Source organism: Synechococcus sp. J7-Johnson, assembly GCF_024345795.1.
Classification (GTDB): Bacteria; Cyanobacteriota; Cyanobacteriia; order PCC-6307; family Cyanobiaceae; genus Regnicoccus_A.
On the sequence record NZ_JAGQBU010000001.1, the window covers coordinates 53,212 to 107,769 of the forward strand.

Sequence of the window (54,558 nt, forward strand, 5' to 3'; positions counted from 1 at the left end):
GACCTGCGCCGCGTTCTTCCCTCCCAAGTGCCCTTCGGGGCGCACCGCCCTGCCCTTGCCGGCCGGGCTCCCTCTGCCCAACTGAATCGTTTTTTTCGTGGCTCGGATTGCCGGTGTCGATATCCCTCGCGACAAGAGGGTCGAGATTTCTCTCACTTACGTCTACGGGATCGGGCTCAACCGCGCCCAGAAGATCCTGGCCAAGGCCGGCGTCAACCCCGACATCCGCGTCAAGGACCTCGACGACGGTGATGTCCAGAAATTGCGGGCAGCTGCCGAAACCTTCACCCTCGAGGGTGATCTGCGCCGTCAGGAGGGCATGGCCCTCAAGCGCCTGCAGGACATCGGCTGTCTCAGAGGCCGCCGCCATCGCATGGGTCTTCCCGTGCGCGGTCAACGCACCCGCACCAATGCCCGTACCCGCCGCGGCGCCCGCAAGACCGTGGCTGGCAAGAAGAAGTAACCCGTCCGTCTGACCACGGCTCCGCCGCTCAGTCTCACCACCCCATCACCCCACCAGGCCCCCGTCCATGGCGAAGCCAGCCAAGAAGTCCGGCGCGAAAAAAACCAAGCGCAATGTGCCCAACGGTGTTGCGCACATTCAGAGCACCTTCAACAACACCATCGTGTCAATCACCGACACGGCCGGCGAGGTGATTTCTTGGTCGTCGGCCGGCGCGAGCGGCTTCAAGGGAGCTCGCAAGGGCACCCCTTTCGCCGCCCAGACTGCCGCTGAGGCCGCCGGCCGCCGGGCCCTGGAGCAGGGGATGCGTCAGATCGAGGTGCTCGTGCGCGGGCCGGGCTCCGGGCGCGAAACCGCCATCCGAGCTCTGCAGGTGGCCGGCCTCGAGATCACCCTGATCCGGGATGTCACACCCTTGCCCCACAACGGCTGCCGCCGCTCCAAGCGCCGCCGGGTCTGAACATCCGCTCCCAGCCGCTCTTCGGCGTTCCTCTTCACCACCATCAGGCCGTGCATCAGTATCAGATCGATCGGGTCGAGCATCACATTGCCGACGACCGCTCCCAGACCGGTGTGTTCGTGATCGGGCCCCTGGACCGCGGTCAGGCCATCACCCTCGGCAATGCCCTGCGTCGGGTGCTGATGGGCGGCATGGAGGGCAGTGCCATCACAGCCGTGCGCATCGCCGGCGTCAACCATGAATACGCCACCATCCCCGGGGTGCGCGAAGACGTGCTCGACATCCTGCTGAACTGCAAGGAAGTCGTCGTCAACAGCCGCAATCGCGATCAGGAAATCGGACGGCTGATCGTGAACGGCCCCGCCAGCGTCACAGCTGCCGACCTCCAGTTCTCTTCCCAGGTTCAGGTGATCGATTTCGATCGCCCGATCGCCACCGTGGCTGAGGGTCATTCCCTGGAGCTTGAAGTTCACGTAGAACGGGGCGTCGGCTACCGGCCGGTGGATCGTCATCACGAAGACACCAGCGCGATCGATCTGCTCCAGATCGATGCGGTGTTCATGCCAGTGCGACGGGTGAACTACACGGTCGATGAAACAGCAGTCGGCGAAGGCGGTTCAGCCCGTGAGCGCCTTCGCCTGGAGATCGTCACCAGTGGTTCGATCACACCCGACGACGCCATGGCCCAGGCCGCCAATCAGCTGATCCAGCTCTTCCAGCCCCTGGCCACTCTGACCATGGTCGAGGAGCCTGGCCTGGAACCCGAGCCCTCGGCCGAGAGCCAGATCCCCCTGGAGGAGCTGAACCTGTCGGTTCGGGCCTACAACTGCCTGAAGCGGGCCCAGGTCAATTCGGTCTCCGACCTGATGGGCTTCAGCTACGAGGATCTCCTCGAGATCAAGAACTTCGGCTCGAAGTCAGCTGATGAGGTGATCGAAGCTCTCGAGAGGATCGGCATCTCTCTGCCCCAGAGTCGCACCACAGCCTGAGCGGCACCGTTTCCTCCCTTCCCCTTTTTCATCCCCCGGAACCATGCGACACCAGTGCCGCGTCCCTCTGCTCGGACGACCCGCCGACCAACGCAAGGCCCTCCTGCGTGGTCTCACCACTCAGTTGATCCGCGAAGGCCGCGTCACCACCACCAAGGCCCGTGCCAAGGCCCTGCGTGATGAAGCCGAGCGGATGATCACACTTGCCAAGGACGGCAGCCTGGCCGCCCGCCGTCGAGCCATCGGCTACATCTTCGACAAGCAGCTGGTTCACTCCTTGTTCGACAAGGCTCAGGAGCGATACGGCGAGCGCAGCGGTGGATATACCCGGATTATCCGCACCGTCCCACGCCGGGGTGACAACGCCGAAATGGCCATCATCGAGCTGGTCTGACACTCCACTCCAACGCGATCTTGCCCTCGTGCCCAGACCAGAGACCGGTCCAGCGGATCGCCCTCTGCCTGCAGTACGAAGGCTCCTCATTCTGCGGCTGGCAACGCCAGCCGCAGCAGCCCAGTGTTCAGGAGACGCTGGAGCAGGCCATTGCCACGCTCGATACTCATCGTCCCCTGCGGGCCACGGCCGCCGGGCGTACCGACAGCGGTGTGCACGCGGCGGGCCAGGTGGTGCATTTCGAGGCCAACGGACCGATTCCAGCTCAACGCTGGGCTGCTGCCCTCAACGGTCGCCTGCCGACCTCAATCCGGGTCAGGGCCGCTGCCTCCGTACCCTCCAGCTGGCATGCCTGCTTCACCGCAAGCTACCGCCGCTACCGCTACACGCTCTACAACGGCCGCAAGCCCAACCTGTTTCTCTCCCCCTGGAGCTGGCACCGCTACCGGCAGCGCCTCGATGAGCGCGCCATGGCGGCCGCCCTGCGCGGATTGCTGGGCTTCCATGATTTCAGCGCCTTCCAAAGGGCAGGCAGCCGACGCGCCCATGCCCGCACCAAAGTTCAGGCCGTGAGCCTGGAGCGCCACGGCGACCTGGTCGTGGCCGAGATCCAGGCGAGCGGCTTTCTCTACGGGATGGTTCGCCTGATCATGGGTCAGCTGGTGGCTGTGGGGGAAGGCCAGCTGAGCCTGGCCGGCTTCGAGGGGCGCTGGCGGCAGCGGTCCCGCTCGGAGGTCAAGGAGGCAGCCCCTGCCCACGGCCTCTCTCTGCTGCGGGTTGGCTACCCAGCCTCTCCTTTCCCACTGTCTGCCTGGTATGATTGCCAGCCGCGGCACTGGCTGGAATGCCAGGATCCGCCAGAGCTTCCTTCCCTGAGCCCGCCTCCGCTGTTCACCAGCCTTAAGGCGTGTTCGCCACTGGATCATGTATCCAGCGGAGACCCGGAAACGGGCCAAAGGGCCAAAGGTTAGGCTCAGGACTTGCGCGTCGTGCTGTTGGGGTCACCCTTCGACGCCGCCCTTCCACCCCATGTCCAGCCCCATCCTCTCGGATGGCGCCTTACTCCGATCCGGCCTGCCGGTGCGATGAACAAGACCTCCGTTCCCTCTCTTGATTCCCTCGACCGCCAGTGGTTTCTGGTGGACGCCGAGAATCAGACTCTCGGCCGTCTGGCCAGCGAGGTGGCCAGTGTGCTGCGCGGCAAGAACAAGCCAACCTTCACCCCACACCTGGACACCGGTGACTTCGTAGTCATCATCAACGCCGACAAGATCCGCATCAGCGGCAACAAGGCCAGCCAGAAGATCTACCGCCGTCATTCCGGTCGTCCTGGCGGCATGAAGACCGAAACCTTCGAGGCACTGCAAGCTCGCCTGCCCGAGAGGATTGTCGAGAAGGCCATCAAGGGCATGCTTCCTCACAACGCCCTCGGCCGTCAGTTGTTCCGCAAGCTGAAGGTGTACAAGGGTGCCGAGCATCCCCACACCGCCCAGCAGCCCCAGGTTCTGGCCCTCGATCCTTCCGCCACCGCCCAATGAGCACCGCTTCCAACCGCGTCGTCTACTGGGGCACCGGCCGCCGTAAAACGGCCGTCGCCCGTGTGCGTGTCGTTCCCGGCACCGGCTCGATAACGATCAATGGCCGCCCCGGCGACAACTACCTCAACTACAACCCCAGCTACCTCAGTGCAGTGAAGGCGCCCCTGGACACCCTCGGGCTCTCCACCGAGTACGACCTGCTGGTCAACGTCAAGGGCGGCGGTCTGACCGGTCAGGCCGATGCCATCAAGCAGGGAGCTGCCCGGGCGCTCTGTGAGCTCTCCCCGGATAACCGGAAACCTCTCAAAACTGAAGGCCACCTCAGCCGCGATCCCCGAGCCAAGGAACGGCGCAAGTACGGCCTGAAGAAAGCCCGCAAAGCGCCCCAGTTTTCCAAGCGCTGATCCTTCCCTTCCGTATTCAGCCCACTCCAGCCATGCCCAAGGCCAACATCCATCCCACCTGGTATCCCGACGCCAAGGTGATCTGCAACGGAGAGGTGGTGATGACCACCGGCTCCACCCAGCAAGAGCTCCACGTCGATGTGTGGAGTGGCAACCACCCCTTCTACACCGGTACCCAGAAGATCCTCGACACCGAGGGGCGCGTAGACCGCTTCATGCGCAAGTACGGCATGGGCAGCGCCGATACAGCCAGTACCAAGCCCAGCAGCGAAGAGCCCAAGGTCGAGGTCGAGGCCTGATCGCCCGAGATTTGCTTCAGAGGCCGGACACTCACGAGTGTCCGGCTTTGTGCTGTCTGCTCACCTGCCCCCATGGATTCATCCTTGCTGCGTGAGCGCCTTGAGGCTGCCGATCGCACCTTCCACGCGCTCGAGCGTCAGCTGGCAGATCCCGCCGTAGCCGCCGACCCCTCTGAGTTACGCCGTCTCTCCAAGGAACGGGCCCGGCTTGAGCCCCTGGCCACGGGCCTCAGCCATTGGCAGAGCCTGCAGCAGCAACTGAAGGACGCTCAGCAACTGGCGCGCCAGAGCAAGGGGGATCCCGAGATGGAGGCCCTGATCCAGGACGAGCTCAGCCAGCTGGGAGCTCAGCTCGATGCACTCGAGCAGCAGCTCACCCTTGCCCTGCTCCCCAGTGACCCCCGTGATGAACGCAGTGTGATGCTGGAGATCCGCGCCGGCACTGGGGGGGATGAAGCGGCACTTTGGGCCGGCGATCTCGCCCGGATGTACGAGCGCTTCGCCCAGGCCGTGGGCTGGAGCGTTCAGCCCCTCAGTGCTTCGGAATCCGACCTGGGCGGCTTCAAGGAGCTGATCCTGGCGATCCGCGGCGATGGCGTCTACAGCCAGCTCAAGTACGAGGCCGGCGTTCACCGGGTCCAGCGGGTGCCTGCCACCGAGTCCCAGGGACGGGTGCACACCTCCACCGCGACCGTGGCGGTGATGCCCGAGGCCGATCCGGTCGAGGTCCAGCTTGATCCCGCTGATCTCGACATCAGCACGGCCCGCTCCGGCGGAGCCGGCGGGCAGAACGTCAACAAGGTGGAAACGGCCGTGGACCTGCTGCACAAGCCAACGGGCATCCGGGTGTTCTGCACTCAGGAGCGCTCGCAGCTGCAGAACCGTGAGCGGGCTTTGGAGATCCTGCGGGCGAAGCTGCTGGAGAGGGAGCTGGCTGAGGCCGCTGCCGCCGAGAGTTCTGCCCGCCGTGCCCAGGTGGGCAGCGGCGAACGCAGCGAAAAGATCCGCACCTACAACGCCAAGGACAACCGGGTCACCGACCACCGCCTGGGGCGCAACTTCGCCCTTGAGCCGGTGCTGCAGGGCCAGCTCGCCGAAATGATCGGTGCCTGCGTGGCGGCGGAACAGAAGAATCGTCTGGAGCAGCTGGTGGCCGAGGGCGCAGGCGCGGACTGAGGTCCAAGCTGAGGGGCGTCCTGAAAGGGTGCCTCAGGCCCCGATCACGTACTTGGCCCACTCCTGGCGACCGGAGCGGATATGGCGGGTGGCCTCGAAGTAAAGAGTGCTCACCGGCCGCCTCGGCACCCGGGCCAGTGGCATGGCCGCTTCCCTGGGCGTGCGGCTGCCCTTGCGCACATTGCAGCGCAGGCAGGCGGTGGTGACGTTCTCCCAGGTGTCGGTTCCGCCGCGGCTGCGGGGAATCACATGGTCGATCGAGAGTTGCTCCCCCTGGTAGCCGCAGTATTGGCAGCTATGGCCATCACGCTGGAAGACGTTGCGTCGGGTCAGCGGCAACTGCTTGAAGGGCATCCGCACGAACTGGCGCAGACGGATCACCGACGGCAGCAGCATCTCACCACGGATGGGATGCTGAGAATCGTGCTCAAGGCCTTCGGCTTTGCCCTTCAGCAGCATCACCGTGGCTCGACGCCAACTGGTGATGTTCAACGGCTCATAGGATGCATTAAGGACCAGAACCTGGCTCACGGCGCATGGTCCACGGAAGGGGTGCCAGATCCCCAGATGGCCGCCATGCTAATGGGTCTGAGTCATCAGGCATGAGATTGGACTCACGGATCACATCAGATTGACTCTGCTGCGATGCCGGTCTGAGATTGCATAGATGCCCCAGCCCTGCCAACAACTGCCAGTTGAGGATCCCCAGCGGTTCGGGGCGCCCGGGCTGCACCCGCGGCAAAGGGCCTGGGTGGAGGTTGATGAGACAGCGATCGAGCACAACGCCAGGGCGCTGGGCCGGTGGCTGGTTCCGGGGTCATCGCTGATGGCTGTGGTCAAGGCCGATGGCTACGGCCACGGCGCCGCACCGGTGGCTCGCGCGGCCATGGCCGGTGGCGCAACCTCCCTGGGGGTGGCCACCCTTCAGGAAGGCATCGAGTTGCGCCAGGCGGGACTGAAGGCGCCGGTGCTGGTGATGGGGAATCTGATCCACCCCGACGAGCTGCGCAGCTGCCTGGAGTGGGAGCTGATGCCCACCATCAGCGGCATGCGCGAAGCTCTGCTTTGCCAGAATCTGGCCAGCGGCAGCGGCCGCTCCATGGCGCTGCACCTCAAGCTAGACACCGGCATGGCCCGGCTTGGAGTGGACTGGACCGATGGGGTGAGGCTGCTGCAGGCCCTCCATGGTCTGGAGGCGATACATCTGGCTGGGATCTACTCCCATCTGGCCGATGCCGACTCACCCGACCCGGGAGGGGGGGGACTGACCGCCGTTCAGCAGCAGCGCTTCGAGAGTGTGCTGCGTGGCGCCGTTGAGCTGGGGTTGCCCACCGGGGTGCGTCATCTGGCCAATTCCGCCGGCACCCTGCGCTGCCGCCAGCTCCACTACGACCTTGTACGTGTGGGTCTGGCGCTTTATGGCCAGGCACCCGCCGAGCACCTGAGCCACGCAGTGTCCCTGCAGCCCGCCATGAGCGTGCGGGCAAGGGTCTGCCTGATCCGCGAGGTACCTGCCGGAGTTGGAGTGAGTTACGGCCACCGCTACCGCACCCGGCGCCCGACCAGGCTGGCGGTGGTCACGATCGGCTACGCCGATGGGGTGCCAAGGCTGCTCAGCAACCAGCTGGAGGTGCTGTTCGCCGGACGCCGGCTGGCCCAGGTGGGGGCGATCACCATGGATCAGCTGCTGATCGATGCCACCGAGGCTCCCCAGCTGGAGGTGGGCTCGGTGGTCACCCTGCTGGGTGACGACAGAGGTGAGCGCATCTCCCCCCAGGACTGGGCCCAGGCCACTGGCACGATCCCCTGGGAGATTGTCTGTGGCTTCAAGCACCGTCTGCCCCGCCTGCACCTTGGCGAAGCCGAGCGCGATCGCTGATAAGCTCATTCGGCCCCTGGAGAGGTGGCTGAGTGGTTGAAAGCGGCTCCCTGCTAAGGAGTTACAGGAGGCAACTTCTGTCGAGGGTTCGAATCCCTCCCTCTCCGTTCCAAGACCCTGGCGCCAGCAGCATCTTCGCTACGGCACATTCAGGTGAGGCTTTCAGGCCCATGGTGGTCAGCTCGTTGAACAAGCCTCGCTGAGCAGCCGGCTCAGCTCTGGAAGGAGCTTTTCATCGGCGGCCCGCTCTGCCCCTTCGCTGAAGATCACGAGCAGGAAGGGAGCCCGTCCCTCGATCTCCACATAGGCAGCGTCATGGCGGGCCTGGCTCATCCAGCCGGCCTTGCTCCACAGCCGGGCAGAAGCTGGCAGCCCCGCGCCGATGAAACCATCGACCTGGTTCTCCGGATCCGCCGCCCTCAGCTCAGAGTCGAGAGAACGGCTCAGTAGCTCCCGCATCCGGGTGCAGGCGGGGGGAGATACCATGGCGCCGGCCATGATCACGTGCAGGAGCCGGGCCGTGGCATCGGTGCTGAGCCGGTTACGGTTTTCCAGCTCCGGCCCGTAGAACTGCCGCTCACGTCCGTAAGGGCCATCCCCCCAGGTTTTCTGGCAGACGTTGCAGCCCTCGAATTCGGGCCAGCCCTGAGCGGCGTACCACTGGTTCACCAGCTGGCGGGCCTCGATCCAGGCCCGCAGCGGCCGCTCCGGCAGGTCGGGGCCGCTGGTGGTGCCTGTGAGCCAATCCACCAGCACGGCGGTGGCATCGTTGCTTGAGTCGCGGATCATGTCGGCCATCGCCCTGCGCAACTCGGGGCAGTCTTCGAGCAGCTGGCGCTGGAGCCAGGCTTCGGTGGCCGCCAGGTAGAAGAGCTTGACCACACTGGCCGGATAGCGGGCCGTGGAGCCGGCCCAGGCGGCACCCGCCACTGGCTCCAGCCAGGGCCTCAACGACTCACTGGCCTCAGCCGCGCCGATCAGGCTGCGCTGATAGCGCAACCAGGTGATCGAGACCTGGGAGGCCAGACCGGGGCGGCCCTGGAGCTCCAGGGAATGGATGTGGTCCTCGAGAATCGCTCCCATCGCCGCATCGGGGCTGTAGAACGCCATCGGTACCGCTGTCTGCCATGGAGAGCCTAGGAACCGGGGTGAACGCCGATGGGCTGGGGGCAGGCCGCTGCTGGCGTCTGAGCGCCGACATCGACGGTCACGCCCGCTCCAGCGGGCCCGGGCTGGCCACCCAGGCCCGCAGTGGCCGCATGCTTCAGCTGCTCGGCCAGCGCGAGGGAACCCGGCTGCGGGTCCGACTACTGGAGGATGGCTACCCCTGCTGGCTGGAGATCAGCCAGCTACTTGAGCGGGCCATCCCCGCCCAGCCCCGCAGGGTGCTCCCCCTGGAGCCGAGCAGCATCGCCGCTCGCCTGCCGGAGGTGCTGACCTTCGCCGAGCGGGCCCTGGAGCAGCCCAACCGGTACCTCTGGGGCGGCAGCCTCGGCCCCGACTTCGACTGTTCTGGCTTCGTTCAGAGCGCCTTTGCCAGCGCCGGGATCTGGATCCCCCGCGATGCCTACCAGCAGGAGCGCTTCTGTCAGCCGGTGGCCGTGCGGCCGGGAGTCTTCGCGCTGCTGCAGCCAGGGGATCTGATCTTCTTCGGCCGTCCCCAGCGCTGCAGCCATGTGGGGCTGTATCTGGGCGCGGGGCACTATCTGCACAGTTCAGGCAAGGAGCACGGACGGGATGGCCTCGGCATCGACCAGCTCAGCCCCGAAGCCGATCACCCCGTTTCGTGCCATTACCGCAGTGAACTGCGCGGAGCCGGACGGGTGGTGCGATGCCATGACGGCAGCACCCTGGCCTGACCTGGGACTCCCGTAGGTTGCAACTCGACAAAGCCCAGCCGCCATGACCGCGTCGCACGGCCCAGAGCTCTCGGTCGTGATCCCTCTGTTCAACGAGGAGGAAAGCCTCGGCCCACTGGTTGAGAAGGTTCTCGCCAGCCTCAGGCCCCTGGGCCGCAGCTTCGAGCTGGTTCTGGTCGACGACGGCTCCAGCGACGGGACCGCGAGCCGGCTTGAGGAGCTCGCCGCAGCGACCCCTGAGCTGGTGGCGGTGCTGCTGCGTCGCAACTACGGCCAGACCGCCGCCATGGCCGCTGGCTTTGATGCCAGCCACGGCGCCGTGATCGTCACCCTCGATGGCGATCTTCAGAACGATCCCGCCGACATCCCCCTGCTGCTGGACCGGCTTGAGCAGGGCTATGACCTGGTGAGCGGCTGGCGCCACCAGCGCCAGGATGCTGCCCTGCAGCGCCTGCTGCCCTCCAAGATCGCCAACCGTCTGATCGCCAGGGTCACCGGGGTGCGCCTGCACGACTACGGCTGCTCGCTCAAGGCCTACCGCCGCGAAGTGGTGGCGGACATGAACCTCTACGGCGAACTGCACCGCTTCCTGCCGGCGCTCGCCTTCATCGAAGGGGCCCGCATCACAGAGGTGAAGGTGAACCATCACGCCCGCCGCTTTGGTCAGAGCAAATACGGCATTGATCGCACCTTCCGGGTGCTGATGGATCTGCTCACGGTCTGGTTCATGAAGCGCTTTCTGACCCGGCCGATGCATGTGTTTGGTTTCGGTGGCCTGGCCTGCCTGGCGATCGGCCTGGTGCTGGGGCTCGTGCTGATCGGCGAGAAGGTTTTTCTAAACGCCGATGTGGGCGACCGGCCGCTGCTGATGGCGGCAGTCCTGGCGATCATGGCCGGCATCCAGCTGTTCTGCTTCGGGCTGCTGGCGGAGCTGCAGATGCGCACCTACCACGAAAGCCAGGGCCGGCCGATCTACCGGGTACGCGCCACATTGCGCGGCAGCCTGGCGGGCTGAGTGCGGCAGTCCTGAACGGCCGTCCGACCGCGGAACGCCGCAATCCCCTCGGCGGCCAGGGCTGCCACGCAGGGGTCGGGATCGAAGCGAGCCCGCTTCAGCAGCGCCAAGCTGGCCCGATCGCCCCAGACCAGGCAGGCGGCCACGGCCGCCAGACGCTCGCCTTCGCTGCCTGTGGCAGCTGCTCGAAGCTCGGCGAGGACCTGCCGGCGCCAGCGAGGATCCAGGCGCGTGCCGGGCGCCACTGAGGCCAGGGCTTCCGGCAATGGCTCCCGCGGCTCGAGCGCAGAAGGAGCGGTGATCGCCAGCGCAGTGGAGCCTGATGAAGCGGCAGATGAAGTGGCCGGGGTCACGACCCGCTCTAGCTGCGCCCTGTTGAGGGCGGCCACGGCACTGCCGTCATCGCCCCAGAGCAGGGGCAGCCTGCGGCTCCGCACAAGCCAGACCATCAGCAGAAGAGCCGCGGCGGCGGGGAGAGCCTGCTGCATCGGATTGAATTTTTATTTCGCAAAGGCAGGGCGACAAGGCCTGCCCAGGAGTGATCTTTACAGTATCGGCGGTTGCTGTATTGGCCCGCGCCATGACTGGAGAATTTGCCGCCGCCTGGCTGCCCGCGTTGTTGGTCCCCGTGGTGGGGATCCTCGGCCCTGCCGTGGCCATGGCCCTGCTGTTCAACGTGATCGAAGCGCGCGACTGAGCCCCTCGCCCGTTCTTCTGCCTTTCGTTCCCACCACGAGCCCGCCCATGACCGTGCATCCCGTGGCCGACCCCACCGTCGGCAATCTCGCCACCCCCATCAACAGCAGCTACTTCACCAAAGCGTTCCTGAACGCTTTGCCCGCCTATCGCCCGGCACTGTCCCCCAACCGCCGCGGCCTGGAAGTGGGAATGGCCCACGGGTTCTTCCTCTACGGACCGTTCGCCCTCACCGGCCCCCTGCGTAACACCGAGTACGCCACCACCGCTGGCCTGCTGGCCACGATCGGCCTGGTGACGATCCTCACGATCTGCCTGTCGATCTATGGCACCGCCGGCACCGGCCCGAGCGTGCAGCCCCCCGACGCCACGATCGACAACCCGCCCGCTGATCTGTTCACCAAGGCCGGCTGGGCCGAATTCGCCAGCGGTTTCTGGCTGGGTGGCTGCGGTGGTGCCGCGTTCGCCTGGTTCCTGGCCAGCACGGCGCTGGTTTCACCCCTCGTCGACCTAGTCGGCGGCGGCTGGAGCGCCGGCTGAGCCGCACACCGCACCGAGCTGATCTCAGAATCCGGTATTAGCAACTTCAGCGTTGCACCAGGCCCCGCTAACGCGGGGCTTTTTCATGGCAGGGGATCCCCCGCTGATCGAGGCAGGAGGCTCAACGGCAGTGGCAGGACGGGCAGACTCTTCCAGCGTGCCCTGATCAGCCGTTTCAATGTCAGTCTCCGATCCATTCCTGCGTCGGCCTGTGCTCACCCTGGTGGTGAGCCTGCTGATCGTGATGGCCGGCCTGCTGAGCCTGCCTGGCCTGCAGGTGGAGAACCTGCCCCCGATCGCGCCGGTGCGGGTGAACGTTCGCGCCACCTATCCCGGGGGTGGGGCCCTGGCCGTTGAGCAGGGGGTGACCACTCCGCTGGAGCGGCAGCTGAATGGTCTTGAGCGGCTGGAGAGCATCCGCTCCACCAGTTCCGCCAACGGCAGCTCGATCACCCTCACCTTTGAGGGGGGAAATCCCGAGCTCAACCAGATCAATGCCCAGAACGAAGCCGTTCTGGTGAACCGCCGACTGCCGCCGGAAGTGGCCCGTCTGGGCGTGCAGGTGCGCCGCAGCTCCGACGACCTGCTGATGGTGATCAGCTTCAGCACCCCGAAGGGGATGTACAGCGACGCCTTCCTCAGCGGCTGGCTTGACCAGCGCCTCAGGGATGAACTGCAGCGGGTGCCCGGGGTCGGCAACGTGGCCATCGCCGGCGGCAGTGAACTGGCGTTCCGGGTCTGGCTGGATCCTGTGGCCCTTGAGCAGCGCAACCTCACCATCACTGACATCGAAAACGCGCTTGAGGAGCAGAACGTCCTCGCTGCCCTGGGCCAGGTGGGAGACGCTCCCAGCCCAGGGGGTCAGGAGATCACCCTGCCCCTCGAAATGGAGGGGCGGCTGCGCACCCCCGCCGAACTGGAGAGCCTGGTGGTGAGCCGGGCCAGCAATGGCGGCGTGGTGCAGCTCAAGGACGTGGGGCGGGTTGTGCTCGATGTGGAAAGTTTCGAGAGCACCGCCATGAACCTGGCCGGCGAACCCACCCTGGCGGTGCAGATTTTCCAGCGCGACGGCAGCAACGCCCTCGAGGTGAGCGAGGCTGTCAACGCAGCGCTGAGCCGCCTGGAGCCCGATTTCCCGCCTGGGGTGGAGCTGCAGCGCATCGTCGATGTGGCCGACAGCGTGCGCGAGAGCATCGAGCTCACATGGAGCAGCCTGCGTGACGCGGTGCTGCTGGTGCTGCTGGTGCTGCTGCTTGCGCTTGGCAACAGTCGCCTGGCGGCCATCACCGCTGTAGCTGTGCCCGTGGCCCTGGTGGGCAGCTTCACGGTCCTGCGTCTCACCGGCAGCTCAATCAACACCCTCAGCCTGTTCGGCATGGTGCTGGCCACAGGTCTGGTGGTGGATGACGCCATCGTGGTCAGCGAAGACATCGGACGCCGGCTCCAGGCCGGAGAACCGCCCTGGCAAGCCGCCCGAAACGCCATGCAGGAGCTGGGCAGTGCCGTGATCGCCACCTCCCTGGTCCTGGTGGTCGTGTTTCTGCCGGTGCTGGCGATGCCTGGCAGTGTGGGCCGCCTTTACCAGCCGATCGCGATCACGATCAGCGCCACGATCCTGTTCTCCACCATCAATGCGCTCACCTTCACGCCGGTGGCCTCCAGCTGGCTGCTGCAGCATGGCTGGACGGAACCACTCTGGATGCGCCGGCTGCTGGATCGACCCCAGCGCTGGATCCACCGGCTCGGAGAGCACTACGGCCGTGCCCTGGATCGCAGTTTTCGCTGGCGGCGGCGCATCCTGCTTGGCTTGCTGGGCAGTCTGATCCTGGCGGGCTGGGGCCTGGGGCAACTGCCCACAGCCTTCATTCCCCAGGAAGACGACAGTCAGATTCGCGGCGTGGTGGCATTGCCTGGGGGGGCCTCGATCCAGCGCACCGAAGCGGTGATGGAGCAGGTCCGGAAGCAGGTGGCGAGCGAGCCCCTGGTGCGGGTCGGCAACTTCTACGCAGGCCGCTCCTTTGGCGACAGTGCCCCGAACCGGGGCATCTTCTTTTTGCGCCTGCTGCCGCTGCAGGAGCGCGGCTCCCGGCCTGAGGACAGCAGTGAAGCTGTTGCCGAACGACTCTCCAAACGGCTGCGCAGCTCCATCAGCGAGGCCTCCGTGCAGGTCAGCGTTCCACCGGTCGTGAGGGGCTTCAGCAGTGAGGGGGGACTGGAACTGGAGCTTCTCGATCTCAGCGGCGGACGACTCAGCCTGAGCGAATTCGAGCAGTCCACCCGCGAATTCATCGCCGCCGCCAATGCCACGGGGGACTTTGAGCGGGTGGGCACGCGCTTCAGTGCCGATTCACCGCAACTGCGCCTGAAGCCCGACCGGCTGCGCATGGCGTCACTGGGGGTGGACCTCGACACGGTGGTGACCACCCTCGGTGCCAGCTTCGGCAGCAGCTATGTCAACGACACCTTCGAAGGCGAGCGGGTCAGGCGGGTGATCGTGCAACTGGATGGGGCCTACCGGCGCAAAGCCGCAGATGTGCTTTCACTTCAGGTTCGCAGCCGGGAAGGAAACCTGGTTCCCCTCCGCGAGCTGATGACCTTGGAGCAGGACAGCGGGCCGTCGGTGATAAACCACAGCCGCCTGGCACGCTCGATCACCATCCAGGCCCTGCCCAAAGCGGGACTGAGCACAGGCAAGGCGATCCAACGGCTGGAGGAGGTGAAGCAAGAACTGGACAATCCCGTGATCGCTCTGGAATGGGTGGGGCTGGCCAAGGAGGAGCGTCAGGCGGGAGGGCGCACCTGGCAACTGTTCGTTCTGGGGATGGCGGCTGTTTTCCTGGTGCTGGCCGGCCTCTACGAGAGCTTTCTCGATCCGCTGATCATCTTGATCACGGTGCCCATGGCCCTGTTGGGCGCCCTGCTGGGCCTGGCTGGCCGCGGGCTCTTTCTCGATATCTATGCCCAGGTGGGAATGCTCGTACTGGTGAGCCTGGCCGCCAAAAACGGCATCCTGATCGTTGAGTTCGCCAACCAGCGCCTGAAGGAAGGGCTGGGCTTACGGGAGGCCGTTGAAGAGGCTGCCATCAGCCGCCTTCGCCCGATTCTGCTCACAGCCCTCTCGTCCCTGGCCGGATTCCTGCCGCTACTGCTGGCCACCGGAGCGGGGGCAGCCAGCCGGATCAGCATCGGCACGGTGGTGTTCTTCGGGTTGTTGGTATCAACCGGGCTGACGCTGTTCGTGGTGCCGGTGGTGTACCTGGAGGTGAAACTGCTGGAAGGCCGTCGCTGGTGGCCCCAGGCAAAAAGGTCATGAAAAAACCCTCGGAGATAGTCCCCGAGGGTTGGTTGTTGGAGGTGCGTCCCTCGGGGTGACTGATCGCTTTGATCAGCCGAACTTGCCTGAAGTGGAGGCGATCAGGAAGGCGCCGTAAGTGAGGATGTATCCCACTGTGAAGTGAGCCAGACCGACTACACGGGCCTGAACGATCGACAGAGCCACAGGCTTGTCGCGCCAGCCAACCAGGTTGGCAAGCGGGGTGCGCTGGTGAGCCCAGACGATGGTTTCAATCAGCTCCTGCCAATAACCGCGCCAGGAGATGAGGAACATGAAACCGGTAGCCCAAACCAGGTGACCGAACAGGAACATCCAGGCCCAGACGGCAAGGTTGTTCGAGCCAAACGGGTTGTAACCGTTGATCAGCTGGGAGCTGTTCAGCCAGAGGTAGTCGCGGAACCAGCCCATCAGATAGGTGCTGGATTCATTGAACTGGGCCACGTTGCCCTGCCAGATGGCGAGGTGCTTCCAGTGCCAGTAGAAGGTGACCCAACCAACGGTGTTCAGGGCCCAGAACACGGACAGGTAGAAGGCATCCCAGGCCGAGATGTCACAAGTGCCACCACGTCCGGGGCCATCACAGGGGAAGGAGTAGCCGAAGTCCTTTTTGTCGGGCATCAGCTTGGAACCCCGGGCATCCAGGGCACCCTTCACCAGGATCAAGGTGGTGGTGTGCAGTCCGAGGGCAATGGCGTGGTGAACAAGGAAGTCACCAGGGCCGATCTGCAGGAACACATCGGTGTTGCCATTGATGGCATCCAGCCAGAAGTGATCGCCAGGGATGTTGGCTGAAGCCAGGCTGGCGGCACTCGTCGGGTTGGAGAGCAGCACATCGAAGCCATAGATGGCCTTACCACTCGCCGCTTGCACGAACTGGGCAAAGACAGGCTCAATCAGGATCTGCTTTTCGGGAGTACCAAAGGCCACGACCACATCGTTGTGGACGTAGAGGCCAAGGGTGTGGAATCCGAGGAACAGAGACACCCAGCTCAGGTGGCTGATGATCGCTTCTTTGTGCTCAAGCATCCGAGCCAGAACATTGTTCTTGTTGGCTTCGGGGTCGTAGTCACGGATGAAGAAGATTGCACCGTGAGCGAAGGCACCGCACATCAGGAAGATGGCGATGTACTGGTGGTGGGTGTAGAGCGCAGCTTGTGTTGTGTAGTCCTTAGCGATGAACGCGTAGGACGGCAGCGCATACATGTGCTGCGCAACCAAGCTGGTGATCACTCCCAGGCTGGCCAGGGCCAGACCCAGCTGGAAGTGCAGGGAGTTGTTGATCGTGTCGTAGAGACCCTTGTGGCCTGCACCGAGCGCACCTCCGAAAGGAGTGCCCTTAGGGGGGTTGTGAGCCTCCAGGATCTCCCGGATCGAGTGACCGATCCCGAAGTTGGTGCGGTACATGTGGCCGGCAATCACGAAGATGCAGCCAATCGCCAGGTGGTGATGGGCGATGTCGGTGAGCCAGAGCGCCTCGGTCTGGGGGTGGAAGCCACCCAGGAAGGTGAGGATCGCTGTACCGGAACCTTCGGAGGTGCCGAACACCTGGTTAAGGGTGTCGGGATTTTCGGCGTAAACGCCCCAGTTGCCGGTGAAGAACGGAGCCAGACCGGCGGGATGAGGCAGGACATTCAGGAAGTTGTCCCAACCAACGTGCTGGCCACGGGCTTCAGGGATGGCCACGTGAACCAGGTGACCGGTCCAGGCGATTGAACTGAAGCCGAAGAGGACGGCGAGGTGATGGTTGAGGCGGGATTCAGCGTTCTTGAACCATGCCAGTGAAGGCCGGAACTTGGGCTGAAGGTGGAGCCAGCCGGCGAAGAGCGCCCAGGCCGACAGGATCATCATGAAGATGGAACCCTGATACAGCTCGGCGTTGGTTTTCATTCCGATCGTGTACCACCAGTGGTAGAGACCGGAATAAGCGATGTTCACCGGGGAGGTTGCTCCCGCCTGGGTGAAGGCGGTGATGGCCCCCTGGCCGAAGTGGGGATCCCAGATCGCATGTGCGATGGGACGGACATGCAGCGGATCGGCGACCCACTGCTCAAAGTTGCCCTGCCAGGCGATATGGAACAGGTTGCCCGAAACCCAGAGGCCGATGATCGCCAGGTGACCGAAATGGGTGGAGAAGAGCTTTTGGTAAAGCTTCTCCTCCGTCATCCCGTCGTGGCTCTCGAAGTCGTGAGCCGTGGCGATGCCGTACCAGATACGGCGGGTTGTCGGGTCCTGTGCCAGACCCTGGCTGAACGAAGGAAATTTCGTTGCCATTGGGAAAGGTCAGGTGTGAGGTCAGCCGACCGCGATGAGTCGGGACAGGAAGAAGGCCCAGGTGGTGGCGATACCGCCCAGGAGGTAGTGGGCAACGCCTACGGCACGGCCCTGGGTGATGCTCAGCGCACGGGGCTGGATGGCCGGGGCTACCTTCAGCTTGTTGTGAGCCCAGACGATGGACTCAATCAGCTCCTGCCAGTAGCCGCGGCCGCTGAACAGGAACATCAGGCTGAAGGCCCAGACGAAGTGGGCACCAAGGAACATCAGGCCATAAGCACTGGAGGACGAGCCGTAGCTGTTGATCACCTGTGCGGCCTGAGCCCAGAGGAAATCACGCAGCCAGCCATTGATGGTGATGGCGCTCTGCGCAAAGTTCCCATTCGTGATGTGCTGGACGCTGCCGTCCGCATTCACGGTTCCCCACACATCGCTCTGCATCTTCCAGCTGAAGTGGAAGATCACAATCGAGATGGAGTTGTACATCCAGAAGAGGCCGAGGAACACGTGGTCCCAAGCCGAAACCTGGCAGGTACCGCCACGGCCGGGGCCGTCGCAGGGGAAGCGGAAGCCCAGATTCGCCTTGTCTGGGACAAGCCTGGAGCTGCGGCTGTAAAGGACACCCTTCAGCAGGATCAGCACTGTGACGTGGATCGTGAAGGCGTGAATGTGGTGGACCATGAAGTCGGCCGTTCCGAGGGGGATCGGACCGGCAGCGACCTTGCCGCCAACGGCGACGACGGCGCCATTGAACACCTCACTGACACCGGCCAAGGCATTGGGAGCGGTGGTGCCGGCAGCAGCGGCGTGCAGACCCTGAATCCACTGAGCGAAGACGGGCTGCAACTGAATGGCGGAGTCGCTGAACATGTCCTGGGGACGGCCCAGGGCACGCATGGTGTCGTTGTGGATGTAGAGCCCGAAGCTGTGGAAGCCCAGAAAAATGCACACCCAGTTGAGGTGGCTGATCAGGGCATCACGGGCTTTGAGCACCCGATCCAGCACGTTGTCCACGTGCAGGGCGGGGTCGTAATCGCGGATGAGCGCAATGGCCGCATGGGCACCGGCGCCAACGATGATGAAGCCTCCGATCCACATGTGGTGGGTGAACAGCGACACCTGCGTTGGGTAATCGATCCCGATGTAGGGATAGGGCGGCATCGCATACATGTGATGCGCCACGATAATGGTCAACGAACCGAGCAGCGCCAGGTTCACGGCCAACTGGGCATGCCAGGAAGTGGTCATGAACTCGAACAGGCCATCGTGACCCTTCGGAGCCGGGAACAGCAGGGGATCTCCCTTCTGTCCTTCAAGAATTTCCTTGATGCTGTGACCGATGCCCCAGTTGGTGCGGTACTGGTGGCCGGCCACGATGAACAGCACCGCGATCGCCAGATGGTGATGGGCGATGTCGGTCATCCAGAGGCTGCCGGTGACAGGATTCAGCCCACCCTTGAAGGTGAGGAAATCGCTGTAGGCGGCCCAGTTGCCGGTGAAGAAAGCGGAGAGACCCGCACCGAATCCTGGGTACAGCTGGGTCAGCAGATCCAGGTTCAGGAATTCATGGGGCAGGGGGATATCCGCCACAGAAGCGATGGTCTTGCCATCGAGCACCAGCGGCTTGCCGGCGTCGATGGCATCCATCAAGGCCGTGGTCGGCAGGGACACGTGCAGCAGGTGCCCGGTCCAGGACAGGGAGCCCAGGCCCAGAAGGCCAGCAAGGTGGTGGTTGAGCATGGACTCAACGTTCTGGAACCACTCGAGCTTGGGAGCTGCCTTGTGATAGTGGAAGACGCCGGCATTCAGCATCAGGCCAGCCATCACCAGGGCACCGATGGCCGTGCAGAGCAGCTGGAACTCACTGGTGAAACCCCAGGCTCTCCACACATGGAAGAGGCCTGAGGTGATCTGGATGCCGTGGAAGCCGGCACCCACATCGGCGTTGAGAATTTCCTGGCCGAAAATGGGCCAGACCACCTGAGCACTCGGTTTGACGTGCAGGGGGTCGGCCAGCCAGCCGGTGTAGTTGGAGAAGCGAGCACCGTGATAGAAGGCGCCGCTCAGCCAGATGAAGATGACGGCCAAGTGGCCGAAGTGAGCGCTGAAGATCTTCCGGGAGACCTCTTCGAGATCGCTCGTGTGGCTGTCGAAATCGTGAGCGTTGGCGTGGAGGTTCCAAACCCAGGTGGTGGTTTTGGGACCTTTGGCGAGGGTGCGATCGAAGTGCCCGGGCTTGCCGAGAACATCGAAGTCGACGGGAACAGGATTCCGGTCGACCATGGCCTTCGCCGTTTTCCCACGCTCTGGTGGGCTGATGGTCATCGAGACGTTCCTCGAGGGACGGAGTCGAGGTGGAGGTCCACCCCTCCGGACCGGGCCGAAAGGCCAGGCCGGTGGGCCTCACGGTTCCGCGGATCGAGACCCTTGGAACCATGGGCACCAGTGCGGAGTGGCTCCGGAAAAGACCGAAAGCCGCTGCCACCACTGGAGCTGGGGCCCCGATGAGGGGACCGCTGGCGGAAGTATAAGGGCGAGTTTCAGGCCCCTTGGGGGGTCAGTAACAAAGGTTCAATCCGCCACCACCCCTGTCTGGAACAGGGCTCTGACCCAGGCTCCCTATCACTCATCGGCGACGCGATGGCGCGCTTTCTTTATCCAATTCCCAGCAGATCTGGGGCTACATTCAGCATCATTTTTCTACGGGCCCGAGGCACTCTGGGCAAACTGTTGCCTGGGTTCCGGCACCAAGGCCGCGAGCCGACTTCGATCAGGAGCGATGCGCATGTTGGCAGCGGGGCTTCGGGGCCTGGGGGCGATGCTGCTCTGCCTGGCTGTGCTGCTGAGCGGAGGCTGGAGCCTGCGGCCCAGGCCCCAGGAGCCGCCGGCCACCAGTAGCCACCCGGCCACGTCCGGGCGCCTGCGGGAGATCCCTCCACCCAAGGCCAGCCAGGCCTTGCGGCTACGACTGGCGGAGCATCAGCCCCGGCTGCAGATCCTGGCTCCAGCCGACGACGCCGTGCTCCCCATGATCCCCTGGTCGCTGGATCTGTCGCTCGAAGACTGGCCCTTGGCCGATGCCGGCTCCCTTGGCCTTGGCGCCCACCTGGTGGTGCAGCTCGATGACCAGGCACCCCTGCGCCTGGGGCCCAAAGACCCCATGGGGCCAACCAGCAAGGACACCCGGCTGAGCGTGGCCATGGCGCCGCTCAGCCCGGGCAGCCACCGCCTGACTGTCTATGCGGCCAGGCCCTGGGGTGAAGCAGTCAAGGATCCCGGCGCCGCCATGCAGATCCGCCTTCACGGCCTGGCCGCCAACCCCATCAGCCAGCCTCTGCGGGGAACCCCCCAGCTGGTGAGCAGCACCCCCAGCGATCTGATCCATCACGAACCCGTGCTGATCGACTGGCTGCTGATCGATGCGCCCCTCCAGCCACTCGACGGAGACGGTTCGAACTGGCGGCTGCGGGTGACCCTCAATGGCGACAGTTTCCAGGTGGACCGCCAGGAGCCGCTCTGGCTCTCCGGGCTGCACTCCGGCAGCAACCCCCTGCAACTGGAGCTGCTCGACGGGCTGGGGGAACCGTTGAATCCACCCTTCAACAGCCTGGTCCAGGATCTGGTCATGCGTCCCGAAGGCCCCCGTGCCTGGCAGACCGCATCCATCTCCGCCGAGGATCTGAAGCGTCTGCTGGGCGAGCGGCCGAGCGAGCCCGCAGGTGAGATCACACCTTCACCGCAGCCCGTCGAGGCCGCTGAGCAGGACTACAAACCCAGCACGGAGCGGGACCTTCAGGCTGAGGGGATGGCCACCGACCGCAGCGAAGCCGCCAGGTCATTGACAACCGCGAGCACTGAGCAACCGCTTGAGGAGGAGGCAGCTGCATCTGAGCCGGCGCCTGAACCTGAGGCAGCGACAGACCCTGATGCAGGTGAAGACAGGAGCGCCATGGAGCCAGTACCAGCGATGCCTGAGCCTGTCGAGTCTGGGGAGCCTGTGGAGTCGGGTGACTCCCCTGACCCACCGGAGTGGCTTGCACCGCCCGAATCCACGGAACCGCGGACCCCGCCCGAAGCGCCCGGCTCAGCTCCTTTGAGGGAGCCATCAGAGGAGAAAGTGCCCAAGACTGTGAGGCTGCCTGAAACGTCGGCATCGCCGCTGGATCGGCTGCGTGCCAGGTTCGGGGGATGAGTGATTTGATCTGCTGGGGGCTGGCCCTGAGCAGGGCCGGTGCCCCCGTGCTCGAGCGCCTGGATCAGGGCGGGCTGGTGGAGGCCAGAGCGGAGCCCGGCGCCAGAGCGGAGCCCGGCGCCAGCGCCGCCGAGCTGCTCAGCCAACACTGGAAGGGGGCGTCGGCCTTCGTGGTGGTGGGAGCCTGCGGGGCGGTGACCAGGCTGGTGGCCCCGCTGCTCCAGGGCAAGGAGCACGACCCGGCCGTGGTGGTGGTGGATCCCCAGGGGCGCTTCGCCATCCCCCTGCTGGGGGGGCACGGTGCTGGGGCAGAGCAGCTCAGCCAGCGGGTGGCCGCCCTGCTGGGGGGCGAAGCGGTGCTAACGGGCGCGAGTAGTGGCAGCGGCAGCCTGGCCCTTGACAGCTTCGGGCTGGCCTGGGGCTGGCGGAAGGGCCTGGGCGACTGGGATGGCCTGATGAAAGCCGCGGCCCGTGGCGAGCGGATCGCCGTGCAGCAGGAGAGCGGTTGCCCCGACTGGCAGGGCCTGGATGCCGCCGCAACGCTGCTTGAGCTCCCTGCAGAAAACCCGCCTGAGCAGATGCTGATCAGCCCACGCCTGGGCCCCGGCTGCCGCTGGCATCCACCCAGCCTCTGGCTGGGCTTCGGCTGCGAGCGTGACACCAGCCTCAGCCTGCTGGAGCGCTTGCTGGAGCAGGCCCTGGATGGCGCCCAACTGGCCATGGACGCAGTCGCCGGGCTGGCGAGCATCGACCGCAAAGGCGATGAGCCAGCCCTGCTGGAACTGGCCCGGCGCCATCAGTGGCCGCTGCGACTGTTCAGTGCCGAGGCCTTGGCGGCGGTGGAGGTGCCCAGCCCATCGCAGGCGGTGCTCAAGGAAATGGGAACCGCAAGCGTGGCTGAAGCGGCAGCCCTGCTCGCGGCATCCCCACAGTCGGAGCTGCTGCTGGAGAAGCGCATCGAGCGGGCCCAGCCCGGGGAGCGGGGAGCCGCCACCCTGGCGGTGGCCCTGACCGCCGGGCAGTGGGCCCCGCAGCGGGGGAAGCTCCATCTGGTGGGCAGCGGCCCGGGACAGCTCGACCTGCTCACCCCCGAAGCTCGCCTCGCCCTGGCCGAGAGCACCGTCTGGGTGGGCTATGGCCTCTACCTGGATCTGCTGGAGCCCCTGCGGCGCCCCGACCAACTACGCCGCGACGGCCAGCTCACCCAGGAGCGCGACCGCTGCCGGCTGGCCCTGGAGCTGGCCGAGGCCGGACTGAGTGTGGCCCTGGTTTCGTCGGGTGACAGTGGCATCTACGGCATGGCCGGGCTGGCCCTGGAGCTCTGGCTGGAGCATGACCCCCAGACCAGGCCCGCCTTCTCGGTCCATCCCGGCCTCTCCGCCCTGCAGGTGGCCGCGGCCAGGGCCGGCGCCCCCCTGATGCACGATTTCTGCACGATCAGCCTGAGCGACCGGCTCACCCCCTGGCCGACGATCGAGAAACGGCTGCGGGCAGCCGCCAGCGGGGATTTCGTGGTGGCGCTTTACAACCCCCGATCCCTGGGCCGCGACTGGCAGCTGGGCAAGGCCAGGGAGTTGCTGCTCGAGGGGCGCAGCGCCGACACTCCGGTGGTGCTGGCACGGCAACTGGGCCGGGCAGAGGAGAGTGTGCAGCTGCATACCCTCGGGGAGTTGCCCCTGGAGCAGGTGGACATGCTCAGCCTGGTGCTGGTGGGCAACAGCACTTCTCGCCACCAGGACGGGGTGATGGTGACACCCAGGGGCTACCCGGGCGCCGAACTGAACTGAAAGGCTCCGGGCGGCCATCGGGCCCGGAGCTCAGAGATCGGGATGACAGGATTCGAACCTGCGGCCCCTTCGTCCCGAACGAAGTGCGCTACCAAGCTGCGCCACATCCCGCCGCTGGCAGTTTACGGGATCACCCCCGGCTGGGTTTCTAGACTCGCGTCTCCAGGATTAGGCAGTGATGGCTCCCGACGCCCTGCTCAAGCCCGACTGGTTACGCGTCAAGGCCCCCCAGCGGGAGCGGATCGGTGCGGTGGCCGATCTGCTGGTGGACCTGAAGCTGAACACCGTCTGTCAGGAGGCGAGCTGTCCGAACATCGGCGAGTGCTTCGCCGGTGGAACCGCCACCTTCCTGATCATGGGGCCGGGCTGCACGCGGGCCTGCCCCTACTGCGACATCGACTTCGACAAGAGCGTGAGGGCCCTCGACCCCACCGAACCGGAGCGGCTGGGAGAAGCGGTGGCCCGCATGGGCCTCTCACACGTTGTTATCACCTCGGTGAACCGCGACGACCTCGACGACGGCGGCGCCAGCCAGTTCGTGGCCTGCATCGCCGAGGTGCGTCGCCGCTCACCCGGCACCACCATCGAGCTGCTGATCCCCGATTTCTGCGGCAACTGGCAGGCCCTCGCCGCCGTGATGGAGGGGGCGCCCGAGGTGCTGAACCACAACATCGAAACCGTGCCGCGGCTCTACCGGCAGGTACGACCCCAGGGAATGTACGGCCGCTCGCTGGAGTTGCTGCAGCGGGTGCGCCATGGCTGGCCCCGCACCTACACCAAATCGGGATTGATGGTGGGGCTTGGGGAAACCGACGCCGAGGTGGTGGCGGTGCTGGGGGACCTGCGGGCCCACTGGGTCGACATCGTGACCATCGGCCAGTACCTCTCGCCAGGACCCAGGCATCTGCAGGTGCAGCGCTTCGTGACCCCCGGACAGTTCGATGGCTTCAAAGCCACCGGTGAGGAAGAGCTGGGCTTCCTGCAGGTGGTGAGCAGCCCCCTCACCCGCAGCAGCTACCACGCCGGGGAGGTGCAACGGCTGATGCGACAACACCCCCGCTGAGGCAGCTCTCAGCAGAGTTCCCCAGGCGCCGGGGCTTCCAGATCGAGCCAGGCCCCAGCCGGCAGTGGCAGGCGCAGCCGGTGGGCATGCAGCCGGTAGCCGCCGTCGCCCGGCAGGGCTCCGGGCAGGGGCTCCCCCCCCGGTCCATAGAGGGGATCGCCCAGCAGAGGAATCCCCACACTGGCCAGATGGATGCGGATCTGATGCGGACGACCCGTGCGGATCGTCACCTCCACTAGGTGCCCCTGGGAACGGCGCTCCAGAAGTCGCAATTCGCTCCAGGCGGGCAGGGCTCCAGGGTCATCGGGCCCGGCAGCGGCGGCCCAGATCTGACCAAGCCCGGCATGGGGGCGAAGGCCGATCGGGGTGGTGATCGCCAGGGACTCACCCAGGCCCAGCTGCAGCGGGGCCGGCACGGTCAGAGCCCGGTACACCTTGCGGCAAGCAGCGGCAGGGGGAGCGGAGCGGACATCAGGCCGGGCCTGGGGGTGGAGCTCCGCGGTGCTCTCGCGCAGCCTGGCGCTCAGCCAGGCACGGCTCTGGGGCCGGCGGGCACAGACCAGCAGCCCCGACGTGTGGCGCCCGAGCCGGTGCACAGGCCGCGGCAGTGCCGGGAACGCTTCGCCCCCTTCAGGCCCGTGACCAGGGAAGGATCGCTCCAGCAAGCGCAACACGGTGTGCTCCAGAAAGCCCCCGGCGGGGAGCACGGGCAGGCCGCTGGGCTTGTCGATCACATAGAGATCACCGTCGTCGTGGATCAGCCGCCAGCTCGCCGGCACGGCCTCCTCTCGCCAGGGGGGGCGTTGCCACTGGAGCCGATCGCCGGTGCTGAGCAGCCCGTCGCCATCGAGCCGACGGCCATTCAGCAGGATTTCGCCCTCCTGCAGGCGCGCTCTCCAGAGGGAGGCCTCGGAATGGCGGTAGCGATCAGCCAGGAACGCACTGATCAGAACCGGTGCCTGAGCCTGGTTCACCCGGTCGCTGTAGGTCCAGCCCTGGTTGAGCCGGGCCGGCAGCCAGCCCGGCGGCAGCGGCTCAGTCAACCAGGCCGTTCTCAAGGGCGTAGCGCACCAGTTCGGTGCGGCTGGTGGTGCCGGTCTTGGTGAAAAGGCGGCTCACGTACTTCTCGACATTGCGGATCGAGGTTTCCAGGCGGCGGGCAATCTCCTTGTTCATCAGCCCCTCGGCCACCAGCTGGAGCACGCTCGCCTCGCGGGGGGTGAAGGAATGGGTGGCCGGTGTGGCGCTCTTGTGGGAGCCCGTCTGCTGCAGCAGGGAGCGGATCTCGGTGATCTGCCGCGCCATCTGGCCGATGTCCGCATCGGCATAGCGGGCCGCCTCGGCCAGCAGCCGCTCCTGACGGCGCACCACATTGCGCACCCGCGCCACCAGCTCATCCGGGTCGAAGGGCTTGGGGATGTAGTCGTCGACCCCGGCCTGGAAGCCCTCGATCCGGTCGGCCGTCATCCCCTTGGCGGTGAGAAAGATCACCGGTGTGCCCCCCAGGCGCTCGTCACCCCTCAGGCGCTTGAGCAGGCCGTAACCATCCAGGCGCGGCATCATCACGTCGCTGATCACCAGGTCGGGAATGAGCTCCTGCGCCGCCGTCCAGCCCTCCTCGCCGTCGTTGGCGGTGGTGACGTCAAAACCCTCATCCTCCAGGTAGGCCTGAACGGCGGTGCGCAGGCCCGGTTCATCGTCGACCAACAACAGCCGGGCCGGAGCCGGTGGGCTGATCGGGGTGTCCTCGCCGCTGCTCTCCTCTTCCGGCTTGCTGGTGGACTCGATCTGGCTCATGAACCGGCTGGCGTTGAGAGGAATCTATCCAGGCCCGCGCGGCGGTCAGAGGTTGCCGGCAGGCACCACCTGCTCCCGTTCCACCCGGTTGCCGCTGTAGCCGCGCTCACGGGCCAGGCTGCGCAGGCTGTTGGGGTCCTTGCCGGCCTGCTCGGGGAAGCAGGTGGCCCACCAGACCAGATGATCGATGCGGTTGGCCGGCGTAACCACCCCGCCGGGGTTGAGTTCCCGCAGGATCAGGTTGCGGCCGTCGTTGGTGACCCGCAGCGGCGATGTGGGCGAGCACTGGACAGTCTCAGAGCGGACCTTGACGTCGTTGGGGAGCTCCTCCCACACCTTGATCCGCCAGACCTGGGGCTGGACGGGATCGGCACTGATGCCGAACACGCCCAGAGCCTGTTTACCGTCGGCGATGTCCCGCTCCAGTAACAGGGCCAGTCCGGCGGGGCGGTTCTGATCCGGACGCACGAACACGCTCTGGGCCCCGGCGGAGGGGATGGAGATCAGCGCCGCCGGGGCCAGACCCACCAGGGCAAAAGCCAGAAGCCGCAATCGCGAGGTTGAAGCCATCGGCTGGTTCGGGGCGGCTGAGTTGCCAGCATGGAACGGTTCCCCGGGGATGGGAAGGAGGGATGGCCACCACCTATCTGGACCACCAGGCCACCACTCCCTGTGATCCAGCCGTGGTGGCGGCGATGGCTCCCTATTGGAGCGAACGGTTCGCCAACCCCTCCAGCCGCTCCCACCGCTGTGGCCTGGAGGCGGCAGCGGCGGTGGATCTGGCCCGCTGCAGCCTGGCCCAGCAGCTGGGTGTGGTCGCAGAGCAGCTGGTGTTCACCAGTGGGGCCACGGAGGCCAACAACCTGGCGATCAAAGGGCTGGTGGAAGCCCGGCGCCAGCGGGGCAGACACCTGCTCACCCTGGCCACGGAGCACCGGGCGGTGCTGGAGCCCCTGCGCTACCTCGCCGGCCACGGCTATGAGCTCACCGTGCTGCCGGTGCAGCGTGATGGCCTGGTGGACCTGAACCGGTTCAGCGAGGCCCTGCGCGACGACACGCTGCTGGTGAGCGTGATGGCCGCCAACAACGAGATCGGCGTGCTGCAACCCCTCGCCGCCATCGGAGCAATCTGCAGCGAACGGGGCATCGCCCTGCACAGCGATGGAGCCCAGATCTTCGGGAACCGCCCTCTGGGGCCCTGTGAGCTGGGCCTCGACCTGTTCAGCCTCAGCGGTCACAAGATCTACGGACCCAAGGGCATCGGCGCCCTCGTGCTCGCTGAGGGGATCGTCCTGGCACCCCAGCAGCATGGCGGCGGCCAGGAAGGCGGCTTGAGAGGGGGGACTCTGCCGGTTCCCCTGATCGTGGGGCTGCAGCGGGCGGCAGAGCTGGCCAGCCACGACTGGGAGGCGCGACAGCAGCGCCTGGGCGAGCTGCGGGATCGGCTGCTGGCGGGTCTGCTGGCGCTGGGGGGGGTGCGGCTGAACGGCAGCCTGGAGCACCGCCTGGCCCACAACCTCAATGTTCAGGTGGATGGGGTGGATGGCACCCAGCTGCACCGGGCCCTGCGGCGTCAGCTGGCTGTGAGCGGTGGCTCGGCCTGCAGCAGCGGCAGCCCCTCGCACGTGCTGGCCGCCCTGGGGCTGACGCCGGCGGAAGCGGCGGCCTCAATCCGGTTCGGGATCGGACGCCCCACCACGGCTGCGGAGATCGATCAGGCCGTGCTGGTGGTGGCGGAGGCCCTTAAGCAGCTGCGGGGCTGATGAACGATCCTTGCCTTTAAGGCCATCTTTCCTCAACCTTGAATGAATCATGGTTGATCCTTAATCAACCACAGTCCGCTGCGGAAGCTTGCCTTGCCGAGATCCATCTCGATCCGTGCCGCCGCACTGGCTGCAGAGGTACCGACCCTGCAGTCACTGGGAACAACAACGCAGCGGCGGCAGCGGGAGCGCTTCCTTGCCGGTGCGATCGACGGACTGCTGGGAGCCTTGGGCACGGCCCTGGTGCTCTCGGCGGCCGGGAGGATCGCCGGTATCGGTGGCAGTCGACCGACGTTGGCGCAAGCCGTGGTGGCGGGGCTGGGCCTGCTGCTGCTCACAGCCGGCTGGCGCCGACTCGGCCGCGGGCTGCTGGAAGGGACGGCCACGCCCGACGGGCAGAGGCAGCTTGAGCGCGTGGTGGGCTGGTTTCCCTTCGGCGCCATGGCCTTGTTTGCCACTTACAGGCTTGGAGTCAGCGACGTGAAGGCCTACAAGGTTCTGGTGTCGGAAGGGAGCGTGGTGGAGTGGCTGACGTTCCTGTTCTTTCTTGCCGCCGGATCCCTCTTCCTGCTCACTGGGAGAGGGGAATGGCTGACGGACAGGGCCAAGGGACGGCTGGGTCTCGGTGTGCTCTTCATCGCCCTGGGCTTTGTCAGCCTGCTGATCGGCTTCGAGGAGATGAGCTGGGGGCAGACCATCTTCAACTGGGAAACGCCTGAGCTGTTCGTCACCGCCAACGCCCAGAAAGAAACGAACCTCCACAACCTGGCGCTGATTCAGGACCGGATCTGGACCATCACAGCGGCGGTGTGCGTGGGGGCAACCCTGCTGGTGGGTGTGCGTCGTGCCCTGGAGGCAAAAGGACGCCTGATCCCGCGCTCCCTGGCCGATGCGGTTCTGCCGCACTCCACATTGCTGGGCTACTTCCTGTTTGCGGCCCTCCTCTACGTGCCGGTGGTGCTGATCAAGCACGACGTGGCTTTCCCTGTGTTGGTGACCCGCGACCAGGAGGTTGCTGAAGCCCTCTTTTCCCTGGGTGTGCTGCTGCATGCCGGCCGCTGTTACCTCCGCTGGGCAAAGCCTGCTTCGACCCTGCTCAACCCGGCAGCAGTACCCGACTGAGCAGCACGAAACCCAGCACTCCGAGAAGGGCAAGAAGAAACTGAGCCACCCGGCTCACGAGCATCCCGGTGACCACGGCCAGCCCCACCAGCAGGGAGCGGCGCAGGCGAAGCAGACCCAGGGGGCCGAGCGAGGTGGGGGCCGTTAGCAGCTCACCCAGCGATGCTCCCAGCAAAGGACCGAGCAGGGCCCCGAGCAGCGGTCCCCCCACCGGCAGCGCCGGCAACAGTCCCAGCAGACCCACCAGCAAGCCCAGACCAGCGCCGAGATAGGCCCAGCGGGTGGCCTGCAGTCTGGCTGCTCCGAGCGTCACGCCGAGCACATCCGCTCCCCAGCCCAGCAGCAGGATCAGGGCAGCCAGCAGAAACTCCGGCCAGGTGCCGGCCCAGCCCTCGGCCCAGACCCAGACCGCCGCCCCCAACGGCAGCAAGACGAGGCCAGGTAACACGGGCAGCAGTGTGCCAGGGATCGCCATCAGCTGGATGGTGAAGGCGATCCACCAGAACAGGTCAGCGCGATCCATCAGCGGTCCTCCAGCGAGAAGTCCGTCAAACGCCGCCGGGCCATCCTGAACTTTGCCGAACGGCTGCGGGGATTCCGCTCCAGTTCTTCATCGACGGCCACCACAGGCTTGCGGGTCAGGCGCTCAAGGCGGTCATCGCACAGAAACGCCTCCTTCACCCGCCGGTCTTCGAGGGAGTGAAAGCTGATCACCCCGAACAGGCCACCCGGCGCCAGCCAGGCGGGAGCAGCCTGAAGCAAGCTCTCGAGAGCCCCGAGTTCGTTGTTCACGGCCAGCCTGAGGGCCTGGAAGGTGCGGGTGGCGGCATGGATGCGGCCATGGCGGGCCTTTGGCGGATAACAGCCGGCCACGAGATAGGCCAGGGCCGCCGTGCCGCGACTGGAGCCGGTCCAGGGCCGGGCTTCCACGATGCGGCGCGCAATCCGCCGAGACAGCCTCTCCTCGCCGTAGGCATAGATGAGATCAGCCAGTTCCGTCTCCTCCAGCCGATCGATCAGCTCGGCGGCCGTCTCACCGCCGGCGGGGTTCATGCGCATGTCAAGGGGACCATCCGTCCGAAAGCTGAACCCCCGCTCAGGCCGGTCCAACTGGGGACTGCTAACCCCAAGATCAGCCAGCACTCCCACCAGAGGCTCCCTCGGGGAGTAGTTGGCGAAGTTGCATGGCAGCAGGCAAACCCGATCGGCGAAGGGAGCCAGCCGCTCAGCTGCAGCCGCAAGGGCCGAGGGATCCTGATCCAGGCCGATCAGGCGCAGACCGGGATGGGCGGCGAGCAACAGGGCGCTGTGGCCGCCGCCGCCCACGGTGGCATCGAGCAGGGTTCCCTCGCCCTGAATCTCGGCAAAACCAGCCACCACGGCGGCGGCGAGAACCGGCTGGTGGTCGAACGTCTGCTGCATGGGTTCCTTCCTAAGATCCCCGAGTTCGCCTTCGAGTCCACGGGCCCATGACGCAACTGGAAACGCGCACGGAGCCGATGGTGGTCAACTTCGGGCCGCACCACCCGTCGATGCACGGGGTGCTGCGCCTGGTGGTGACCCTCGATGGTGAAGACGTGGTGGATTGTGAGCCGGTGATCGGCTACCTGCACCGCGGCATGGAGAAGATCGCCGAGAACCGCACGAACGTGATGTTCGTGCCCTACGTGAGCCGCTGGGACTACGCGGCCGGGATGTTCAACGAGGCGATCACGGTCAACGCCCCCGAGAAGCTGGCCAGCATCCAGGTGCCGAAACGCGCCAGCTACATCCGGGTGCTGATGCTGGAGCTGAACCGCATCGCCAACCACCTGCTCTGGCTTGGCCCATTTCTCGCGGATGTGGGTGCCCAGACACCATTTTTCTATATCTTCCGAGAGCGGGAGATGATCTACGACCTCTGGGAAGCGGCCACCGGTCAGCGGCTGATCAACAACAACTATTTCCGCATCGGTGGCGTGGCGGCTGATCTGCCCTACGGCTGGCTGGAGAAATGCCTCGACTTCTGCGATTACTTCGGCCCGAAGATCGACGAATACGAGAAGTTGATCACCAATAACCCGATCTTCAAACGCCGCATCGAGGGACTGGGAGTGATCAGCCGGGAGATGGCGATCAACTGGAGCCTGTCGGGTCCGATGCTGCGCGCCTCCGGTGTGCCCTGGGATCTGCGAAAAGTTGACAAGTACGAGTGTTACGAAGACTTCGACTGGGACGTGGCCACGGAGCAGGAAGGTGACTGCTATGCCCGCTACCGGGTGCGGATCGAAGAAATGCGCCAGTCGCTGAAAATCCTGCGCCAAGCCTGCGAGGCCATTCCCGGCGGTCCCACCGAAAACCTCGAAGCCCGCCGCATGAGCGAAGGCAAGAAGAGCGAGTGGTACGGCTTCGATTATCAGTATGTAGCCAAGAAGGTGGCGCCGACCTTCAAGATTCCCGGCGGTGAGCTCTACGCCCGGGTGGAATCAGGCAAGGGTGAACTTGGGGTGTTCATCATGGGCAACGACGATGTGACCCCCTGGCGCTGGAAGATCCGCGCCGCTGATTTCAACAATCTGCAGATCCTCCCCCACATCCTCACCGGGGCCAAGGTGGCCGACATCATGGCAATCCTGGGCTCGATCGATGTGATCATGGGTTCGGTGGACCGCTGAGTTCGTTCTTCTCCCGGCTGCGTCAAGCCGGCTTCCTGCTGCCGGCTGGCCTGACCGGCTACATGTGGTTGAAGGGCGGCAATTCGGCCCTGCCAGGATTCGGTTGTCCGCTGAGGGCCCTCACGGGCATCCCGTGCCCCAGCTGCTTCCTCACCCGCGCCACCTGCGCCAGCCTGCGTGGCCAGTGGTCTGAGGCACTTGATCTGCACGCGTTCGGACCGATCGCGGCCGCAGCCCTCGTGGTGTGGTCTCTCGAGGCGATCCGCCAGCGTCATCTGGTGCCCCACTGGCTCAGGGGCTGGCAGGTGGTCACCGCCACGGCGGCCTTGCTGGGCTACTGGAGCCTGCGGCTGCTGCTCCACTACGGCCTGGGCATCACCGCCTTCCCATCTGGGTGAGCTTTCTTGGTGAGCCGGTTGGCCGCACGGCTGCCAGCATGCCTTCATGGCGCCTTCCGGCTGGCTGCAGCACCTGCGAACCGTGCGCTTCGGTGACACGGACGCGGCCGGCGTGATGCATTTCCACCAGCTGCTGCGCTGGTGCCATGAGGCCTATGAGGAGAGTCTCGAAACGTTTGGCCTTCCATCCGCGGCCATCTTTCCCAGCCCCAGCTGGGACGCCCCCTGCACAGGCAGTACCGATTCCAGCTCTGCGCAAGCGGCCTTGCCGATCGTGCACTGCAGCGCCGACTACCTGGCCCCGCTGGTGTGCGGCGACCGGCTGACGGTCAGCCTCAGCCCTCAACAGCTCGATGCCGGATCGTATGAGGTGAGCTACATCTTCACCAAGCTGGAGGCGGCCAGTCGTCCTGCAGCCCTGGGGCTCACCCGCCATGTGGCCATCGACCCCATCAGTCGCCGCCGCTGCGATCTGCCCGGCCCGATCAAGCGCTGGCTAGAGGCCTCGGCCAGCGGGATTTCAGCGTCCTGATCCCAGGATCAAGGCCGGAGCCGACGCCTAACGATCCAGTCAGAGGATCGGTGGCCTGCGGGAGAGCGCCCAGAGCAGGGCCGCCAGCTGCAACGGGAGCAGGCTGGCCACCAGGGTGAGCGGATGGAAGCCATCCTCCACCGCCACCCCCGCCAGGGAGAAACTCACCGAGGCCGCCATAGCGATGAGCAGGGTCAGGCCGAGGCGGCCGGAGAGCCCGGGTGCCCGCAGATTGAGGGTCCCAGCCTTCGCTGGGATGGGGCCGCGGCCAGCCATCAGAACCACTCCTTCTTGGCGTCGATGTAGGTGGCCTTGAACTCTTCTGGGGTCTTGGTGAGGTAGATGATCCCCTCCACCAAGCCGATCACCCCCATAACAAAACTGGCGATGCCACAGGTGACCACACCACCGGCAACAGACACCACCAGCATGATCACGCCCGATGTGGTGTAGCCGAGCACGAACTTGTGGATCCCGAAGGCACCCAGAAAGATTCCCAGCAGCCCCGCAGCGAGCTTTTTGTTGGAGAGTTCCGGATCAGCGGACGAGGTCATTCAGAGGGCGCGACTGTCCAGCTTTAGCGGACTTCAGCGGCAGCGTCATCGGCGCCGGCTCCTCCGTCACAGGACTGGAGCAGCCAGCGGCTCCAGCGCCCCCGCTCCCACTTGCCCAGGACGTTGGGGGCAAGGTCAGGGCAGGCCAGCCAGTGTTGGGGGCGCTGGGAGGGGGGAAGCCGTTGGGCCAGCCGCTGGCAATGGGCGATGAGGGCCGCCGTGGTGGCGGTGGACGCCTCAGGCCCTGGCGCTGGTGACCCTGAGGCCCCGCCATGACGCACCAGGGCCACCAGGCGCTCGCCCCAGAGGGGATCACGGCAGGGCAGCAGCAGCAACTGTTCCAGGGGCAGCTCCTCCGCCCTGGCCCAGCCCATCAGCCGAGCCTCCACCTGCTCAGGGAAGACGGTTTCACCGCCGCTGCTGATCGCCCCATCCAACCGCCCCAGAATTTCCAGCCCAGCGGGGCCGAAGCGAGCCCCATCGCCACTGCACCACCAACCCTCCTGCCGCTCCAGGGGCTGCAGCTGCCCGGCCTCCAGGCAGCCCGGGCTGAGGCGTTTCGTGCGCACCAGCAGAGCACCACCTGGGTCAAGCCGCAGCTCCACATCGGCCAGCGCCCGGCCACACCCCCCATGCCCCTCCAGGAAACGCTCCGGAGGCAGGGCCGCTACCATCGCGGCGGTTTCGCTGGCGCCATAACAGGGCGAGAGCGGGATCTCAGCCGCCCGGGCCCGGGCGGCCAACTCGCTGGATAGCGCCGCGCCTCCCACCCAGACCACGGCGCAGCCACGCAGCCAGGCGCAGCCCTCCGCTGCGGCCAGCAGCCGCTCCAGCTGGATGGGCACCAGGGAGAGCAGCGCCGGACGGTCGGCTGGAAGGGGAAACGCCGCCGCCAGATCCTCGGGCCGGCGCATCAGCTCCGGCGGCAGCCGGCGCCAGGACGTCCCCCAGACCCGGCTGCGCACCAGGGGCAGCAGACCGCTGACGTGATGAAGCGGCAGGGGGTTGAGCTGCAGCGTCGCTGAGGGATCCAGCCCGATCGATTGCAACCACTGGCCAGTGGCGCAAGCTGAGGCCTCCAGGTGGGCCAGGGGCTGCAGGCACCAGCGGCGACCTCCGGCACTGCCGCCACTGCCCACCACCACTCCGGCTCCGCTCAGGACTGATCCGGCCAAAGCGGCGCCGAGCAGGTCCTGCTCCTGCTCGGCGCAGAGGCCCACCAGCCGCTGCTCACGCCAGGCCTGCTCAAGCCGTGCCACCAGCACCTCGGCCGGCTCGGCGCTGGTGAGCAGCAGAGGAGAACCCATCAGCGACGATCCCGCGTTCAGTCCTGCAGTGCGCGGCGGGCGGCCATCCCCGCCTCCACAGCGGTGACAGCAGCGAGCAGCAGCAGGCCAATTAGACCAACAAGCTGTTGGCGCGGATCGGCCTGGGAGCCCAGCTCCACTCCATCCCGCTGGCCCAGCACCAGGCCGAGCACAAACCAGCCGGTGCTCAAGGCCGAGGTGATCCAGTAGGCCCGCCAGCGACGTTGATAGATGTAGCCGGTGCCCAGGCCCGGCACCAGGTTGAGGACCACGGCCACCCAGGGGGCCGAGGCCGCCAGGGTGTCCTGCTTGCTGAGGCTCATCGCAGTGGCGGTTTCGTTCACGCCAACTCTGGCGGCTCCAGCCAACGCCCGGCGGCCGCCGCCCAGACCAGCTCGGGGTCGGAACTGGCCAGATCGCCGCTGGCGCCCCAGCCCGGGGCCAGACCCGGCGCCGCGGGGGTGGGTCCACCTGCCTGGAGAGCGGCCAGCTGGTTCAGCCAGCGGCGGCCGATGCCGGTCTCGAAGCCCGTGCTGAGCATCAGCCGGGGCACCCCTGCCCGCAACTGCGCCAGCAGGGGCCTGGGGTCTCCCTCCTGGGAGGGCCGTCGCACCTGCCAACCGCCCCAGCTGCGGCGCAGACCCGGATCCTGCGCCAGCGACTCATCCAGGGCCACCGGCAGGGCCGGGGGGCCAGCCGCCAGGGCGAGCAGACCGGCGCGATCGGCGGGAGCCAGCGGTTGCTCCAGCCACTCCAGGCGAGCCTCAGCGGCAAGCCGCGCGCCCCAGGCCGCAGCTGTGGGGCGCGCCCAGCCCCCATTGGCATCCAGGCGGAGTCTGGCCCCGCTCGGCAAGCGCTCCAGCAGCAGCTCCAGCAACTGACGCTCCTGAATGTCATCCGTAGCCGCCACTTTCCACTTCAACGTGAGGGGGAGACCGCCGGGCTGAGCTGGCTGGCTGTGCTGGTGGCTATCCAGGATCCGCTCCAGGGCAGATAACAGCGGCGGCCCTGCCGGCAGAAGCCACGCAGAGGCTGGCGGCGGCAGCCACCCCCCGGCGGCGGGCCCCACCAGCCCCTGGATCTCGCCCAGGGCGGCTCCGAGGGCAAAGGCCAGCGCCGCCGGCATGGCCGGCAGGCGCGCCTCCAACTCCTGGCACTCGATCGTGGGACCCAGGGCTTCCACGGCCCTGGCAATGCTGACCAGCTCCGGGCCCTCAGCTCCTTGATCGGCGCCCGACGGCAGCGGGGCCGCCTCCCCCCAGCCCTGATCGAGCACCGGCGCAGGCCCCCTATCTCCCCCAGCCAGCACCTTGAGCCTCAGCAGCCAGCCGCGCTTGCTCTTCAGGGTGCCCCGACCGGTGACAAGAGGCGAAGGCAGAGTCAGTTCAAAGGGCCGCCAGTGCAGGCCCAGGGTCATCACAGCGGCAGCCAGGGGCCGATCGCCAGGCCCAGCGCCAGGCCCAGACCATTGAATGCCTGGAAGCGCAGGGCCAGGAACTTGCTGCCGGCAATCCGCTCAGGTGTGTCGTGGTGCTCGCGCAGCAGCTGGATCAGGCCCCTGGCTGAAGGCAGGCCCACTATCCCCAGCAGGGCCGTCAGGGGCCAGCGCCCCAGAAGCACCGGTGCCCACTGCAGGGCCAGGCTCAGGGCGATGAACCAGGGCACCAGGGCCGCGGCGCCGGCCGTGCCCAGCTTCACCACCGGCGAGCGTTTGCCATGGCTGGCGTCCTGTTCCACCTGGTGGAAATGGGAGCAGAACAGCACCAGGGTGGTCGCCAGGGCGGGTCCGCTGCCGAGCAGCAGGGCCGCTTTCCATGGGATGGCAGCGACAGGTACCTGCTCAACCAGCCCGGCGCCGGCCGTGGGCGCCAGCGCAAGCAGGGCGGCTGCGGTGGCCAGCGGGCCGAAGGCGAGCCAGCAGAGTGGTTCGCCCAGGCCGCGGTAGCTCAGCCTCAGGGGTGGCCCCTGGTAGGCGTAGCCGAGCGCGCAGCAGCCCAGCACCAGCGCCAGCACCAAGGGAGTGCTGCGGGCCGCCACCAGGGCGAACAGCGCCAGTCCCAGTGCCAGGAAACCATTGGCGAGCTGGGCCACCCGGTCGCGGCGGCCGGTGAGATTCACAAGGGAATGGGGCTTGCCGAGCCGGTCCACGCCGGTATCGGCATCGAAGACATCGTTGGCCAGGTTCTCCCAGCCCAGCAGCAGCACCGCCGCCAGCAGGAAAGCCAGCAGCTGATCGAGGCGAGGTGCCTGGCCCTGGCCGGTCCACCAGCCCGCAGCCAGCAGCACCGGCATCACCGCCACCGAATACATCGGCCATTTGATCGCAGCTTTCCAGAGACGGCGGCGGGACGGGTCGTGAGAGCGCCCCCCGGGCGACAGGTCACCGGCGGAGTCCCCATCGGCGTAACGGCTTGCGACGACCTGGGGGTCGGACATGGGCAGCGGGGACGGCGGACCGGGAAGCACCCATACATTTGAGCAGCTTTCCTGGCCACCGCCGCCATCGTCCTGGTGCAGGTCGTTCCCTCCTTCACCGAACTGCTCGCCGCCGCCGCCCAGGGGGCACGGCAGCTGGAGGACGAGGGCGTACTCAGCCTGGCGCTGCCCATGCCCTGCCGGGATCCCCTGGCGCTACTCCCCCACCTCGATGACGGGGGACGCTTCCGCTTTCTCTGGGACGGCGCGCCCGGGCTCTGTCTGGCGGCCAGCGGCAGCACCCACCGCCTGGAGCTGAGCGGACCGAGGCGTTTCGAACTGGCCCAGCGCTTCAGCGCCATGAGCCTCAGCCGCCTGGGGCAACAGCCCCAGACCGTTCCGCCCCTGGCCAGGCCGAGGGTGCTGCTGGCCTTCTCCTTTTTCGACAGTCCCCTGCAGGAGGGCAGCGGCGCCGTTGCCGGCGTGCAGGCCGTGCTGCCCCGCTGGCAGCTGAGCCGTCAGGGACGCCATTGCTGGCTGCGGCTGCAGCGCTGCATCGGCGGAGAGGTCACCCCCCGGGGCGTGGCCGAGGAGCTCTGGGAGCGGGCCCAGCTGCTGAGCCGGCTGCCGGCCGAAGACGAAGCCGGTCTGCCAAGCACCAGCGGGGTGGGCATCACCAGCCGCTCCTGTTGGGAGAGCGACTACCGCGAGGCGGTGCGTCAGGCCCTGGGCCTGGTGGAAAGCGGCGCCCTGCGCAAGCTGGTGGTCGCGGTGCGCCAGCAGGTGGGGCTGGATCAGCCGCTCGAGCCCCTGGAGTTGCTGGCCCGCCTGCGTAGCAACCAACCCGGCAGCTGCCGCTTCCTCTGGCAGCAGCGACCCGGCGATGCCCTGATCGGAGCGTCCCCCGAGCGGTTGCTGGCGGTGCGCCAGGGGCAGCTGCGCTGCGATGCCCTGGCAGGCACCGCCCCCCTGGGACCACCGGCCGAGCAGCTCACCCATTCGGTCAAGGACCGGCACGAGCATGAACTGGTGGTGGAAGCGATCACCCGGGTGCTCTCGGAGGCTGGACTGACGCCACGGCGGCCCCGCCACCCCAGACTGGCCAGACACGGCAAGCTGGTCCATCTGCACACCCCCATCACCGCCGCCCTGATGGAGCACCAGCCCCTGGCCCTGGCCGAGGCCCTGCATCCCACCCCGGCGGTGGCCGGATTGCCGCGGCGGGAGGCGATGGCCTGGCTACGCAGCCTCGAACCGTTCGAGAGAGGCCACTACGCCGCACCGATCGGCTGGATCGACAGTGCCGGCGATGCCGAGCTGAGAGTGGCGATCCGCAGTGGTCGCCTGCAGGGCCACCAGCTGGAACTCACCGCCGGCGCCGGTCTGGTGCGCGGCTCAGAGCCGGAGCAGGAACTCCAGGAAGTGGCACTGAAGCTGGGGGTCCTGCAGCAGCAGCTCAATCTTCCGCTCGAATCCCCAATCCAGCGGGGTGGCCAACCTCAGGGCGAGCGAGCGTCCTGGTGGGGATGAGCGACCTGTCCCCAGAGGAGCGCCTCCAGCAGGTGTTTGCCAGCTCCCGACTGTTCCGTACCATCCCGCCCGAGTGCCTCGAGGCCCTGAATCCACTTCCGCTCAGCCTCTTGGAGGGGCAGCTGCTTTTCCAGGAAGGGGACGCCGCCAAGCTTGCCTATGTGATCGAGTCGGGCATCCTCGGACTGTTCAACGGCCCCCTGAGCCCAAGCACGGCCTGGTTCCGGAAAGTGGTGCGCGGTGATCTGGTGGGGGAATACGGACTGCTGGGCGATGAGCCACGGTCCGCATCGGCGATCGCACTCACCGATCTGAACGTTTTTGGCTTCAACCTGGAGAATCTGCGCCAGCTGCTCTCCCTCTCCGAAGAACTCCAATCGCTGCTGATCACAACCCTGGCTGATGCGGCCTCGATCGGACGTGACCCGCGGCGATCTGCCCTGGGCACGATCCTGATTCACAACGCCAGCCCAGACTCCCCCCTCACCAAGCTGGTCCTGGAGGGGTTGCCTGAGGAACTGATCAGTCTTGGCGCCGGTGAGATCTCACTGGGTGAAGGTCCCCTTCTCAGCCCCTTCACCAATGAAGCCGACCTCCACCTGGCACTGACCCAGGCCACCGGAGCGGGATTGAGCCGGGTGTTCCTCACACAGGCTCCAGAGCTGCTGAGCTCCCGTAATCAGAAGCTTCTCGACCGCCTGGTGATTCTCACGGACGGGACTGCGGATCACATCCAGATTCCCGATCCGACCAAAGCGGATTGCATCCTGGTCCGGCTCTGGCCGAGCGATCAGGAGCGCCCCTGCACGAAACCCTGGGGCGGTGGCAGGCGCGTCTCCTTCGTGCTCAATGTCCTATCCGGCCAGCGCAGCCATCTGCAGCGGCTGGCCCGAACGGTGCTGCGTCGTCAGAATGTGCTGGTGCTCGGCGGGGGTGGGGCCAGGGGATTTGCCCATGTGGGAACAATCGCCGCACTGCAGGAGTGCAAGGCCCTTGACATCGACATGGTGATGGGGGTGAGCATCGGAGCGCTGGTGTCATCGCTGGCCGCATTCGATCTCAAGGCCGAGGAGATTCTTGGCCACCTTGAGCGGGTGATCATCCGTTCACGGCCCTACTCACTGACCCTTCCACGGCAAGCACTCTTCTCCCTGGCCAATTCAGAACGAGAACTCAGGGCCTTCTTCGGCCCCTCGCGAATCGAAGACAGTTGGCTGGTGCTGCAGTGCTTCTCCACCAACCTATCCACCAATCAGCTGCAGGGCTGGACCAGCGGCGACATCCCCACCGCCGTGCTGGCCAGCATGTCGGTGCCAGGGATCTTCCCGCCGGTGGAAGATGCCACAGGACACCTGCATGTGGACGGAGGGATCCTGAGCAATCTGCCGATCGCTCCAGCCCGTGCTCTCACCGACGGACGGATCATTGCGGTGTCGCTGGATGTGGAGCCGGATTCTGCCAATAACTATGGTCCGGATCGCCAGCGGCGACGCCCATCACTGGCTAAAACCCTGATCAATTCGATGATGTGTGCCTCCCATTCAACATCCCAATCTCAGGAACGGTTAGCCGATCTTGTTCTCAGGCCGGAGATTGGGCACATTCCGTTTCTGGAGTGGAAAAGTTATCTCCAGAGTTTCGAGGCTGGTTACAACCATGCCCGTGAGAGCCTCTCCTCCTGGTCTGGCCGTGAGGCGGTAGCCAAACCACCCTCCCAGGATTCGACGCCCTGATCACGATGCTGAACGGACAACCCTGGAGCGAATGGATCAATCGCTATGAGCGGAGCCATCGCCACCCTCTGAACCGCTCCTGCCATCTCATCGGCATCCCTTTGATAGTGATCTCCCTGGTGGTCGCGGCCCTGGCCATCTGGTGGCCTGGACTTGGTGTCCCTGCCCTGGCGCTGTTCCTGGCCGGATGGGCTTTGCAGTTCGCCGGTCACGCTGTGGAGGGAACCCTGCCTGAATTCCTGGGCAACCCTCGCTTTCTGCTGGTGGGGGTCCGTTGGTGGGTGCAGGCCATCAGGGGAAACTGACCAGCCGCCTTGAGACCTCAGATGAGCCTTGAGCCAACCAACGATCAAAGCAGGAGAGCCACGCCCTCCGCATAGCTGTTGAGCTTCGGCAGGGGAGGATGACCGTTGCGAGCGAGCACCGCTTCCGCTATGGGTGTGGCCTGGGGCAGCTTGTCGTAGGGGATGGAAGGGTAGGCGTGGTGAAGAGAGTGATGGGGCAGACCTCCCATCAACAGATTCACCAGAGGACTGGCTGCAATGTTGCGCGAGCTGTAGAGCTGGGTGAGTTCATAGGTGGAAAACCGCTTCCAGATTCCATGGTGTTCAATCATCCCGCGCACCTGCATCAGAGCGCCCACCACCCGCTCCACAACCACCAGCATCAACAGCAACTTGATCAGCTGGCCATGGCCGATCGCCCAGGTGAACATCGCGGCCTGCACCACCAGGATCCCGATCCCATCGCTGACCAGGCCTCCCATCAGCCTCGAATGGCTATCGCGCAGCTTCCAGCCGAACCAGAACATGGAGCCAATCAACTGGATGCCGCCTAGCACCAGCACGCTCAGCCAGAAGGGATGGCTGAAATGGAGCCGCCGCCACCAACCGGCCCTGGCCAGTTCCTCTTCGGATGGTTCACGTCGTTCCGGATCGCGGAGATCCATCCCGTTCATGCGGTGGTGAAGCTGATGGAGATTGCGGTACGTGCGATAAGGCCAGGCCACTGGCCAGCTCAGGGCGCATCCCAATGCCTGCTCAGCGCTGCCGAGATCGAGCAGGCTGGCATGGCTGATGTCGTGGGTGCTGATCATCACGAAGGCATAGAACACCGCCGCCGACAGCAACCAGAGAACAGCCAAAGGCAGATACGGTTCACGGATATACATGACGAGGCAGGCCAGGGCCGGCAGCAGCAACAGCAGCAGCCGGCACCAGCCAAGTGCACGATTCACCTTGAACAGGGGCTGAACCGCATCCTCGATCTCTTCGGTCATCAGCCGATCAGCCCGCCGACTTGCCCCCTTCGTGGCGTCATCCTGGCTCGTGACAGTGTCGCCCTGCTGGGAGTTGAGCGGAAGGGAATCGGAGATCATCGGTCCCGCGCGGGAGGATTGAACCGCAGAGTAGTTCGAGTTTCAGTCAGCTTGCCAGCAGCGCCTCGATGGTCAGATCCGCCAGGGGCACCCCCCCCAGCCGCTCGATCTCACGTACGCCCGTGGGGCTGGTCACGTTGATCTCACTGAGGCGGTCGCCGATCACATCGATGCCAACGAAGAAAAGCCCAGCCTCGCGCAGGGCCGGGGCCAGCTCGGCACAGATGCGGCGCTCGGCATCGGTGAGGGAGGTGGCTTCGGGCTCCCCACCCACAGCCAGGTTGCTGCGGAACTCTCCAGGCAAGGGGCGGCGGTTCACGGCACCGAGCGGTTCACCGTTCACCAGCAGGATGCGCTTGTCGCCGGCCACCACTTCCGGCAGGAAGGCCTGGGCCATCACCGGCAGCTGGCCCTGGTTGGTTACCAGCTCCAGCAGGGCCCGTAATCCCGGCGCCCGCGCCTCGCTGCGCACCACCCCCTGACCGGCACGTCCGCTGAGGGGCTTGAGCACCACCTCGCCGTGCTCGGCGGCAAAGGCAGAGAGCTGGTCGATGTTGCCGCTCACAAGGGTTGGCGCCATCAGGTGGCTGAAACGCAGGGAACCGAGCTTCTCGTTCCAGGCCCGGAGGGAGGCCGGCCGGTTGAGCACCCTCACCCCAGCTGGCTCGGCCAGCTCCAGCAGATGGGTGGCGTAGAGGTAGGCCTCATCAACGGGCGGATCCTTGCGCATCCACACCCAGGGGAAGGCGTCGAGCGGCATCCGCTCAGGTTCCCCCAGCTCCACCCACGGCTCGGGAATATCCCAACCAGCCGCAGTGGGGCGAATCTGGGCGAGGCGGGCGGCCTGGGCCAGCACCGTGGGGCGGTGACCCGGCTCAGTGGCGTCGGCTCGCTGCCCTTCCACCGCCAGATCGGCCAGGCTGCAGATCCAGACCTGATGGCCGGCACGCTGGGCCGCCTGCATCAGGGCAACGCTCGAGTCTTTACCCGGGCGCAGACGCTGGACCGGATCAACGAGAAAGAGGTGGGAGCGGCTGGCGGCCTCGGCGCGACTCGGCACCCTCAGGCCCCTTGCAGCAACGGATCGAGCCGGCCAGCTCGCTCCAGGGAATGGAGTTCATCGCAGCCGCCGATGCCCCGATCGTCGATGAAGATCTGGGGGAGGCTGGAGCGGCCTTCAGCCCGCTGAGCCATGGCGGCACGGGCTGCCTGATCGCCATCGATGGCGTATTCCTCGTAGGCCACACCCTTGCGATCGAGCAGGGCCTTGGCCCGGACGCAGAAGGGGCAGAACCGCCAGGTATAGATCTCGACCTTCGCCGGTGTGTTCACCACAATCGACCAACTACACGGCAATGGCGGGATCCTAGAAGCCTCTCCAGTGGCCCAGTCCCGCTGATACGGTCGGGAAAACCGTTGGGCAGCAGCAAGTGCTCGATCTCACCGACTTCAAGCGCGACCTCTCCGAGCTCACCGACCGCCTGGGCCATGCCCAGGACTGTCTTTGACGTACCGGCCCTGAACGCGCGTCAGCAGGACCTGGAGCAGCTGGCCTCCCAGCCCGACTTCTGGGACGACCAGCAGCAGGCACAGAAGCAGATGCGCCAGCTCGATGAGGTGAAGGCACAGCTGGAGCAGCTGCAGCAGTGGCGAACCGCTGTGGAGGATGCCCGCGCCATCCTCGAGCTCTACGACCTGGAGCCCGACGAAGAATTGCTGGATGAGGCCAATGGCGGCCTGCAGAAGCTCAAGGCCGAGCTCGATCGCTGGGAGCTGGAGCGACTTCTGAGCGGCATCTACGACAAGGAGGGCGCCGTGATCTCGATCAATGCCGGCGCCGGCGGCACCGACGCCCAGGACTGGGCCCTGATGCTGATGCGGATGTACACCCGCTGGGCCGAGGACCACGGCATGAAGGTGTCCGTGGATGAGCTCTCGGAAGGGGAGGAAGCGGGCATCAAGAGCTGCACGATCGAGATCGACGGCCGCTACGCATACGGCTACCTGCGCAACGAGAAGGGCACCCACCGGCTGGTGCGGATCTCGCCGTTCAACGCCAACGACAAACGGCAGACCAGCTTCGCCGGTGTCGAGGTGATGCCAAAGCTCGACGAGGAGGTCAAGCTCGACATCCCCGACAAGGACCTGGAGATCACCACCTCCCGCTCCGGCGGAGCCGGCGGCCAGAACGTCAACAAGGTGGAGACAGCGGTGCGCATCCTGCATGTGCCCACCGGCCTGGCGGTGCGCTGCACCCAGGAGCGCTCCCAGCTCCAGAACAAGGAGAAGGCGATGGCTCTGCTGATGGCCAAGCTGATGGTGATCGCACAGGAGCAGCGCGCCTCCGAGATCGCCGACATCCGCGGCGACATCGTTGAGGCCGCCTGGGGCAACCAGATCCGCAACTATGTGTTTCACCCTTACCAGATGGTCAAGGATCTGCGCACCGCCGTGGAAACCACCGATGTGCAGGGGGTGATGGATGGCGACCTCGATCCCTTCATCCAGGCGCTGCTGCGCCAGGGTGTGGAGATCGCCGCCGATGTGGCCGCCTGAGCCCTGCGCATGCCCCGATGACTGAAAGCAGCAACCCAGACACCAGCCCAGCCGAAGCCAACCTCTCGGAATCCACTCCCACGCAGGGAGCTACCAGCCCACCGCCCAGCTTCGTGAAGCTGGCGATGCGCAACATGGTGCGCAAGGGCCGCCAGAGCCTGCTTCATTTCGGCCTCACCGCCGTGGGATTCAGCGCCGTTCTGCTGCTGCTGGCCTGGTTCGGCCGGCCCAGCCTGCCTCAGTGACCTCGATTAGTCGCCCTGGCCTCGACCTGGCCTTCAGCTGTGATGAGCAGTTGAGCCAAAAGCTACTGGAGGCGGCTGGCCCCCTCGCCGACCCTGCCAGGGCTGATGGGCAGTGGCTTGATCTGCTGGCGGCCTGGCTGGAGCAGATGCAGCCCGAGTTGCCGGAATCTCTGCGGGCGAGGGCCTACAGCCTGGGGCTGAGCCTGGTGGGCGACGGGGAAATGACCGAGCTCAACGAAAGCTGGCGGAGTCAGGAAGGCCCCACCGACGTGCTGGCCTTCGCCGCCCAGGACGAGGGGCTGGAGGGAGCCCCGGCGATGCCGAAACTGCCGGCGCCTGAGCCAGATCAAGAGGAGCCCCTGGAGCTGGGCGACATCGTGATCTCCCTGGAGACGGCTGCCCGCCAGGCTGAGACGGCGGGCGTGAGCCTGGCACGGGAGCTGCGCTGGCTGGCCAGCCACGGCCTGCTCCACCTGCTGGGCTGGGACCACCCCGACGATGCCCGCCTGGAGGCCATGCTGCGCCGCCAGGATCAGCTGCTGGCTGGGCTCCGCCTGTAGCGACGGCAGCTAGCCCCCTGGACGACAGCGGTAACGTTCAGCCCGGATGCCCGATGCGGCGGAACGCAAGGAGGAGGAAGCAGCATGGTTAACCCGGTCCCTCTTGAACCGGTGCTCCTTGCGCTGGCGGATCCCATGAACAGCGACTCCCCTCGACGGGGGCGCGGCCAACGAAGTGGGGCCTGGCGTGTGGCCGGCGACCTGCCGCTGAGCTTTCGCTATGCCGCCCAGGGCCTGGCCTACGGCTTCACAAGCCAGCGCAACTTCCGCATCCATGCGATCACCGGCGGCTGCGTCTTCGCACTCGGGGTGTGGCTGCAGCTGAGCACCGAGCAGCTGGCACTGCTGGTGCTCACTGTGGCGGCAGTCCTGGTGCTGGAGCTGATCAACACGGCGATCGAGTCGGTGGTGGATCTGGCCATCGGCCGCCGCTTCCATCCCCTGGCCCGCATCGCCAAGGACTGCGCAGCCGCGGCCGTGCTGGTGGCCGCAGCTGCCTCCCTGCTGATCGCCGCCCTGCTGCTGCTGCCGCCCCTGCTCCTGCGCCTGGGCGTTTGAATGGAGGCCTGGCGGCTGGCCTGATGCTCCTGGTTCTCGACAACTACGACAGCTTCACCTTCAACCTGGTGCAGTACCTCGGTGAACTGGCGACGGAGCACCCGATCGCCGCCGATCTGCGGGTGGAGCGCAACGATGCCCTCAGCGTGGATCAGATCAGAGCCCTGGAGCCAGCGGCCATATTGATCTCACCTGGCCCGGGCGACCCCGACCAGGCCGGGATCTGCCTCGATGTGCTGCGGGAGCTGGGACCAACCGTGCCGACCCTGGGGGTATGCCTGGGGCACCAGTGCCTGGCCCAGGTGTTCGGCGGCCGGGTGGTTCGAGCCGATGAGCTGATGCACGGCAAGACCTCCCCTGTGCTGCATGGAGGACAAGGGGTGTTCGCCGGCCTGCCCAGCCCGCTCACAGCCACCCGCTACCACAGCCTGATCGCGGAGAGGGCCAGCCTGCCCTCAGAGCTGGAGATCACCGCCTGGCTGGAAGACGGCACGATCATGGGTCTGCGCCACCGCCACTTCCCGCTCGAAGGCGTGCAGTTTCACCCGGAGAGCGTGCTCACCCAGGACGGTCACCGGCTGCTGGCCAACTTCCTGCGCCAGGCGGCCCAGCACCAGCAACCCAGCGCCAGACCCCTCACCGGAACTCCCTCCTGAAAGCCTCCATGCCAACGCTGCTAGGTTCGCGCCACGATCAGCGCCTGCGGCGCGCACCAGCTGGCATGGCCTCCGCATCAGGGCAACCGCACCACGGCCCCTCCAGCACAGGCAGCAGGCCCATACGCCGCCGGACAGCGGCCATGAGCGCCGTGTCCCTGATGGCTGCTGTGAGTCTGGGCCTGCCTGGCGCCGGCCTGGCCGCCGGTGGGGTCTCGGTCACAAGCTTCGGCCACAGCGCCCTGCTGATCCAGGGCGGTGGTGCCACCGTGCTGGTGAACCCCTTCAAGGCCGTGGGCTGTGCTGCCGGCCTGGCGGAGCCGCGGGTGCGCGCCGATGTGATCCTGGCCAGCAGCCGGCTCCTCGATGAGGGTGCCCCTGTGGCCTCCGGCCGGATGCTGGTGACCCCCGGCTCCTACCGGGTGGCTGGCCTGAAGCTGGAGGGGGCCGCTATCCCCCATGACCGCATCGGCGGACGGCGCTTCGGTCAGGCCACGCTCTGGCGCTGGAAGCAGGGCGGCCTGGAGATCGCCCACCTGGGCGGAACTGCTGCGCCCCTTCGTCCCGAAGACCGGGTGCTGATCGGCAAGCCCGATGTGCTGATCATCGGTGTGGGCGGCGGCGCCAAGGTGTACAGCGGCGCTGAGGCCGCTGCCGTGGTGCGTGCGCTCGAACCCCGGCGGGTGATCCCAGTGCAGTACGTGAGTGGGAGTGCCCCAAGCGGCTGCGATCAGGGCAGCATCGAGCCCTTCCTGGAAGCGATGAGCGGCACACCTGTGCAACGGGTGGGCCGCACTGTGAGCTTCAGTGCGCCCCTGAGCGATGGGCCACAGATCAAGGTGATGCGCTGACCATCAGCGCTTCGATCTCCTGATAGGCATCCCAGAAGCGCCCCATCTGCTCGCTGGTGCCCAGGCTCACCCGCAGGGCCCCATCGATCAGGGGCTTGCCGGCCATGGAACGCACCAGGATGCCCGCCTTTCGCAGTTCAGCCTCCACCTGGGCAGCCGACAGGGTGGGCCAGATCAGAAGGTAGTTGCCTCCAGCAGCGTGGTGGCGCACGCCGGAAGCCTGGAGTTGCTCCAGCAACCACTCCCTGGCCCGCAACACTTCGGCCACATAGGCGTCGGTGTAGGCCTGATCGGCCAGGGCGGCGCGGGCTGCCGTGACGGCAAAGCTGTTGATGTCGTAGGGGCCGGTGACGCGGCTGATCCGGTCGACCAGGGGCGGCGCGCCGATCGCGAAGCCGATGCGCAGGCCCGCCAGACCGGCGGTCTTGGCCAGAGAGCGCAGCACCAGCAGGTTGGAATGGGCCGCGAAGGGATCCGAGATGCCGCCTGCGATGGGTGCTGCCGCGGCAGGGCTCAGCAGCGGTGGCAGAACGCTGTCTCCGGTGAAGGCCTCATAGAGCTCATCCACCACGACCAGCGTGCGCGGCGCGGCGGCCGCCAGCTCAAGGATCCGTTCAGGCGCCAGGCGGGTGCCGGTGGGGTTGTTGGGATTGCAGATCAGCAGGATCCGCGGCGGATGCCAGTCGCCGCTGGGTTCGCCAGCACCACCGGGACCGAGCAGCGCCGCACGGATCTCCTCGAGAGGGAAGCCGAAGCCGGGCAGCCGATAGGGGACCGCCTCGATCGTCATGCCCTGCATGCGGGCGCAGGGGCTGTAGTAGCCGAAGGTGGGGCTGGTGGTGAGCAGCCGGTCGCCCTGGGCGCCGTAGGCATGGAACACGGCATGCAGGGCGGCATCGACACCGTTGAACAGGCCGATGTGGGCGGGAATGAGCGCGTCACTCCCGGCAGCGGCTTCAGCGGCGAGCGCACCGATCAACGCCTCGCGCAGGCCGTCGTACTCGGGGTAGATGGCGTAGTGATCGGCGGGGATGGCGCGGATCGCACTGACCACCTGCGGGCTTGGACCCACTGTGTTTTCGTTGAAGTCGAGCCGAAGCAGGCCGCGGCGCCCCTCCAAGGGGGCGCTATAGGCCACCAGGTCCTCAACCTCGGGGCGGGCCGAGAGAGCCCCAGCTGGCTGCGGCCGCCACATTTCGCTCACATCCGCTCCAGCGTGGGGATACCCAGCAAACCCAACCCCAGGCGCAGCGTGTCGGCTGTGAGGCGGCACAACGCCAGACGGGAGCCCCTGGCCGGTTCCTCGGCCTTGAGCACCGGCACCTGGTCGTAGAAGCGGTTGAACGCCTGGGAAAGCTCGAACAGGTAGGAGCAGAGACGGTTGGGCAGCAGTTCTTCGTCCACTTCGGCAATCACCGTATCGAGCTGCAGCAACTGGCGCACCAGAGCCCATTCCTGGGGCTCACTGAACACCAGGGGATCAGGGAAGCCCTCGGCCGATTCCCCCTCGCCGGCACCGAGGCCGCCGCGGCGGGCGATGCCGGCTACGCGCACCAGCGCATAAAGCAGATAGGGGGCCGTGTTGCCGGCCAGGGCCAGCATGCGATCGAAGCTGAACTGGTAGTTGGTGATCCTGTTGGTTGAGAGATCCGCATACTTCACTGCGGCGATGCCCACGGTGGTGGCCACCAGCTGGATGAACTCCTCGTCTTCCTGACGCTCTTCCTCGGCCAGGCGGCGGCGCAGATCGGCCTCGGAGCGCTCCACCGCCTCATCGAGCAGGTCCTTGAGCCGAACCGTGTCGCCGGAGCGGGTCTTGAGCTTCTTGCCGTCCTCGCCCTGCACCAGGCCGAAGGGCACGTGCTCCAGCCGTCCTCCCTCGGGCACCCAGCCGGCACGGCGGGCCACCTGGAACACGGCGGCGAAGTGGCTGGCCTGGCCGGCATCAGTCACGTAGATCAGCCGGCGGGCGCCATCCCCCTCCGGAGGCGCGGCGAACCGGTAGCGGATCGCGGCCAGGTCGGTGGTGGCGTAGTTGAAGCCGCCGTCGCTCTTGCGCACGATCAGCGGCAGCGGCCGGCCGTCTTTTCCTGTCACGCCCTCAAGGAACACGCACTGGGCGCCGGCATCGGTCACCAGCAGCCCGCTGGCCGCCAGATCGGCCACCACCGCCTCCAGATAGGGGTTGTAGAACGACTCCCCCCGCTCGCTCAGAGCGATGTCGAGGCGGTCGTAGATCAGCTGGAATTCACGCCGCGACTGCTCGCAGAGAAGGTCCCAGGCCCTGCGGCTCACGGGATCGCCGCTCTGCAGCTTCACCACCTCCTCACGGGACGTGGCCTGGAAGGCCTCATCGGCATCGAAGCGCGCCTTGGCCTGGCGGTAGAAGGCCACGAGATCACCCAGATCGATCGCATCGGCGGTGCTGAGCGCCTCGGGGGCCACCTGCTTGAGGTGGGTGATCAGCATCCCGAACTGGGTGCCCCAGTCGCCCACGTGGTTGAGGCGCAGCACCGGATGGCCGCGGAACTCCAGCACCCGCGCCAGGGCGTCGCCGATGATCGTGGAGCGCAGGTGCCCCACGTGCATCTCCTTGGCGATGTTGGGGCTGGAGAAATCCACGATCACCGGAGCCAGCACCTCAGCGAAGCTGGCCTGGACGGGATCGTCCGCCGCGGTGGGCACCCCCAGGCGGGGATCGCCCAGGCGGGCACTCAGCTCCGCCGCCAACGTCCGAGGGCGAAGGGTGAGGTTGATGAAACCAGGCCCAGCGATCTGGGCGGGTTCGCACAGCTCAGCGAAGGCCGAATCGGCGGCCAGCTGGTCCACGATGGCGCCGGCGATGACCCGGGGCGGTTGCTTCAGGCGCCGGGCCAAGGCCAGGGCTCCGTTGGCCTGGAAATCACCGAATTCCGGCTGGCTGGCTGGCGCCAGTTGCGGATCGAGGGGGGTGCCCGCCTGCTGCGCCTCTGCCACCTCGTCTGGAAAGGCCCGCTCCAGGGCCGTGCGCAGCTGGGCTTCGAGGGCGTGGGCGATGCGACGCATGGGTGGCGGGTGCGGCCGGACTGCCGGGGGGTGGTGACGGTTCAGGCTCCGATCATCCCTCCTGGGGGTCGGCTTTCAGACGCTGGGCCCGTTCAGGCGCTCAGCCCCAGCTCCTGCTCCATGCCGCTGAGCACCACATCAGCCACCAGCTGGATGCGGTAGCGGCAGGCCTCGGTGACGCTGCCATCAAAGCGGCCGTGCTCCCAGTATTTGTTGCTGCCGGCACCGCCGCCGCAGAGGCCGAAATAGGCGCACTCCTGGCGGCAGAGCCGCACACCGGCTTCGATTTCCCCGCGCACCAGCTGGAACTTGTCGGTGGCCATGGAGGCTTCCAGGCTGCCCTCCAGGACGTTGCCGAAGACGAAGTCGCCGTATCTGGCGGTGGCTACGGCCAGCAGTTCGGGATCGAAGGTGGAGAAATTGCCCCTGGCATCCACGTTCACGATCGCGAAGGGCGTGTTCATGTCGGTGGCCTCCAGGCGGGCCTCGCCGCAGGCCAGGCTGGTGATGCCATCGAATTCGCGCAGCCGCAGCCGGTCAGGCTCCGCGCGGATCCGCTGCCAGAAGCGCTCCATGAAGGCGCTGTAGCGGCGCTCGCTGTCGGGCCGCTCGAGGGTGGAGCGCAGGTTCTCACCCTCGGTTTCCTCCATGTTGAAACCCACGCTGGTGATGCCACTGCCCGTGAAGAAGTCGTAAAGCGCATCGGCCTGATCGAGGGCATCGGCCGTGAGCACGCAGATCACCTGGAAGGGAATGGCGCGGCGCTGAAGGGCCGCGATGCCGCGCATCACCGCCCCATGGGTGGGCAGGCCCGTGCGGGTGCGGCGGTGGGCGTCGTGCAGGGCAGCCGGTCCATCCATGCTCACGCCCACATGGATGCCGTTGCGCTCGAAGCAGTCGCACCAGGCGTCGTCGATCACCACCGCATTGGTCTGCAGCGACTGCACGATGGTGCCAGGCGGCAGACCGTGGCGCTGCAGGGCCTGGTCGATGCGCTCAGAGGCCGCGTCGTAGAAGGCGATCGGCATGGTGAGCGGTTCGCCCGCATGCCAGAGCAAGGTGAAGCCACCCTCGAGGAACGGACTTTCGAGCACGCGCTCCAAAGCCGCATCGAGGATCTCGAGCGGCAGCCGGCTGCGGTCATCGCGGCTGGGCAGGTAGCAGTAGTCGCAGTCGAGGTTGCAGAAGGGCGTGGGCTGCACCACCAGCAGGCGCAGGGGACCAGCCTGGACCGGTGCGGATGCGGTCACCAGAAATTGCGCCAGCCGACGTTGGGCCAGCCGCCATTACGGAATCCACCGTTGCGGAAGCCCCCGTTGTAGAAGCCGCCGTTGCGGAAACCTCCGTTGCGGAAGCCGACATTGGGGCCGTTGATAAACGTCCGCGCCAGCCAGCCGTCTGCACCGGCCGCCTCCACCCCGGCCTCCGGCTTGTCATGGTCCCGGATGGCGGCGGCAATGCGGCGCAGGCGCCCCTCGATGGCATCGGCCTGACGGGGGTGATCACTGGCCGGGGGTGCTGAGCCGGATGCCGCCAGGGCCCGGGCCACCCCAGGATCCAGGGGCAAGGAGGCAGCCAGCAACAGGATGCCGAAAAGCCGGGAGCGGGTGAAGAAGGCCATCGGAGCAGGGTGGAAGCGGGGGAGGGGCAGAGACAACGACGCGCCGGGTGGGCCGCCTCAGGACATCAGGGAGCCGTGGACCTGGCAGGGGTAGAACCCGCCTGGGCCGGCAGAGGGCGCAGGGCCTCCACCCCCAGCAGCACCGAATCGAAGTAGTTGCGGATCTGATCCGGCGTGCGGTTGAGCGCACTGCCGGGTCCCACCCAGCGATCGATGGCGTTCACCGCCTCGGGCTGACCATCGAGGTAGCCCTGCAGCAGCCGTGCAATCGCCAGATTCACCAGATTGCGGAAGGCGGAATCGTTCTCAGGGACCAGGCAGGCCACGGCATAACGCTCGTAGGGCTCTGCGGGGGTCTGAGCCAGCGCGGCACCCTTGTCGCCGGCAGCCAGACCGGCCAGGAGCGAACTGTCACCGATCACCCCCTCCACGGACCCGGCCCTCAGCGCCGCCAAGGCCTCGGTCAGACTGGCGAAGCCCACGGGCCGGGCGGCCGGCTGGATGCCCTTGAGCTCTGTTTCCGCCAGAGAATTGGCGACCACACCGATGCGCCTCCCGGCGAGCGACTGGGGCGATCCATCCAGTCGACCAGCGGGCGCCAGCAGCCTCAGACCGGAGAGCGCGAAGGGCAGGGAATAGTCGAGGGTGTTGTCCTGTTCCCAGTTGAACGGCACGCCACAGGCGAGATCGGCCTGACCGCCCACCAGACGCAGGCCCAGAGCAGCAGGGTCGGCCACGGCCTCGACGCGGAGCCGGACGGGGCGGCCCACGGCCACAGCCAGCTCAGCCGCGATGCGATTGCCCACCTCCATCGCGTAGCCCACCGGTTGCCCTTGGGCAGTGAAGGAGAGCAGGGGTGCCTGATCAGGCAGCCCAACCATCACCAGCTCACCGCTGCGGGCGACCCGGTCGACGACCCCCTCCGCGCGAGCGGATGCCGCCGGCAGAAGGCCCGCGAGCAGGGCCAGGCCAGCCGGCACCAACCGGCGACCCACGCGGGATCGGGACAACGGCAGAACCAGCTGAAGGGGGAAGGGACGTCGCGGCACGGGAGGTCGCAAGGCAGACCATCCACAATCTTGACAAATGCGGCGAATTTGGCCAACCACCAGGCCGCAAGAGCAGTGCTTTGTGATGAAGAGCCATGGCTTATCGAGACGGCCCTGCATCTGGACCGTTTCGGGCATTCACGCCAGCACCGGGTCGTAGCGCATGCTCAGATCCAGCCAGGGACTGCGGGTGACCGCGGCGCTGGTGGAGATCAGATCGATGCCGGTGGCGGCGTAGGCACGCAGCTGGGCGGGATCCACACCGGAAGCCTCCAGCACCACCGGCAGACCCCGCTCGATCGCCCGCCGCTGGAGTTGGGGCACCAACTGCCCCAGGGCCTCGGGAGTGAAGCCGTCGAGCAGAACTGCATCAGCACCAGCGTCAACGGCCTGCACCGCCTCATCGTCGGTTTCCGCCTCCACGATCACCCGTGCTGGCCAGGGGGCGACGGAGCGCACAGCGGCGATGGCGTGCGCCACCCCGCCGGCCCAGGCCAGGTGGTTCTCCTTGAGCATGGCGGCGTCATCGAGCCCGCAGCGATGATTCGTGCCCCCACCGCAACGCACGGCGTACTTCTCGAGCAACCTCAGGCCAGGGGTGGTCTTGCGGGTGTCGGCCAGCTTCACTCCTGTGCCGCTCAGCACCGCCACCAGCGCCGCCGTAGCGGTGGCGATCCCTGACAGGCGCATGGCCAGGTTGAGGGCGGTGCGCTCACCAGCCACCAGGGCCGTCGCCGGTCCCGCCAGCTCCAGCACCCGCTGATCCAGTGCCACCGGCTCCCCGTCGGCCACCAACAGGCGCACCTGCACCGAGGCATCGAGCAAACGGAACAGCGGCTCCACCAGCACCCCGCCACAGAACGTCCCCGCACGCCGAGCCGTCCAGCTGGCCCGGCCTGGCTGGCCGATCAGGGCGGCGGCGGTGAGGTCGCCACGGCCGATGTCCTCCGCCAGCCAGGAGCGGAGCTGGAGCTCCAGCTGAGGCTGGCTGAGCAGGGCGGCGGCCGCATGGGCGCTCGGAAGGATGGCCAACGGGAACCTGGACAGGCTGGGGCTCTCCCCATCCTGACGGCCACAACGCGACTATTTGCCGATGCAGAAGCGGGAGAAGACACGGTCGAGCACGGCTTCGTTCACCTCCTCACCGGTGATCTCACCGAGGCTGCGCGCGGCCTGACGCAGGTCGATCGTCCAGAAATCCCAGGGCAGATCCTCCGCGGCTGCCGCCAGGGAGCCTCCAAGGCTTTCGGCCGCCGCCGCCGCCAGATCACACTGGCGGGCATTGAGAGCCACCTCCAACCCAGGCCCCAGGCTGAGGCCACAACGGCCCAGCAGCGCATCCCCCAGCGCCTCGAGGCCGCTGCCCGTCAGCGCGCTGATCACCACATCCACCTGGGCAGGGGCAACGGCGACAGCACGATCGGCCTTGTTGCCCACCACCAGCACCGGCACCTCGGCGGGCAACTGGCCGGCCAGTGCCGCGTCGGCCTCGGTCCAGCCCTCGCTCAGGTCCACCAGCAGCAGCACCGCGTCAGCGCTGGCCAGGGCCCGGTGGCTGCGCTCAATCCCCAGGCGCTCCACCAGATCGTCGGTGGCGCGGATCCCGGCAGTGTCGAGCAGGGTGAGCGGAACGCCCTGCAGCACCAACTCGCTCTCCACCAGATCGCGGGTGGTGCCGGGCTGGTCCGTCACGATCGCCCGCTCACTGCGGCTGAGGGCATTGAGCAGGCTCGATTTGCCCACGTTGGGACGGCCGATGATCGCCACCTTCAGGCCCTCCCGCAGCAGCCGGCCCTGGGAGGCCTCCTCCACCAGCCTCAGCAGCGCCTGCTGCACCGCCTCCAGCTCCGCCACCAGAGCCGCCGGATCCAAGGG

The 54,558-nt window shown here is 66.6% G+C and carries 59 protein-coding genes and 2 tRNA genes (2 of these 61 cut by a window edge); 34 read left to right on the plus strand and 27 right to left on the minus strand.

The features are described from left to right. The 10 genes from rpmJ to prfA form a co-directional block, all read left to right on the plus strand. Positions 1-2: a 2-nt sliver of a 50S ribosomal protein L36 gene (gene rpmJ, locus KBY93_RS00335; RefSeq protein ID WP_006173336.1), read on the plus strand. 112 nt of this gene lie to the left of the window's left edge; only 2 of the gene's 114 nt are visible here; the start codon falls outside the window, past its left edge; only part of the stop codon is in view: it crosses the left edge, with 2 bases visible at positions 1-2. Between the two features lie 95 nt (positions 3-97). After that, positions 98-463 (plus strand): 30S ribosomal protein S13, encoded by a 366-nt coding sequence (gene rpsM / locus KBY93_RS00340; RefSeq protein ID WP_197162115.1) that lies wholly within the window; start codon positions 98-100, stop codon positions 461-463. Positions 464-530: 67 nt separating this feature from the next. Then, positions 531-923 carry a 30S ribosomal protein S11 gene (rpsK, locus tag KBY93_RS00345; protein WP_094555114.1) on the plus strand — a complete coding sequence of 131 codons (393 nt, stop codon included), beginning with the start codon at positions 531-533 and terminating at the stop codon, positions 921-923. A 50-nt stretch (positions 924-973) separates the two neighbouring features. After that, positions 974-1,912 carry a DNA-directed RNA polymerase subunit alpha gene (locus KBY93_RS00350; RefSeq protein WP_255092226.1) on the plus strand — a complete coding sequence of 313 codons (939 nt, stop codon included), beginning with the start codon at positions 974-976 and terminating at the stop codon, positions 1,910-1,912. A gap of 43 nt (positions 1,913-1,955) precedes the next feature. Beyond that, the gene (gene rplQ, locus KBY93_RS00355) at positions 1,956-2,306 is read left to right on the plus strand and encodes a 50S ribosomal protein L17 (protein WP_185464197.1); all 351 of its coding nucleotides are present in this window, start codon (positions 1,956-1,958) and stop codon (positions 2,304-2,306) included. Between the two features lie 20 nt (positions 2,307-2,326). After that, positions 2,327-3,277 carry a tRNA pseudouridine(38-40) synthase TruA gene (gene truA / locus KBY93_RS00360; protein ID WP_255092227.1) on the plus strand — a complete coding sequence of 317 codons (951 nt, stop codon included), beginning with the start codon at positions 2,327-2,329 and terminating at the stop codon, positions 3,275-3,277. Between the two features lie 114 nt (positions 3,278-3,391). Further along, the gene (gene rplM, locus KBY93_RS00365; protein WP_255092228.1) at positions 3,392-3,844 is read left to right on the plus strand and encodes a 50S ribosomal protein L13; all 453 of its coding nucleotides are present in this window, start codon (positions 3,392-3,394) and stop codon (positions 3,842-3,844) included. Then, complete coding sequence (rpsI, locus tag KBY93_RS00370) at positions 3,841-4,248, plus strand: 30S ribosomal protein S9 (RefSeq protein WP_255092229.1); 408 nt, start codon at positions 3,841-3,843, stop codon at positions 4,246-4,248. Before rplM ends, rpsI begins: the two co-directional genes overlap by 4 nt. Before the next feature lie 32 nt (positions 4,249-4,280). Then, a complete protein-coding gene (rpmE, locus tag KBY93_RS00375; protein ID WP_255092230.1) occupies positions 4,281-4,547 on the plus strand; it encodes a 50S ribosomal protein L31 in 267 nt (88 codons plus the stop codon). A gap of 72 nt (positions 4,548-4,619) precedes the next feature. Continuing rightward, the gene (gene prfA / locus KBY93_RS00380; RefSeq protein WP_255092232.1) at positions 4,620-5,723 is read left to right on the plus strand and encodes a peptide chain release factor 1; all 1,104 of its coding nucleotides are present in this window, start codon (positions 4,620-4,622) and stop codon (positions 5,721-5,723) included. A 33-nt stretch (positions 5,724-5,756) separates the two neighbouring features. Here the strand turns inward: prfA and KBY93_RS00385 are convergent, their stop codons facing one another. Then, positions 5,757-6,254, minus strand: a complete 498-nt coding sequence (locus KBY93_RS00385; protein ID WP_255092234.1) for an HNH endonuclease — start codon at positions 6,252-6,254, stop codon at positions 5,757-5,759. A 136-nt stretch (positions 6,255-6,390) separates the two neighbouring features. On the opposite strand from KBY93_RS00385, the gene alr reads away from it, so the two are divergent. Continuing rightward, positions 6,391-7,602: an alanine racemase gene (gene alr / locus KBY93_RS00390; RefSeq protein ID WP_255092235.1), complete on the plus strand. Its 1,212-nt coding sequence runs from the start codon at positions 6,391-6,393 to the stop codon at positions 7,600-7,602. Positions 7,603-7,620: 18 nt separating this feature from the next. Further along, a tRNA-Ser gene (locus tag KBY93_RS00395) sits at positions 7,621-7,709 on the plus strand. Between the two features lie 70 nt (positions 7,710-7,779). On the opposite strand, the gene KBY93_RS00400 is transcribed toward KBY93_RS00395, so the two are convergent. After that, on the minus strand, positions 7,780-8,712 hold the full coding sequence (locus tag KBY93_RS00400; RefSeq protein ID WP_255092236.1) for a serine hydrolase: 933 nt from the start codon (positions 8,710-8,712) through the stop codon (positions 7,780-7,782). Between the two features lie 17 nt (positions 8,713-8,729). Here KBY93_RS00400 and KBY93_RS00405 point away from each other — a divergent pair, with 17 nt between their 5' ends. Together KBY93_RS00405 and KBY93_RS00410 are read left to right on the plus strand one after the other, a co-directional pair. Next, positions 8,730-9,461: a C40 family peptidase gene (locus KBY93_RS00405; RefSeq protein ID WP_255092237.1), complete on the plus strand. Its 732-nt coding sequence runs from the start codon at positions 8,730-8,732 to the stop codon at positions 9,459-9,461. 43 nt (positions 9,462-9,504) lie between these two features. Beyond that, on the plus strand, positions 9,505-10,476 hold the full coding sequence (locus tag KBY93_RS00410; RefSeq protein ID WP_255092238.1) for a glycosyltransferase family 2 protein: 972 nt from the start codon (positions 9,505-9,507) through the stop codon (positions 10,474-10,476). Here KBY93_RS00410 and KBY93_RS00415 read toward each other — a convergent pair. Then, positions 10,434-10,964: a HEAT repeat domain-containing protein gene (locus KBY93_RS00415; protein ID WP_255092239.1), complete on the minus strand. Its 531-nt coding sequence runs from the start codon at positions 10,962-10,964 to the stop codon at positions 10,434-10,436. The genes KBY93_RS00410 and KBY93_RS00415 overlap by 43 nt on opposite strands. A gap of 92 nt (positions 10,965-11,056) precedes the next feature. On the opposite strand from KBY93_RS00415, the gene KBY93_RS00420 reads away from it, so the two are divergent. From KBY93_RS00420 to KBY93_RS00430, 3 genes are all read left to right on the plus strand, one after another. Next, complete coding sequence (locus KBY93_RS00420) at positions 11,057-11,173, plus strand: photosystem I reaction center subunit VIII (RefSeq protein ID WP_094555195.1); 117 nt, start codon at positions 11,057-11,059, stop codon at positions 11,171-11,173. A 47-nt stretch (positions 11,174-11,220) separates the two neighbouring features. Beyond that, positions 11,221-11,712, plus strand: a complete 492-nt coding sequence (locus KBY93_RS00425; RefSeq protein WP_094555127.1) for a photosystem I reaction center subunit XI — start codon at positions 11,221-11,223, stop codon at positions 11,710-11,712. 178 nt (positions 11,713-11,890) lie between these two features. Further along, complete coding sequence (locus KBY93_RS00430) at positions 11,891-15,025, plus strand: efflux RND transporter permease subunit (protein ID WP_255092240.1); 3,135 nt, start codon at positions 11,891-11,893, stop codon at positions 15,023-15,025. A gap of 72 nt (positions 15,026-15,097) precedes the next feature. Here KBY93_RS00430 and psaB read toward each other — a convergent pair whose 3' ends face one another. Together psaB and psaA are read right to left on the minus strand one after the other, a co-directional pair. After that, the gene (gene psaB, locus KBY93_RS00435; protein WP_255092241.1) at positions 15,098-17,317 is read right to left on the minus strand and encodes a photosystem I core protein PsaB; all 2,220 of its coding nucleotides are present in this window, start codon (positions 17,315-17,317) and stop codon (positions 15,098-15,100) included. Between the two features lie 21 nt (positions 17,318-17,338). Continuing rightward, entirely contained in the window at positions 17,339-19,642 is a 2,304-nt protein-coding gene (gene psaA, locus KBY93_RS00440) for a photosystem I core protein PsaA (protein WP_094555130.1), read from the minus strand. A gap of 454 nt (positions 19,643-20,096) precedes the next feature. On the opposite strand from psaA, the gene KBY93_RS00445 reads away from it, so the two are divergent. Together KBY93_RS00445 and cobJ are read left to right on the plus strand one after the other, a co-directional pair. Beyond that, positions 20,097-21,509, plus strand: a complete 1,413-nt coding sequence (locus KBY93_RS00445) for a hypothetical protein (RefSeq protein WP_255092242.1) — start codon at positions 20,097-20,099, stop codon at positions 21,507-21,509. Further along, a complete protein-coding gene (gene cobJ, locus KBY93_RS00450; RefSeq protein ID WP_255092243.1) occupies positions 21,506-23,296 on the plus strand; it encodes a precorrin-3B C(17)-methyltransferase in 1,791 nt (596 codons plus the stop codon). Before KBY93_RS00445 ends, cobJ begins: the two co-directional genes overlap by 4 nt. Before the next feature lie 37 nt (positions 23,297-23,333). On the opposite strand, the gene KBY93_RS00455 is transcribed toward cobJ, so the two are convergent. Next, positions 23,334-23,407, minus strand: a tRNA-Pro gene (locus KBY93_RS00455). Positions 23,408-23,489: 82 nt separating this feature from the next. Here KBY93_RS00455 and lipA point away from each other — a divergent pair. Next, positions 23,490-24,359 (plus strand): lipoyl synthase, encoded by an 870-nt coding sequence (gene lipA, locus KBY93_RS00460; RefSeq protein WP_255092414.1) that lies wholly within the window; start codon positions 23,490-23,492, stop codon positions 24,357-24,359. An 8-nt stretch (positions 24,360-24,367) separates the two neighbouring features. Here the strand turns inward: lipA and KBY93_RS00465 are convergent, their stop codons facing one another. Genes KBY93_RS00465 through KBY93_RS00475 form a run of 3 tightly spaced genes read right to left on the minus strand, consistent with a single transcriptional unit; the run spans position 24,368 to position 26,726 of the window. Continuing rightward, positions 24,368-25,402: a pseudouridine synthase gene (locus KBY93_RS00465; protein WP_255092244.1), complete on the minus strand. Its 1,035-nt coding sequence runs from the start codon at positions 25,400-25,402 to the stop codon at positions 24,368-24,370. Next, complete coding sequence (locus tag KBY93_RS00470) at positions 25,395-26,156, minus strand: response regulator transcription factor (protein ID WP_255092245.1); 762 nt, start codon at positions 26,154-26,156, stop codon at positions 25,395-25,397. The genes KBY93_RS00465 and KBY93_RS00470 overlap by 8 nt, the downstream gene beginning before the upstream one ends. 45 nt (positions 26,157-26,201) lie before the next feature. After that, positions 26,202-26,726: a hypothetical protein gene (locus KBY93_RS00475; protein ID WP_255092246.1), complete on the minus strand. Its 525-nt coding sequence runs from the start codon at positions 26,724-26,726 to the stop codon at positions 26,202-26,204. Between the two features lie 62 nt (positions 26,727-26,788). Here KBY93_RS00475 and KBY93_RS00480 point away from each other — a divergent pair, with 62 nt between their 5' ends. Together KBY93_RS00480 and KBY93_RS00485 are read left to right on the plus strand one after the other, a co-directional pair. Then, positions 26,789-27,919, plus strand: coding sequence for a cysteine desulfurase family protein (locus tag KBY93_RS00480; RefSeq protein ID WP_255092247.1), 1,131 nt, complete (start codon positions 26,789-26,791; stop codon positions 27,917-27,919). Positions 27,920-28,012: 93 nt separating this feature from the next. Further along, a complete protein-coding gene (locus KBY93_RS00485) occupies positions 28,013-29,041 on the plus strand; it encodes a hypothetical protein (RefSeq protein WP_255092248.1) in 1,029 nt (342 codons plus the stop codon). Here KBY93_RS00485 and KBY93_RS00490 read toward each other — a convergent pair. Next, on the minus strand, positions 29,016-29,564 hold the full coding sequence (locus KBY93_RS00490; RefSeq protein WP_255092249.1) for a DUF456 family protein: 549 nt from the start codon (positions 29,562-29,564) through the stop codon (positions 29,016-29,018). The genes KBY93_RS00485 and KBY93_RS00490 overlap by 26 nt on opposite strands. Further along, positions 29,564-30,463, minus strand: coding sequence for a 16S rRNA (cytosine(1402)-N(4))-methyltransferase RsmH (rsmH, locus tag KBY93_RS00495; protein ID WP_255092250.1), 900 nt, complete (start codon positions 30,461-30,463; stop codon positions 29,564-29,566). Before rsmH ends, KBY93_RS00490 begins: the two co-directional genes overlap by 1 nt. 47 nt (positions 30,464-30,510) lie before the next feature. Here rsmH and KBY93_RS00500 point away from each other — a divergent pair, with 47 nt between their 5' ends. From KBY93_RS00500 to KBY93_RS00510, 3 genes are all read left to right on the plus strand, one after another. Continuing rightward, the gene (locus KBY93_RS00500) at positions 30,511-31,695 is read left to right on the plus strand and encodes an NAD(P)H-quinone oxidoreductase subunit H (protein ID WP_255092251.1); all 1,185 of its coding nucleotides are present in this window, start codon (positions 30,511-30,513) and stop codon (positions 31,693-31,695) included. Positions 31,696-31,757: 62 nt separating this feature from the next. Next, positions 31,758-32,093, plus strand: coding sequence for a DUF2752 domain-containing protein (locus tag KBY93_RS00505; protein WP_255092253.1), 336 nt, complete (start codon positions 31,758-31,760; stop codon positions 32,091-32,093). A gap of 46 nt (positions 32,094-32,139) precedes the next feature. Further along, the gene (locus tag KBY93_RS00510) at positions 32,140-32,625 is read left to right on the plus strand and encodes a thioesterase family protein (RefSeq protein ID WP_255092254.1); all 486 of its coding nucleotides are present in this window, start codon (positions 32,140-32,142) and stop codon (positions 32,623-32,625) included. A gap of 39 nt (positions 32,626-32,664) precedes the next feature. On the opposite strand, the gene KBY93_RS00515 is transcribed toward KBY93_RS00510, so the two are convergent. Genes KBY93_RS00515 through menA form a run of 6 tightly spaced genes read right to left on the minus strand, consistent with a single transcriptional unit; the run spans position 32,665 to position 36,922 of the window. Further along, entirely contained in the window at positions 32,665-32,901 is a 237-nt protein-coding gene (locus KBY93_RS00515) for a hypothetical protein (protein ID WP_255092255.1), read from the minus strand. Continuing rightward, a complete protein-coding gene (locus KBY93_RS00520; RefSeq protein WP_094555159.1) occupies positions 32,901-33,179 on the minus strand; it encodes a TM2 domain-containing protein in 279 nt (92 codons plus the stop codon). Before KBY93_RS00520 ends, KBY93_RS00515 begins: the two co-directional genes overlap by 1 nt. A gap of 23 nt (positions 33,180-33,202) precedes the next feature. After that, entirely contained in the window at positions 33,203-34,486 is a 1,284-nt protein-coding gene (locus KBY93_RS00525; protein ID WP_255092257.1) for an AMP-binding protein, read from the minus strand. A gap of 17 nt (positions 34,487-34,503) precedes the next feature. Continuing rightward, complete coding sequence (locus KBY93_RS00530) at positions 34,504-34,809, minus strand: hypothetical protein (protein ID WP_255092258.1); 306 nt, start codon at positions 34,807-34,809, stop codon at positions 34,504-34,506. Positions 34,810-34,826: 17 nt separating this feature from the next. Continuing rightward, positions 34,827-35,903 carry an enolase C-terminal domain-like protein gene (locus KBY93_RS00535; protein ID WP_255092260.1) on the minus strand — a complete coding sequence of 359 codons (1,077 nt, stop codon included), beginning with the start codon at positions 35,901-35,903 and terminating at the stop codon, positions 34,827-34,829. Beyond that, positions 35,903-36,922, minus strand: a complete 1,020-nt coding sequence (gene menA / locus KBY93_RS00540) for a 2-carboxy-1,4-naphthoquinone phytyltransferase (RefSeq protein WP_255092261.1) — start codon at positions 36,920-36,922, stop codon at positions 35,903-35,905. Before menA ends, KBY93_RS00535 begins: the two co-directional genes overlap by 1 nt. Before the next feature lie 75 nt (positions 36,923-36,997). Here menA and KBY93_RS00545 point away from each other — a divergent pair, with 75 nt between their 5' ends. Genes KBY93_RS00545 through KBY93_RS00555 form a run of 3 tightly spaced genes read left to right on the plus strand, consistent with a single transcriptional unit; the run spans position 36,998 to position 40,469 of the window. Next, a complete protein-coding gene (locus KBY93_RS00545) occupies positions 36,998-38,431 on the plus strand; it encodes an isochorismate synthase MenF (RefSeq protein ID WP_255092262.1) in 1,434 nt (477 codons plus the stop codon). Beyond that, positions 38,428-40,164 (plus strand): cyclic nucleotide-binding and patatin-like phospholipase domain-containing protein, encoded by a 1,737-nt coding sequence (locus KBY93_RS00550; RefSeq protein WP_255092263.1) that lies wholly within the window; start codon positions 38,428-38,430, stop codon positions 40,162-40,164. The genes KBY93_RS00545 and KBY93_RS00550 overlap by 4 nt, the downstream gene beginning before the upstream one ends. Before the next feature lie 5 nt (positions 40,165-40,169). Further along, entirely contained in the window at positions 40,170-40,469 is a 300-nt protein-coding gene (locus KBY93_RS00555) for a DUF962 domain-containing protein (RefSeq protein WP_255092264.1), read from the plus strand. Between the two features lie 44 nt (positions 40,470-40,513). Here KBY93_RS00555 and KBY93_RS00560 read toward each other — a convergent pair whose 3' ends face one another. Genes KBY93_RS00560 through grxC form a run of 3 tightly spaced genes read right to left on the minus strand, consistent with a single transcriptional unit; the run spans position 40,514 to position 42,874 of the window. Continuing rightward, entirely contained in the window at positions 40,514-41,542 is a 1,029-nt protein-coding gene (locus KBY93_RS00560) for a fatty acid desaturase (RefSeq protein ID WP_255092265.1), read from the minus strand. A 46-nt stretch (positions 41,543-41,588) separates the two neighbouring features. After that, positions 41,589-42,602 carry a glutathione synthase gene (gshB, locus tag KBY93_RS00565; RefSeq protein ID WP_255092266.1) on the minus strand — a complete coding sequence of 338 codons (1,014 nt, stop codon included), beginning with the start codon at positions 42,600-42,602 and terminating at the stop codon, positions 41,589-41,591. A gap of 2 nt (positions 42,603-42,604) precedes the next feature. Then, positions 42,605-42,874, minus strand: coding sequence for a glutaredoxin 3 (gene grxC / locus KBY93_RS00570; RefSeq protein ID WP_094555199.1), 270 nt, complete (start codon positions 42,872-42,874; stop codon positions 42,605-42,607). A 98-nt stretch (positions 42,875-42,972) separates the two neighbouring features. Between grxC and prfB the strand changes: the two genes are divergently transcribed. The 6 genes from prfB (at position 42,973) to KBY93_RS00600 (ending at position 46,968) form a co-directional block, all read left to right on the plus strand. Continuing rightward, positions 42,973-44,098 (plus strand): peptide chain release factor 2 gene (gene prfB, locus KBY93_RS00575; protein ID WP_255092268.1). Its coding sequence is split into 2 segments (ribosomal slippage): positions 42,973-43,047 and positions 43,049-44,098, totalling 1,125 coding nucleotides; the frame shifts between segments, so codons are not numbered across the junction. A gap of 17 nt (positions 44,099-44,115) precedes the next feature. Beyond that, positions 44,116-44,343, plus strand: a complete 228-nt coding sequence (locus KBY93_RS00580) for a DUF3285 domain-containing protein (RefSeq protein WP_255092269.1) — start codon at positions 44,116-44,118, stop codon at positions 44,341-44,343. Between the two features lie 50 nt (positions 44,344-44,393). Then, entirely contained in the window at positions 44,394-44,903 is a 510-nt protein-coding gene (gene ybeY, locus KBY93_RS00585) for an rRNA maturation RNase YbeY (protein ID WP_255092270.1), read from the plus strand. 135 nt (positions 44,904-45,038) lie between these two features. Beyond that, the gene (locus KBY93_RS00590) at positions 45,039-45,461 is read left to right on the plus strand and encodes a diacylglycerol kinase family protein (RefSeq protein ID WP_255092271.1); all 423 of its coding nucleotides are present in this window, start codon (positions 45,039-45,041) and stop codon (positions 45,459-45,461) included. A gap of 23 nt (positions 45,462-45,484) precedes the next feature. Beyond that, positions 45,485-46,117, plus strand: a complete 633-nt coding sequence (locus KBY93_RS00595; RefSeq protein WP_255092272.1) for an aminodeoxychorismate/anthranilate synthase component II — start codon at positions 45,485-45,487, stop codon at positions 46,115-46,117. A gap of 143 nt (positions 46,118-46,260) precedes the next feature. Beyond that, positions 46,261-46,968, plus strand: a complete 708-nt coding sequence (locus KBY93_RS00600; RefSeq protein ID WP_255092273.1) for an MBL fold metallo-hydrolase — start codon at positions 46,261-46,263, stop codon at positions 46,966-46,968. On the opposite strand, the gene KBY93_RS00605 is transcribed toward KBY93_RS00600, so the two are convergent. The 7 genes from KBY93_RS00605 to mnmE all read right to left on the minus strand — a co-directional run. Continuing rightward, a complete protein-coding gene (locus KBY93_RS00605) occupies positions 46,952-48,163 on the minus strand; it encodes a histidinol-phosphate transaminase (protein ID WP_255092415.1) in 1,212 nt (403 codons plus the stop codon). The genes KBY93_RS00600 and KBY93_RS00605 overlap by 17 nt on opposite strands. A 5-nt stretch (positions 48,164-48,168) precedes the next feature. Further along, a complete protein-coding gene (gene argS, locus KBY93_RS00610) occupies positions 48,169-50,013 on the minus strand; it encodes an arginine--tRNA ligase (RefSeq protein WP_255092274.1) in 1,845 nt (614 codons plus the stop codon). Positions 50,014-50,105: 92 nt separating this feature from the next. Further along, complete coding sequence (gene grrM, locus KBY93_RS00615; RefSeq protein ID WP_255092275.1) at positions 50,106-51,263, minus strand: cyclophane-forming radical SAM/SPASM peptide maturase GrrM/OscB; 1,158 nt, start codon at positions 51,261-51,263, stop codon at positions 50,106-50,108. Next, positions 51,260-51,670, minus strand: a complete 411-nt coding sequence (gene grrA / locus KBY93_RS00620) for a GrrA/OscA1 family cyclophane-containing rSAM-modified RiPP (protein ID WP_255092276.1) — start codon at positions 51,668-51,670, stop codon at positions 51,260-51,262. Before grrA ends, grrM begins: the two co-directional genes overlap by 4 nt. 29 nt (positions 51,671-51,699) lie before the next feature. After that, a complete protein-coding gene (grrP, locus tag KBY93_RS00625) occupies positions 51,700-52,644 on the minus strand; it encodes an extracellular substrate binding-like orphan protein GrrP (RefSeq protein ID WP_255092277.1) in 945 nt (314 codons plus the stop codon). 177 nt (positions 52,645-52,821) lie between these two features. Further along, positions 52,822-53,709 (minus strand): carboxylating nicotinate-nucleotide diphosphorylase, encoded by an 888-nt coding sequence (gene nadC / locus KBY93_RS00630; RefSeq protein ID WP_255092416.1) that lies wholly within the window; start codon positions 53,707-53,709, stop codon positions 52,822-52,824. A 57-nt stretch (positions 53,710-53,766) separates the two neighbouring features. Further along, positions 53,767-54,558: the 3' portion of a tRNA uridine-5-carboxymethylaminomethyl(34) synthesis GTPase MnmE gene (mnmE, locus tag KBY93_RS00635; protein WP_255092279.1), read on the minus strand. The gene runs 561 nt beyond the window's last position; the window shows 792 of its 1,353 coding nt (coding positions 562-1,353); the start codon falls outside the window, past its right edge; its stop codon occupies positions 53,767-53,769.

Bases quoted from the DNA above. Each gene is read 5' to 3' on its own strand.
- rpsK (WP_094555114.1), top strand. From the start codon at position 531: ATGGCGAAGCCAGCCAAGAAGTCCGGCGCGAAAAAAACCAAGCGCAAT.
- rplQ (WP_185464197.1), top strand. From the start codon at position 1,956: ATGCGACACCAGTGCCGCGTCCCTCTGCTCGGACGACCCGCCGACCAA.
- rplM (WP_255092228.1), top strand. From the start codon at position 3,392: ATGAACAAGACCTCCGTTCCCTCTCTTGATTCCCTCGACCGCCAGTGG.
- rpsI (WP_255092229.1), top strand. From the start codon at position 3,841: ATGAGCACCGCTTCCAACCGCGTCGTCTACTGGGGCACCGGCCGCCGT.
- rpmE (WP_255092230.1), top strand. From the start codon at position 4,281: ATGCCCAAGGCCAACATCCATCCCACCTGGTATCCCGACGCCAAGGTG.
- prfA (WP_255092232.1), top strand. From the start codon at position 4,620: ATGGATTCATCCTTGCTGCGTGAGCGCCTTGAGGCTGCCGATCGCACC.
- alr (WP_255092235.1), top strand. From the start codon at position 6,391: ATGCCCCAGCCCTGCCAACAACTGCCAGTTGAGGATCCCCAGCGGTTC.
- KBY93_RS00400 (WP_255092236.1), bottom strand. From the start codon at position 8,712: ATGGCGTTCTACAGCCCCGATGCGGCGATGGGAGCGATTCTCGAGGAC.
- KBY93_RS00405 (WP_255092237.1), top strand. From the start codon at position 8,730: ATGGAGAGCCTAGGAACCGGGGTGAACGCCGATGGGCTGGGGGCAGGC.
- KBY93_RS00410 (WP_255092238.1), top strand. From the start codon at position 9,505: ATGACCGCGTCGCACGGCCCAGAGCTCTCGGTCGTGATCCCTCTGTTC.
- KBY93_RS00415 (WP_255092239.1), bottom strand. From the start codon at position 10,964: ATGCAGCAGGCTCTCCCCGCCGCCGCGGCTCTTCTGCTGATGGTCTGG.
- KBY93_RS00420 (WP_094555195.1), top strand. From the start codon at position 11,057: ATGACTGGAGAATTTGCCGCCGCCTGGCTGCCCGCGTTGTTGGTCCCC.
- KBY93_RS00425 (WP_094555127.1), top strand. From the start codon at position 11,221: ATGACCGTGCATCCCGTGGCCGACCCCACCGTCGGCAATCTCGCCACC.
- KBY93_RS00430 (WP_255092240.1), top strand. From the start codon at position 11,891: ATGTCAGTCTCCGATCCATTCCTGCGTCGGCCTGTGCTCACCCTGGTG.
- psaB (WP_255092241.1), bottom strand. From the start codon at position 17,317: ATGGCAACGAAATTTCCTTCGTTCAGCCAGGGTCTGGCACAGGACCCG.
- psaA (WP_094555130.1), bottom strand. From the start codon at position 19,642: ATGACCATCAGCCCACCAGAGCGTGGGAAAACGGCGAAGGCCATGGTC.
- KBY93_RS00445 (WP_255092242.1), top strand. From the start codon at position 20,097: ATGCGCATGTTGGCAGCGGGGCTTCGGGGCCTGGGGGCGATGCTGCTC.
- cobJ (WP_255092243.1), top strand. From the start codon at position 21,506: ATGAGTGATTTGATCTGCTGGGGGCTGGCCCTGAGCAGGGCCGGTGCC.
- KBY93_RS00470 (WP_255092245.1), bottom strand. From the start codon at position 26,156: ATGAGCCAGATCGAGTCCACCAGCAAGCCGGAAGAGGAGAGCAGCGGC.
- KBY93_RS00475 (WP_255092246.1), bottom strand. From the start codon at position 26,726: ATGGCTTCAACCTCGCGATTGCGGCTTCTGGCTTTTGCCCTGGTGGGT.
- KBY93_RS00480 (WP_255092247.1), top strand. From the start codon at position 26,789: ATGGCCACCACCTATCTGGACCACCAGGCCACCACTCCCTGTGATCCA.
- KBY93_RS00490 (WP_255092249.1), bottom strand. From the start codon at position 29,564: ATGGATCGCGCTGACCTGTTCTGGTGGATCGCCTTCACCATCCAGCTG.
- rsmH (WP_255092250.1), bottom strand. From the start codon at position 30,463: ATGCAGCAGACGTTCGACCACCAGCCGGTTCTCGCCGCCGCCGTGGTG.
- KBY93_RS00500 (WP_255092251.1), top strand. From the start codon at position 30,511: ATGACGCAACTGGAAACGCGCACGGAGCCGATGGTGGTCAACTTCGGG.
- KBY93_RS00505 (WP_255092253.1), top strand. From the start codon at position 31,758: ATGTGGTTGAAGGGCGGCAATTCGGCCCTGCCAGGATTCGGTTGTCCG.
- KBY93_RS00510 (WP_255092254.1), top strand. From the start codon at position 32,140: ATGGCGCCTTCCGGCTGGCTGCAGCACCTGCGAACCGTGCGCTTCGGT.
- KBY93_RS00515 (WP_255092255.1), bottom strand. From the start codon at position 32,901: ATGGCTGGCCGCGGCCCCATCCCAGCGAAGGCTGGGACCCTCAATCTG.
- KBY93_RS00520 (WP_094555159.1), bottom strand. From the start codon at position 33,179: ATGACCTCGTCCGCTGATCCGGAACTCTCCAACAAAAAGCTCGCTGCG.
- KBY93_RS00525 (WP_255092257.1), bottom strand. From the start codon at position 34,486: ATGGGTTCTCCTCTGCTGCTCACCAGCGCCGAGCCGGCCGAGGTGCTG.
- KBY93_RS00530 (WP_255092258.1), bottom strand. From the start codon at position 34,809: ATGAGCCTCAGCAAGCAGGACACCCTGGCGGCCTCGGCCCCCTGGGTG.
- KBY93_RS00535 (WP_255092260.1), bottom strand. From the start codon at position 35,903: ATGACCCTGGGCCTGCACTGGCGGCCCTTTGAACTGACTCTGCCTTCG.
- menA (WP_255092261.1), bottom strand. From the start codon at position 36,922: ATGTCCGACCCCCAGGTCGTCGCAAGCCGTTACGCCGATGGGGACTCC.
- KBY93_RS00550 (WP_255092263.1), top strand. From the start codon at position 38,428: ATGAGCGACCTGTCCCCAGAGGAGCGCCTCCAGCAGGTGTTTGCCAGC.
- KBY93_RS00555 (WP_255092264.1), top strand. From the start codon at position 40,170: ATGCTGAACGGACAACCCTGGAGCGAATGGATCAATCGCTATGAGCGG.
- KBY93_RS00560 (WP_255092265.1), bottom strand. From the start codon at position 41,542: ATGATCTCCGATTCCCTTCCGCTCAACTCCCAGCAGGGCGACACTGTC.
- KBY93_RS00580 (WP_255092269.1), top strand. From the start codon at position 44,116: ATGACTGAAAGCAGCAACCCAGACACCAGCCCAGCCGAAGCCAACCTC.
- KBY93_RS00590 (WP_255092271.1), top strand. From the start codon at position 45,039: ATGAACAGCGACTCCCCTCGACGGGGGCGCGGCCAACGAAGTGGGGCC.
- KBY93_RS00595 (WP_255092272.1), top strand. From the start codon at position 45,485: ATGCTCCTGGTTCTCGACAACTACGACAGCTTCACCTTCAACCTGGTG.
- KBY93_RS00600 (WP_255092273.1), top strand. From the start codon at position 46,261: ATGAGCGCCGTGTCCCTGATGGCTGCTGTGAGTCTGGGCCTGCCTGGC.
- KBY93_RS00605 (WP_255092415.1), bottom strand. From the start codon at position 48,163: ATGTGGCGGCCGCAGCCAGCTGGGGCTCTCTCGGCCCGCCCCGAGGTT.
- argS (WP_255092274.1), bottom strand. From the start codon at position 50,013: ATGCGTCGCATCGCCCACGCCCTCGAAGCCCAGCTGCGCACGGCCCTG.